Genomic DNA, 56713 nt, shown 5'->3' with positions numbered 1-56713 from the left:
CAGCCGGGTTCGGAGAGCCCTCTCGCCGGCGTGCTCGGGTCCGATGCCTATCAGTACTATCGTTACATGAAGCTCTACAACCTGGGCGCGGACCCGGACCGCGCGGCGCAGATGAATTCATCGCTGGCCGAGGCGGCGCAGCAGCTCACGCCGGCGCAGGTCGCCGATGCCGACTCCTGGGCGCAGACCGTTTTCCAGAGAAATTTCAATGGCAGCAATTCGACTGATTCGACGATTCCCGGTTGGGATCCGTGTTCGTTTCCGTACGAATAGCGAGGACGACATGAACTTGCATGCCGACAGGAAGCGTCGAGCCCATGAAGCGGCGTGATGCAGCCTTGGTTGCCGTGATGTTCGCAGTGGCGGGGGCAGCCTATTTCATGGGGCGCTCGAACGCGCCGTCCTCGCGTGCGAGCGTTGTTGCGGCCCATGACCCGAGCCAAGGTGGCTCCGGTTCCCGTGTTCCGTCGGGGAAGTCGCCGGGACCGTCGGGGAGCCGAACCGCAGTAGTCGCTCGCAAGGGCGATCCGCTACCTCCGATCGGCGCGCCCCTGAAGGACACCTTCGCCGATCTGCAGGCGCGCGCCAACGCCGGCGACGCCGCCGCCGCGGCGCGGTTGTTCCGCGACGTGAACCGCTGCAACCGGCTGCGCGGATCGGAATGGAAGAATGTCGGTGCCTCCGACGAGCTGACCGGCAGGAAGACCGAAGGCATGACGCCGGAGCAGTTGCGCACCTACCAGATCCTGCTCGACGCGATGGAGCTTCGCCAGCGAACCGTGAGCGAGAACCAGAAGTTCTGCGCCGACGCCAGTCCGCAGATGCTCGACAGCCTGGTGCCGAACATCGCGCAGGCGGCGCGGCTCGGCGACGAGGACGCGCGGGCCTGTTATCTCGGCCGTGGGCCGCTGTACGACTCGCGCGGACTGCTCGAGCATCCCGAGTCGCTGCAGTCCTACCGCGACGACGCGCGGTCGCTGATCGAATCCGGACTCACCGCGGGTGACTGGCGCGTGGTCGACCTGCTGCAGCAGGCTTACGAGCCGGGCGCGCAGGGGCTGCTGGCCGGTGTGGTCGGCACCGATCCGGCCCAGCACTACCGCTATCTCAAGCTGTACCGTCTGGGCGCCGAGGAGCATCGCGTCGCGCAGCTCGACCGCCAGCTCGCCGCGGCCGCGGCGAACCTGAGTCCGGCCGAGCTGGCCCAGGCGGACGAGTGGGCGCAGTCGAACCTGCCGAATTTCCGCGGGCCGTCCACGGCGGGCACGCCGCAGGGCTGGGACGCCTGCGCATTCGCCGGGAACTGAGGCGGGGCGATTGTCGTCCGGCGCGGCTCAGGGATCGGCCGCGCCCGAACGCCACGACGCCGATCCCGCCGACGGCTTGCGGCCGCGCACGCGCGGATCCTTGTGCTCGTGTTCGTCGACGGCCGCGGCGGCGAGGTCGGCCAGGCTCAGCACGCGCTCGATCGGGCCGGCCTGTCGCACCGACGCGAACGGCGTGGTCAGCACCGGCGAGATGAAGGCGATCAGGCGCTCGATCATCAGCGTGTCCTTGACCTCCTCGCCGATGCAGATCGCGGCGGCGAGTTCGTCGGTGTCCTCGCTGGCGAGCATGCCCGACAGCGCCTTCAGGCTGAACTGCAGGCGCATGCCGAGCTCGTGGCGCGGCACATGCGGCAGCGCGCGCGAGAAGGCCTCGAAGAAGCGCCCGGAAATCGACTCGTAGTGCTCGCGCAGGTACTCGCGCATGAACGGCGACGGGTCGCTGTACACGCGTCCGAGCAGGCGCAGGAAGTTCGGCCCGCCGAGCGTGCTGCGGGTGAGCCGCAGGCCCGGCACGAACAGCACGCCGAGCACGGTGGAGACGTCCATCGGCTGCTCGCCGTACTGCTTCTCGCAGATCGACAGCAGCTGCAGGCGCTCCTGGTTGAGACGGTCGAATCGCTGCGTCAGCAGCTCCTGCACGAGGGCTTCCTTGCTGCCGAAGTGATAGTTCACCGCGGCGAGATTCGCGCCGGCCTGCGTCGTGATCTGACGCAGCGACATGGACTCGTAGCCATGTTCGATGAACAGTTCCTCGGCCGCCTCCAGCAGGCGTGCCTTGGTACTGCCGGAACGGACGGAAGGGGGTTTGGACATCGACGAACGCGCCCTCAGGATTGCTGTGCGTAAGCATAAGCCTACCGCAGCGCGAGGGCAGCGGCTTCGCCGCCGTCCGGCGGGAATCCGCTGCGAGGCGCCGCCGCCGCCTCCGGAAGCGCCGGACCGGCCGGAAGCGCCGTCGCGGCGCCGCCTTGCGGGCGGCTGCGCGGGGCGCTTGTGCCGGATCGAGGGACGGAGAGCGGCCGCGGCCGGCGACCGCGGTCACTCATCTTGACATTGCTACAAGTGGAAACATCCCCAATGCCGGATGTTCCCCCTTCGCCCGTGGCGGGTCAGGACGGGTCGAAGCCGTTCGCAAAGACCACGTCGCCGCCGCCCACGCCGGCCACCGTGCCGTGCAGGTCCCAGACGTAGCGCATGACGAAGTGGGAGCCGGCGGAATCGTCGACGAAGATGTCGAAGCGGTCGCCCTCCATCAGCAAGGTGCCTTCGTACGGCAGCAGGTAGCCGATGAGCGGATCGTTGCGTGCGTCCAGGTCGAAGCGGATGTCCGCGTCGAGCCGGATGTCGGTCACCGCACCGCCGGCGATCGTGATCGTGCCCTGCGGGTTGCTGACGGTCGTGAGGTAGGACAGGCCCAGCGCGCTGGCCTCCTGGGTCCTCACGTGGGGATTGAGGTCGAGCGTGACGGCGGTGATCGGAAAGGTGCCGTTGCCGCTGCCGGTGTAGGTGATGCTGCCGACGTCGGTGAAGGCGCGGCCGTGCGCGAACACGACGGCGCTGTCGCCGGAATCCTGGTAGGTGACCGGGTTCAGCGGATCGGTTTCCGCGCCGATCGTGTAGAGCACGTTGAGCGGCGGAGTGCCGCTCTCGGTGCGATCGAGCTGGGCGAACCAGTCCATGATGAAGTCGTACCAGCGGCTGGAATCGTCGGCATTGAAGGACAGCGCAAACGTGCCGGCCGACGCCGGAGCGGCGACGGCGGCGCAAAGCAGTGCGCAAAGCAGGTACGTGGGTCGGATTCTCATGGTGAATCATCCTGTGGCAGTGGAAAGAGGGCGACCGGCGAACGGTCAGAACGTGTATTTCGCGGTCAGTGACCAGGTGCGTCCGCGGCCGGTTTCGACCGAGGTGCCGGCGGCCGGTGTGCTCAGCGCCGGGGTGTAGACGGTGTCGTCGGCATTGGCGACGTTGGCGCGCAGCTCCAGGCCGCTGTCGAAGACGTAGTTGGCGAACAGGTCGACCAGGTCGTAGCCCGGTTCCCAGGGGCGGTTGGCGCCGTAGGCGTTCTCCTCGCCGATGAAGCTGCGCGAGACCTTCGACCAGCGCGCGCCGATCGTGAGGCGGCGTTCGGCCAGGCGCGCGCCGAGCGTCGCACCGTAGACCTCGTCCGGCAGGTAACTCTGCGCACCCAGGCCGTTGACCTGCGACTTGAGATCGGAGTCGGTGTGCGAGTAGGTGAGGTTGGCGAACGCGAAGCCGGCGTCGTAGCCGCCTTCGACTTCGACGCCCTTGACGATCGAGGTGCCGGGGTTGTTGCCGAAGAACGCGCCGCCGGCCGGGGCGAACGTCGCGGTGACGTAGTCGTCGACCGCGTTGCGGTAGACCGTGACCTTGGCGCGCAGCCGGTCGTCGCTGCGCAAGACCCGGTCGGTGCCGACGTTGACGCCGAGCTCCCAGCCGCGCGATTTCTCCGGCTTCAGGAACGGGTTCGGGTAGAACGTCTGCGTCGGGCCGCCGTCGGCCGGATGGTCGCCGCCCATCAGCGTTTCCGAGACGGTCGGCGGGCGGAACGTGCGCGACCAGCGCAGGTACGGCTGCAGCCACGGGAGCGGCGTGACCGCGAACGTCAGCGACGGATTGAACGCGCCGCCCGAACGGTCGACCGCGTAGCGGCCCGCCGGCATGCCGAGCGGATTGCCCGCGGTGACCGAGCCGGAACCCTCGACGTGATAGCGGTCGTAGCGCAGGCCGAGAATCGTGTCGGTGATGCCGTAGCGGAGGGTGGTGTCGGAGAACGCGCTCGCGATCGAGTTCTCGCCGCTCGGATTGACGCCGAAGCCCGGTGCGACGGCGCTGTTGATCGAATCGACGTCGTCGTGGAAGTACGCGACGCCGTAGGTGCTCGACAGGTGTTCGCCCAGGCGCGTGGTGTTGGTCGCGTCGAAGCCGGTGCCGGTGTCCTCGATGCGGCGCCCGGCGCCGCTGCCGCCGTTGGGCAATGTCGGCGAGGTGCCGTACTTCATGCGCACGTCGCTGCGATAGGCGTTGACGCGCAGGTCGACCGCGTGGCCGCCCGGCGTGTAGGCGTAGTTGGCGGTGAACTGCCGCGAGCCGATGGTCTGGTCGTAGGAATTGGCGATGAAGTCGTTGTCGTAGAGCACGGCGCCGAGCGCGAGCCGGTGCGCGTCGCTCGGCCGGAACTCGGCCTTGAGCAGCCCGGAGCGCAGGTCCTGTCCGGTGTACGGCACGGTCTGGCCCTTGCCGTTCCCGTAGTCGTCGGGCGAGCGGCGGCTGGCGGCGGCGAGGAAGCTCCAGGCCCCGGTGCGCACCGCGCCGGCGGCGACCGGCGCGAAACCGCCGCCGTTGTCGCCCCAGGAAACGCCGACGAAGCCGCCGGCGTTGGCGCCGTCGCGCAGCACGTCGGCCGGTGCGAGCGTGCGGAAGTTGGCGGCGCCCGCCAGCGCGCCGGCGCCGGCGGCGCCGCTCGTTGCGCCGCGGCTGACGTCGACGCCGGCGAGCAGCGCCGGATCGACGTAGGTGAAGCCCTGCGCCTCGTGGCCGGTGAAGCGGAAATTCTGGCGCACGCCGTCGATCGTCATGGTGACGCGGCCCGATCCCTCCATGCCGCGGATGTCGACCGCGATGCCGGGGTTCTGCGGACTGTCGCGCGTGAACGTGCCGGGCGTGGCGCGCAGGGCGTCGTCGAGGTTCTGGCCGCCGAACAGGTCGATGGCATCGCGGCCGATGGTGCTCTTCGCAGCCGGCTCGGCGTACGGGTCCTGCGCATTGGCGTCGGTGACCAGCGGCGACAGGTACACGGTGTCGGCCGCGCCCGGCGGCGGCGCGGCGGTGGAAGCGGGCGATTCCTGCGCCGACGCGCCCGTCGTGCCGGTGACGATGGCCAGCCACAGCAGCGCACGCCGCATTCCAGGCGGCCGGCGATCGAGTCGGAAGGCGCGTCGATGCGCGCACGGCGGGGTGGAGGGCGTTATCATGGCGCTCGGATATAAATGCAAATAAGAATGATTCGTAATCATATCCTTGCCGGGGCCGATGCAGAAGGGGCGATCGCCATCGTCTCTGCGAGCCGGATCGCCGCCGCCGGGTCGGCCGCTTGGACCGCATCTCCTTGATGCGCCCGGATGGACGCGGCCAGCGGCACCGGACGGGTACGGCGCCCGGCTCGGCGCGGCCGGGCCTGCGCGACCTGTCGGCGGTGCGCGTGCTCGCGCTCGTCGCGACGTGCGCGCTGCATGCGGCGGCGTTCCTGGCCCTGATGTGTCCGCCTCCGCCCGCGCCGCGATTGCCGTCGCAGCGGATGACCGTGGTGCTGATCGATCTTTCCGGCGTCGAGGCCACGCCACCGGCCGCGCCGGCGCCCCTCGCAGCCGCGGCCCCAACCCTGCCGGAACCGCGCCGTCCCTCGCCGAAGAGGACGACGTCTCGCACCGCCGCGCCGACGCCGACGATGACGCCCATCGCGGCGCCGCTTCCCGTTGCGGTCGGCGAAGTCGCGCAGGCGGAACCACAGCGCGCGGTGGCAGACGCGACGGAACGCGAAGACCGGCCGAAGGAAGAACCGGCGTCGGCATCGCCGCGCGACGCGGTCGGGCAGGATGCCGCCGCCGCTGCGGTCGCGGCACATCGCACTTCGGACTGGCAGGCGATCGTGCTTGCGCATCTCGAACGGCATCGGCGCTATCCGTTCGCCGCGCAGCGCGCGCGGGAGCAGGGCACCGCGGACCTGCGCTTCCGCGTCGACCGCCGTGGCCGCGTGCTGGCTGCACGGATCGAGCGCAGCAGCGGATCCGCGGCGCTCGACGAAGAAGCCCTGGCGGTGGTCCGGCGTGCCGAGCCGTTGCCGCCGCCGCCGCCGGAAATCGCCGGGGAGACGCTGGAGCTGGTCGTTCCGGTGCGGTTTCGCCTGCGCTAGCGGCGAGGCCGGCGGACGCGTTCGTCCTCCGATCGCGCCGCGTCTGCGCGTCAGCGCGCGAGCGAGCGATCGATGCTCGTCGACTCCGCGGCGCCGCCGGCCTGTCGCGGCGCTTCAGTTGGCCGCTTAGGCGGCAGGCCGTACCATGCACGCCTTTCGCCCGGGAGGAAGCCCATGAAGTTGCTCGCCGTCACCCTCGCGATGGCCGTCGCGATTCCGGCCGTCGCTGCCGAGGGTCCGCATCCGTTCAATGTGCAGGACCTGGTCATGATGGACCGCGTCAGCGATCCGTCGCTGTCGCCGGACGGCCGCCAGATCGCCTTCCAGGTGCGCGAGACCGACTACGAGGCGAACAAGGGCCGTACCAGCGTGTGGACCGTGCCGGCGGGCGGCGGCACGTCGAAGCGGCTGACCGAGGCGAGCCTCGGCGCGTCCGGACCGCGCTGGTCCGCCGACGGCGCCGGCCTCTACTTCCTCGCCGGCAAGGACGGCGTCAGCCAGCTCTGGCAGGTCGACGCCAAGGGCGGTGCGGCGCGCCAGATCACCTGGGCGCCGCTGGACGTCAACAACTTCAAGTTCTCGCCGGACGGCAAGCGCGTGCTGCTGTCGATCGACGTGTTCCCCGACTGCGACACGCTGGCCTGCACCAAGCAGCGCCTGGACGAGCGCAAGGCCGACAAGGCCAGCGGCACGGTCTACGACAAGCTGTTCATCCGCCACTGGGACACCTGGGCCGACGGCCGCCGTTCGCAGCTGTTCGTCGCCGAGATCGGCGCCGACGGGCGCGTGCAGGGCGAGCCGCGACGGCTCAGCCGCGGCATCGACGGCGACGTGCCGTCCAAGCCGTTCGGCGACGACGGCGAGTACGCGTTCTCGCCGGACGGGACGATCGTGTACTTCAACGCACGCATCGCCGGCACGACCGAACCGTGGTCGACCAACTTCGACGTCTACGCGGTGCCGGCCGACGGCTCGGCCGAACCGCGCAACCTGACCGCCGACAACCTGGCCTGGGACGGCTATCCGCTGCCGTCGCGGGACGGCAAGACGCTGTACTGGCTGGCGATGAAGCGCCCGGGCTTCGAAGCCGACCGCTTCGGCATCTGGGCGATGGACCTGGCCACCGGCGCGAAGAAGGAGATCGCCCCGAACTGGGACCGCTCGGCCTCGGCGCTGAAGGAATCGGCCGACGGCAAGACGCTGTACACCACCACCGACGACAAGGGCGAGCACCCGCTGTTCGCGATCGACGTCGCCAGCGGCAAGGCCCTGCGCATCGTCGACGGCGGCAGCGTGGCCGGCTTCGACGTCGGCGCCCGGGGCATGGTCGTCGCGCGGCAGGACTTCAAGCACCCGACCGACCTGTACGCGGCGGACCTGCGCGGCAAGGGCCTGAAGCAGGTCACGCGCTTCAACGCCGAACGCCTGAAGAACGTCCGCTTCGGCGACGCGCAGTTCTTCACCTTCCAAGGCGCCGGCGGCGATTCGGTGCAGGGCTACGTGGTAAAGCCGGTCGGCTACAAGGCGGGCCGCAAGTACCCGGTCGCCTTCATCATCCATGGTGGCCCGCAGGGCGCGATGACCAGCGACTTCCACTACCGCTGGAACGCGCAGACCTACGCCGGGCAGGGTTTCGCGGTGGTGACGATCAATTTCCACGGCTCGACCGGCTACGGCCAGAAATTCACCGACGCGATCTCCGGCGACTGGGGCGGCGCGCCGCTGGAAGACCTCAAGCTCGGCTGGACCGCGGCGCTGGAGAATTTCCGCTTCCTCGACGGCGACCGCGCCTGCGCGCTGGGTGCGTCGTACGGCGGCTTCATGGCGTTCTGGATCGCCGGCGTGTGGAACGAGCCGTGGAAGTGCATCGTCGCGCACGACGGCGTGTTCGACGCGCGCATGATGGGCTACTCGACCGAGGAACTGTGGTTCGACGAGTGGGAGCACAACGGCAAGACGCCGTACGAGGATCCGGCCGGCTACGAGAAGTTCAACCCGGTCAACCACGTCAAGGACTGGCGCGTGCCGATCCTAGTGGTGCACGGCGAGCAGGACTTCCGCATTCCGATCGAGCAGGGCATCGCCGCCTTCACCGCCGCGCAGCGGCGCGGCATCCCGAGCCAGTTCCTGCATTTCCCGGACGAGAACCACTGGGTGCTCAAGCCGCACAACAGCGTGCTGTGGCACGACACCGTCAACGCCTGGCTGAAGCAGTGGACGGCGGTGGAAGAGAAAAAGAAGAAGTAGGAAACATCCGGCGGTTTCCTGCCGGCGCCGTTCGCGAACGGGCCGGCGGGAAATCCGCAGCCGTCACACCAGGGGGAGCGACACAGATGCGCAGCGTTTTCTTGCGAGGCGGGTTCTTGCCAGGCGAGCGGCGCGCGGCCGCACGGCTCGCGTGTGCGGCGGCGTCCGGTGCATTGCTGCTGCTGCCGGCGATCGCCGCGGCGGTGGACTATCCGCTGACCGGCACGATCTCGGTCAACGGCCAGGCCGGCGCGCTGCCGTCCGGCGGCACGTTCGCAGGTTCCGGCTACGATGCGGCGAGCGGCGCGATCGCCGCGGGCCGCTTCACCTTTCCGCAGGCCACGACGAGCTACTCCTCGCCGCTGGGGCCGGTCGTGGTCACCTACCAGCTCAGCCAGAGCGGCCAGTCGAGCGGCCAGGTCGCGCCCGACGGCGTCGCCGCGCTGACGCCGGCGATCCTGCGGCTGCAGGTGGTCTCCGCGTCGAGCCCGCTGGGCCCGATCGACGTCGGCACCTGCGTGCTCGAGCCGATCGAGGTCGCGCTCGCCGGTACCGGGTCGCCGGGCGGCCTGGACCTGTCCGGTGCGGGCTTCACGATCCCGCCGGTCGGCGCGGGCGACTGCGGCGGCTTCGGCAGCCAGATCAACCAGGCCATCGCCGGCGACGACAATGCGCTCGCCCTGCAGATGGCCGGCGACTTCACGCCGCCGGCGGGCGACGACACGATCTTCGGCGACGGCTTCGAGGCTCCGTAGCCGCGCCTGGCCGTCGCGCCTTCGCGGCGGCGAAAGGGATCGCGCGGCCTTCCCGTAAACGTGCGTGTCCGGCCGCTCCGGCCGGGCGCGAGTCGGCTAGCATGGCGCGCGGGACACCCGTCCGGAAGGGGAACACATGAGCGAAGCGAGCAGCCTGCTGCGCCGTCGAGGCGGCCACGAGGACGGCAAGGTCACGATGGTCGAGCTGTTCTTCGACCTCGTCTTCGTATTCGCGGTGACCCAGCTTTCGCACCGCCTGCTCGCGCACCTGGACCTGGTCGGCGCATTGCAGACCGCGCTGCTGCTGTTCGGCGTGTGGTGGGTGTGGGTCTACACCGCCTGGGTCACCAACTGGCTCGATCCGGAACGCACGCCGGTGCGCCTGTGCCTGTTCGTGCTGATGCTCGCCGGGCTGGTGCTGTCGGCGTCGATCCCGCAGGCCTTCGGCGAGCGCACCTTCACCTTCATCGCCGCCTACGTCGGCATGCAGGTCGGCCGCACGCTGTTCTTCCTGTGGGCGGTGCGGCGCGAGACGGCGTCGCGGCGGCGCAACTTCCAGCGCATCCTGGTCTGGCTGAGCGCGTCCGGCGTGCTGTGGATCGTCGGCGCGTTCCAGGACGGCGCCGCGCAGTTCCTGTGCTGGGTCGCCGCGCTGGCGATCGAGATCTGCGGCCCGGCGATGTACTTCCGCGTGCCCGGCCTCGGCCGCTCGACCACCGCCGACTGGGACGTGCACGGCGGGCATTTCGCCGAGCGCTGCGCGCTGTTCGTGATCATCGCGCTGGGCGAGTCGCTGCTGGTCACCGGCGCGACCTTCGCCGAGCAGAGCTGGAACGCGACCACTGCCGCCGCCTTCATCGTCGACTTCCTCGGCAGCGTGGCGATGTGGCTGGTCTACTTCAACACCGGCGCCGGCCGCGCCGCCCACCGCATCGAGCACTCCGACGACCCCGGCCGCATCGCGCGCATCGCCTACACCTACGTGCACGTGCTGATCATCGCCGGCATCATCGTCTGCGCGGTCGCCGACGAGATCGTGCTCGTGCATCCGGGCCACGCCGACGGCGCCGGCATCGCGGTGATCCTCGGCGGCCCGGCCCTGTACCTGGCAGGCAACCTGCTGTTCAAGTGGGTCACCAACGACCGTCGCGGGCCGCCGCTGTCGCACCTCGTTGGTCTCGCGCTGATGCTGGCGCTGGTGCCGTTGGCGACGTCCCTGCACGCTTCCGCCCTCGCGCTCGGTGCGGCCACGACCGTGGTGATGATGCTCGTCGCCGCCTGGGAGACGCTGGCGCTGCGCCGTTCCGCCCACGGCGCGCACTAGCGCCGCCAGGCGCTTCTAGGGTTGTCCCCAATGGTCCGGCCGGTGCCGGCCGGGTACGGTTGCGGCCCGAATCGCCGTTTCCGGAGGGAAGATCATGGTCGACATCAATGGAGTCCGCGCGCAGAGCCCGCGCACGCTTCCCGCCGAAGAACCGCAGGCCGCCCCGCAGCCCGAGACGCCCGCTTCGGCCCCGGCGGCCGACACCGCCGCTCCCGCTGCGGCTGCAGCGAAGCCGAAGACCGCCGAGGAAGCCGCCACGCCGCAGGAAGCCGTGCAGGCGATCCATGCGCTGCCGCTGCCGCGCCGCGACGACCTCGCCGGCATGCCGGGCCAGGTCGCCTCGTCGGTGTACACACCCCGCGTCGAGGCGTTCAACGCCACGCGCGCGGAACAGGCGCAGGCCGCGCTCGACCGCTTCGCGCCGCAGCGCAGCGACTTCGCCGGCCTGAACGGCGCGACGGCGAGCTACGAGTACGACAACGCGCTCACCGCCTACCAGAGCAATCCGTACACGCAGGAACTGCAGCGCATCGTCGACGAGGCGAAGGCGCAGCCGGCGCAGGTGCCGGCCTACCTGACCGCCGGCCAGTCCACGACGAACGTATCGTCCCTGCCGCTCGAGCAGGTCAGCAGCGCGCTCGGCGTGCTCGGCGTGAAGCTGCCGGCCAATCCGTCGCCCGAGCAGGTCCAGTCCGCCTACGAGCTGCTCGGCAAGCTGCCCGATGAGGCGCTCGGCTGGGCGATGAATCCGGGTTCGCAGGTGAACTTCTCCACGCCGGTGATCGGTGCGAGCACGCCGTCGCTGATTCCCGCGCGCGTCGGCGGCGACGTCCGCGTCGAGGGCGAGGTCAAGCTCTCTCAGGTGCAGACCGACGTCAACTTCCAGCAGACGCAGCAGTTCGAGATGTCGGCGCAGATGCAGATCACCGGCAGCGCCAGCTTCGGCAAGACGCCGCTGAACCGCATCTACGGCTGGGCCGACAAGCTCGGCGTGCTGTCGCCGGGCGCGAAGAGCCTGGTCGAGAGCTCGCCGCTGCTGCGCAACGTCGTCAAGGGCCTGCCGATTCCGGTGTCGGCCTCGGCCGAGACGTTCACCGGCACGCGCCTGACCTACCAGGCGACGGTGACGCCGCAGCAGGGCGCGCAGCTCGCCAAGGGCGACCTGGCCGTCGCGCCGAACCCGCTCGATCCGATGAACATGCCGGTCGGCACCTCGGTGATGATGCGCGGGCAGACGCTGGAGGGAACCTCCTTCGCGGCCAGCTACAAGCTGCTCAACGGCGAGACCACGCACACCGAACTGAAAGGCCAGGGCTTCGGCGTGCGCCGCGTCGACGCGAACACGTTCGAGGTCTATTCCGGCCCGGTCAAGACGGTCGAGAACGAGATGTTCCTCGGCATCGGTCGCCGCGGCCTGATCAGCGCCGGCATCGGCGTGGACAAGAGCGCGGACACGCAGGCGATGTCGGTCGCGCGCCTGGACCTGCGCACCGAGGAAGGGCGCGCCGCGTACCAGAACTTCATGAGCTCGGGCCAGATTCCGAACTGGTCGCCGCCGGGCGTGAGCCAGTCCGGCAAGTCGGAGATCTTCAACTCCGACCACGTCGCCTCGGTCGGCGCCAATCTCGGCAGCCTGTCGTGGATGCAGGAGATCAACAGCAGCCACCTGACGATCAACCGCACCACCTGGCAGGACGGCAGCATCGAGCAGACCAACAGCTACACGATCAACAACGACCACTCCAGCGAAGTCAGCTTCAAGCTCGGCGCCGACGGCAAGCCGATCGAGGGCGCGACGACGTACCGCGTCATGCTCGCCAACTACAACGAGAGCCTGACCTCGTACATGCGCAACGCGTTCGACGGGCAGGGCGCCAAGCCGAAGAGCTTCGACGGCAACCAGCACGTGCAGCTCACCTTCAACGATTCCCAGCTGATGCAGCTGCGCGACATCGCCAAGGACTACCTCGACAAGACCGGCCGCGGCGACCTGCCGGGCATGATCCGCGCCGGCAGTGCGGCGTCGAACGATTTCGAGGTCAAGCTGGCGATGGCGAACACGCCGGGCGAAGTTTTCGCGGTCGTCTCCAACGACTTCTCGCGCAACTTCATGGCCGAGAACTTCCTCAGCATGACCGGCCTGACCGGCCAGTCGATTCCGGGCCAGATGGTCGTGCGCGACGCCGGCAACTGAGGTTTTCCGGCGGGAAGATGCGCGACCGGCATGCAGGCGTGCCGGTCGCGCGCCTCATCCGCGCAGCTCGAAGGTCGGCAGCTGCAATCCCCAGGTGACGGAGGCCAGGCGCAGCCCGGCCACCGTCAGGAAACCCGCCGCGAACGCGAACGCGCGTGGTACGCCGAGCCTGTGCAGCATCAGGTACAGCGCGATGCCGACGATCGCCGCGCTGGCGTAGATGTCGCCGCGCAGGATCAGCGGCACCTGCGCGGTGAGCACGTCGCGCACGACGCCGCCGGCCACGCCGGTCATCGTGCCGGTCAGCACGACGATGACCGCCGGGTGCTCGGCTTCCTCGGCGAGTTCGGCGCCGGTCAGCGCGAACAGCGCCAGGCCGAGCGCGTCGGCGACCAGCAGCACGTCGTGGTACGGCAGCGAACCCCAGCGTGCGCAGGCCACCGTCAGCAGTGCGGTCGTGCCGATCACGTACAGATAGCGCGGATCGCGCACCCAGAAGATCGGATGCCGGTCGAGCAGCAGGTCGCGCAGGGTTCCGCCGCCGATCGCGGTGACCGCGGCGATCACCAGCACGCCGAGCAGGTCGAGGCCCGCCCGCCCGGCCGCGAGCGTGCCGCTGATCGCGAACACGGCCACGCCGACCAGATCGAGCAGGTAGAGAATCCTCATCGCGCCAGCATAGGGCGCGCCGTCGCGGCGGAGAAGCGGGTGTCGCGGCCTCGGCTGCGGGCGTCCGTTCGCGTGGGGGCGCTGCCGAACCTCGCGACGTCATGCCCGCGAACGCGGGCATCCGCGGTGCCTTTCGCGCCGGATTCCCGGCTCGCTGCCGACCGGCTCGCCGGCCGCTCGCCGCTTCGCGATCGACGAACGTCGCGCCTAGCAGCAGCGCCCGCCGCCGCCCTTGTAGCGCGCCAGCTGCCGTTCGTTGAAGAACTCGGCGTAGCTCGGAATCGAGCGCTCGGGATGGTGCGCGCGCAGGTGCGCGACGTAGACCTCGTAGTCCGGCACGCCGATGATCTGGCGCGCGATGCGCACGCAAAGGCGCCAGCACCGCTGTAGCAGCGCCGTACTCACGGCGCCGCTCCGGCCAGCGCGACGTACGGCGTCTCGTGCGCGGTCGGCACCGGATTGCGGCGAGCTGCGAATGCCGCGCGCAGGCCGAACACGACCATCGCCACCACCAGCAGCATGAAGATCACCGCCAGCGTGGCATCGACGTAATCGTTGGTCAGGATGCGGCGCATGTCGTCGATCGACTTCGCCGGTGCCAGCACCTGACCGGCGTCGAGCGCGGCGGAATACTTCTGCGCGTGGGCGAGGAAGCTGACCTTGACGTCGCTGGAGAACACCTTCTGCCAGCCCGCGGTCAGCGTGCAGATCACCAGCCACACGGTCGGCAGCAGCGGAATCCACAGGTACTTGTCGCGCTTCATCTTGATCAGGCAGACGCAGGCCAGGGTCAGCGCGATCGCCGCGAGCATCTGGTTGGCGATGCCGAACAGCGGCCACAGCGTGTTGATGCCGCCGAGCGGATCGACCACGCCCTGGTAGAGGAAGTAGCCCCAGCAGCCGACGCACAGCGCGGTGGCGATCAGGTTGGCGGCCCACGATTCGGTCTTCTTCAGCGCCGGCACGGCCAGGCCGGCCAGTTCCTGGATCATGAAGCGGCCGACGCGCGTGCCGGCGTCGACGGTGGTGAGGATGAACAGCGCCTCGAACAGGATCGCGTAGTGGTACCAGAACGCCATCATGCCTTCGCCGGCGATGACCTGGTGGATGATGTGCGCCATGCCGACGGCGAGCGTCGGCGCGCCGCCGGCGCGCGACAGGATCGAGTTCTCGCCGATGTCCTTGGCGGTCTGCGCCAGCACGTCCGGCGTGATGACGAAGCCCCAGGAGCTGATCGCCTGCGCGGCCGACTCGACCGTGGTGCCGATCAGCGCGCCGGGCGAGTTCATCGCGAAGTAGATGCCGGGGTCGAGCACGCAGGCAGCGATCAGCGCCATGATCGCGACGAAGGCTTCCATCAGCATCGAGCCGTAGCCGACCAGGCGCGCTTCCTTCTCGTTCGCCAGCAGCTTGGGCGTGGTGCCGGAGGAGATCAGCGAATGCCAGCCGGACACCGCGCCGCAGGCGATCGTGATGAACAGGAACGGGAACAGGTTGCCGGCGAACACCGGGCCGCTGCCGTCGATGAACTTCGTGATCGCCGGCATGCGCAGTTCCGGCGCGGCGATCAGGATGCCGAGCGCGAGCAGCACGACGGTGCCGATCTTCAGGAAGGTGGAAAGGTAGTCGCGCGGCGCCAGCAGCAGCCACACCGGCAGCACCGAGGCGACGAAGCCGTAGCCGATCAGCATCCAGGCCAGCTGGCGGCCGTTGAAGTGGAACATCGCCGCCCACTGCGGATCGTGCGCGACCACGCCGCCGAGCCAGATCGAGAGCAGCAGCAGGACCAGGCCGATGATCGACACCTCCATCACGCGGCCCGGGCGCAGGTAGCGCAGGTACACGCCCATGAACACCGCGATCGGCATCGTCATCGCCACGGTGAAGGTGCCCCACGGGCTTTCCGCCAGCGCCTTGACCACCACCAGGGCGAGCACGGCGAGGATGATGAACATGATCATCAGCACGCCGATCATCGCGATCACGCCGGCGGTCGGTCCCAGTTCGGCGCGCACCATCTCGCCGAGCGAGCGGCCGTCGCGACGCACCGACAGGAACAGGATCATGAAGTCCTGCACCGCGCCGGCGAGGATCACGCCGAACAGGATCCACAAAGTGCCGGGCAGGTAGCCCATCTGCGCGGCCAGCACCGGGCCGACCAGCGGGCCGGCGCCGGCGATCGCGGCGAAGTGGTGGCCGAACACGACCCACTTGTCGGTCGGCACGTAGTCCAGGCCGTCGTTGCGGCGCACCGCCGGCGTCGCGCGCGTGCCGTCGAGCCCGAGTGCCTTGTCGGCGATGTAGCGGCTGTAGAAGCGGTAGCCGATGAAGAAGATCGAGGTCGACGCGGCGACCAGCCAGACCGCGTTGATCGTCTCGCCGCGATGCAGCGCGATCGTGCCGAGGCAGAACGCGCCGACTACGGCGAGTGCCGCCCAGGCGAGCTTGGAGAGGGGGCTCGAGGAACCGGCGGCGGCTGTGTTCATGGAGAGGTTCCTGCGCGATGAACGATGCCCGAAAGCGTGTGCCTTCGCGCCGGAGCGGTCAATGCGCGAAGCGCCTAGCGGGCGTTCGACTTTGGTCGAATGATCGCCACCGGCCGGTCTTTTTTTCGCGCGGCGGCCGCGCCGCCTGCCATGGGCGGCGCTGCGCTAGACTGCGACGACGGGGAGCGGATGGTGGGTGCGGTGCATCCAGACGATGAAGCGGGCGCGGCGTTCGAGACCGGCGCGTTGTTCGGGCAGGTCTACGACCGCCTGAAGGCGATGGCCGGGCGAAGGCTGGCCGGCCGCGACCGCCATACGCTCGACACCACGGCGGTCGTCCACGAGCTCTACCTGCGCCTCAGCTCGGGGCGCGATCTGGCGTTCGCGCATCCGGAGCAGTTCTTCGCCTACGCCGCGCGCGCGATGCGCCATCTGCTCGCCGACCGCGCGCGCGACCGCCTGCGCCAGCGCGCCGGCGGCGACTGGGTGCGCACCACGCTGACCGGCAGCGACTGGCGCCTGGCGCTGGAAAGCGCCGAGCAGACGCTGGAACTGGACGAGGCGCTGCAGCGGCTCGAGGCGCTCGACGTGCGCGCGGCGCGCGTGGTCGAGCTGATCTGCTTCGCCGGACTCGACCAGGATCGCGCCGCCGAGGTGCTCGGCGTGGCCCGGCGCACGGTCGCTCGCGACTGGCGCTTCGCGCGCGCCTTCCTCAAGAGCGAGCTCGGCGATGGCACGTGAGGGCGCTTCGCGGCGTTGTGCGCAGGAATGACGAATCCCACGCCGGTGCCCCTGCGCGAACTGTTCGAGGCCGCCCTGGCGCTCACCCCGACCGAACGCGCGGCCTTTCTCGACGAGCGCTGCGCCGACGCCGGCGTGCGCGCGCAGGTCGAGGCGATGCTGCGCGCCGACGAGGGCGCCGACGAGCCGGTGTCGAGCGAGCGGCTCGCGCGAATGGCGCAGGCGCTGGGCGAGGACGAGAACGTGCCGGCGCTGCCCGCCGGCAGTCGCGTCGGCGCGTTCGAGATCGTGCGCGTGATCGGCGAGGGCGGTTCGTCCACGGTATTCGAGGCGCGGCGCGAATTCGAAGGCGCCACGCAGTGCGTGGCGCTGAAGCTGCTGCGGCAGAGCCTGCTCGGCGCGGAGGCGCGGCGGCGCTTCGGCCGCGAGCAGCGTGCGCTGATCGGGCTGCAGCATCCGCACATCGCGCGCCTGATCGAAGGCGGCGTCAGCGACGGCGGCGCCGCCTACATCGCGCTCGAACTCGTCGACGGCCAGCCGATCACCGACTACGCGCGCGAGCGTGCGCTGGACACGCGCGCGCGGCTGCGGCTGTTCGCGACCACATGCCGCGCCGTCGATGCGGCGCACCGCGCGCTGATCGTGCACCGCGACCTCAAGCCGTCGAACGTGTTCGTAACCGCCGACGGCGAGATCAAGCTGCTCGACTTCGGCATCGCCAAGCTGCTCGCCGACGAGGCGGACGCCGAGGCGACGCTGCTGCCGGCGTTCACGCCGGCCTACGCCGCGCCGGAGCAGGCCGCCGGCGGCGCGATCACGACGGCGACGGACGTGTACGCGCTCGGCGTCGTGCTCGGCGAGCTGCTGACCGGCGCGCGGCACAGCCCCGCGATCACGCCGCCGGCACAGAGGAAGCGGCCGGACGCGCTGCAAGCGCAGACCACCGGGCGGCGCCTGCGCGGCGATCTCCAGGCGGTGGTGAGCAAGGCGACCGAAGCCGATCCGGAGCGCCGCTACGCCTCGGCCGGCGCGCTGGCCGACGAGATCGAGCGCCTGCTCGACGGCCGGCCGGTGCAGGCGCAGCCGCAGACGCGCTGGTATCGCGCGCGCAAGTTCGTCACGCGCCACAAGGGCGGCGTCGCCGGCACGTTCGCGTTCCTGGTCGCGATTCTCGCCGCGCTCGGCGTGGCGCTGTGGCAGGCTGGCGTCGCGCGGCGCGAGGCCGCGCGCGTGCACGCCGAGAACCGCTTCATCGCCGGGTTGTTCGATCCGCTGCGCACCGGCGTGCAGGAAGGCGAAGTGCCCACGGTGCGGCAGCTGCTCGACGCGGGCGTCGCCCAGCTCGGTTCGCAGTTCGCCGGCGACGACGCCACGCTGGCCGACCTCGCGCTGCTGTTCTCGCGCGTGCACATCGAGATCGGCGCGCCGGAGGTCGCCTCGGAGCTGGCCGAACGCGCCTACGCGCACGCCCGCGCCGCCTGGGGCGAGCGCGATCCGCGCACCTGGGCCGCGCTGGCCCGGCGCGGTGAAGCGGCCTACTACCTGGATCGCTACGCGCAGGCCACGGCCGACCTGGAGCAGGCGACGGCCGGCATGCGCGCCGCCGGCACGCGCGGCGAGGACTACGCCTTCGCGCTGGAGGACCTCGGCCTCGTCTACGCAAAGACCGGCCGCAGCGCGGAGGCAGTGACGGCACAGCTGGGCGCCTACGAGGTGCTGAAGGATTCCGGCGACCGCATCGAACTGGCCACCGTAATGAACAATCTCGGCGGCGCGTACCTGGCGGCGGGCGATGCCGAAAAGGCACTGCAATGGCGGCAGCGCGCCTACGACTGGCACGTCGCGCACGGCCTCGGCGAGAACCGCGCGGCGCTGGTCGTGCTCGGCAATCTCGCGCGCGTCAAGTTCGGGCTCGGGCGCTGGCGCGAGGCGCTGGCCGATCTCGACCGGTTGCTGCCGCTGCGCGACAAGGTGGCCGGCGGCAACCGCAAGCGCTGGACCGTCTCCACGCAGGCCTGTTCCACCGCCTGCTGGCTGTGGCAGCTGGACAAGGCGCAGGCGTATTGCGAGCGTGCGCTGGCCGACGCGGAAGGAGAGAGCGCGCCGGCGCGGCCGCGCGCGATCGTGCTCGGCTATCGCGGCGCGCTGCGCGTGCGCCAGGGCCGCTATGCCGAGGCGCGCGCGGACCTGGCGGAATCGAACCGGCTGCTGGCGACGATCGAGGGCGACAACGCCGACGCGATCTACGGAAACGCGCTCGACCTGGCGGAAATGGTTCGCGTCGAGGGTACGCCGGACGAGCCCCTCGCCGCGCTGGCGCCGCTGCTGCCGACGCCGCAGAACCAGTCCAAGCGTGCTGCCGTGTCGGCGCTGCTGCTGGCGCGGTTCGCGCTCGCCTGTGCGGAACCCGGCGCGGCGGCCGAGGCCTGCCGCGACGATGCCGCGGCGCGCGCGGAAAACCTGCTGGCCACGCTGCGCGCCGGCCACCCTTACCGTCTGCCGACGGTCACGGCGCTCGCCCTGCGCAGCGTGCGGCGGGGTGATGCGCCGGCTGCGGTCGAACGCCTGCGCAGCGCGCTGGCGGACGGACGATCCGAACTCGGCACGGACCACCCCTGGGTCGGCGAAGCACAGGCCGCGCTGGCCGTCGCCGCGGCGGCGGCGGGCGATTCCGCGCTGGCCGACGAGGCGGGGCGGGAGAGCGAACGCATCGCCGCATTGCTGCCGCCGGACCATCCCTTGCGCCGGCATTTGCAGCGCGCGCGCTGACCGCGCATCGCTCGACGTCGACTGCGATTTCCGCCTGCAGCGCTCGGTGCTGTGGCGCAAACCGCATGGGCACCGCCGATCTGGGCGCGTACGAACGCCAGGCCGTGCAGCCGCTGGTGCTCAACTCGTACTTCGACGCCGACGTGCACCTGTGCACGCCGGTCTTCGCCGGCGTGGCGAGCCGGGATTCCAGCTCGATCGCCGTGATCCTGGTCGCGGTGGAAGGGGGCGCGTCCGCCGAACCACGCACGACCCATGCCTGGTTCGACGGCGTCACGCTGGAGATCCTCGGCGACGACACGATCTTCGCCGACGGCTTCGATCCGCCTCCGTGAGGCGAGGCGGGCGTCCGCGCGCCCCGGCGCGGACGCCCCGCTTGACAGCGCCCGATCCGGGCGCGAGCCTGCGCGGCCAGGGGGAACAGGCCGGGATGCACCGCTTCCGGTCCCGGCCGCCGCCGCGCCTCGGCCTGCCGCCGGGTCGCGGCGAGCGGGGCTTTCGCCGGCATGGCGCAGCGCCCGGGTTTCCTCCGTCCTTCGCCAGCGCACTCTCGAGCGATCGAGGTTTCAGGGGAAACCGTGATGTCCCGTCCGCACCGGCTGCGCCTGCTTTGCGTCCTCGCGGCAGCCGCGAGCGCTTCTTCCGCCTTCGCGCAAGATCCGCTCACCAACATCGACGGATTCCTCGATCCCGCCTTCAACGGCGACGGCCGCCTGCAGGTCACGCACGCGCCCGCCAGCATCTTCACCAACCCGGCGCTGCTGGTGCAGCCGGACGGCCGGTTGCTGATCGGCGGCGCCTGCAAGGCCGGCGAAGACAGCTATCCCTGCGCCGCGCGCCTGCTGCCGGACGGCACGCCGGATTTCGGCTACGGACCCAGCGCCACCGGCGCCTTCGTCTTCAACGAGTTCGCCGGATTCCCGCGCGGCTCGAGCTTCGCCTTCGCGCTGCAGCCGGACAGCCGCCTGCTCGTCTTCGGCGACAACGAGTACGCCACCGCGGCCGGCATGGGTGCGCGCGTCTCACGCGACGGCCAGCTCGAACGCTGGCCCGGCGGCGCGCCGGTGCGTTCGATCCCGCTGTCGGCGCACCCGGCCGAGCCCAGCTCGCGCATCCTCTGCGCGGCCGTGCTGCCGAACGGCAAGATCATCGTGGCCGGCGTGGCGAACCGCGCCTCCAATGCCGGCAACGAGGATTTCGCGATCGCGCGGCTGAATCCGGACCTGACCCTCGACACCACGTTCAATCCCGGCGGCGCGCGGCCGGGCGTGCAGCTGGCGGCGTTCGACCAGGGCGGCAGCAACCGCGACCAGGCCCTCGCCGTGGCCGTGCAGGCCGACGGCAGGATCGTCGCGGTCGGCATGGTCGAAGCACCGGCGGCGTACCACGGAGGCGCCGTGCGCCTGAACGCCGACGGCAGCCTCGACGGCAGCTTCGGCAGCAGCGGGCGCATCCTGTTCAGTCCGGACCTGCTCGCCGCGCTGAGCGCGGTGACGATCGACCGCCGGCAGCGCATCGTGGTGGCCGGCAGCGCCGGCGACTTCGACAATTCGGACATCTACGTCGCGCGCCTGCGCGCCTCCGACGGCGGCTTCGACACCTCGTTCGGCGGCACCGGCGCGGTGCGCTACGGCGGCCCGGACCTCGACCGCGCCAGCGCGGTGGCGGTCCAGTCCGACGGCAAGGTCGTGGCCGCCGGCACCTACGGCTACAACCTGTTCGGCGTGGTGCGCTGGCGTGAAGACGGTACCGTCGATCCGCGCTTCGGCGTCGGCGGCCTCAGCACAGGTTCGTTCGCCGCGAGCGGCCCGACCTGGACCGACACCGTCACCGCGCTGGCCCTGCAGGACGGACGCCCGCTGCTCGCCGGCATCAGCTCGATCACGACCGAGATCTCCTACATCGGCGTGGCGCGCCTGACCGCCGATGCCATCTTCGTCAGCGGCATGGAATAGGTTTCGAGGCTTCGAATGGGCAATGCGCGGGCGCGGCCGCTACAGCCACTTCGCGCGCTTGAGCACCCAGTACAAGGTGGCGCAGATGCCGGCGGTGACGCCGATCATCGCCGGATAGGCCCAGGGCTGGTCGAGTTCGGGCATGTGGTGGAAGTTCATGCCGTACCAGCTCGCCAGCAGGGTCGGCGCGGCGAGCAGCGCGGCCCAGCCGGCGAGGCGCTTGACCACTTCGCCCTGCGCCACGGTGACCAGCGACAGGTTCACGCTCAGCGCGGCCGTCAGCATCTCGCGCATCGTGTCGGTGGATTCGTTGATGCGCGCGGCGTGGTCGTAGACGTCGCGGAAATACGGCCGCACCTCGTCGCGGATCAGCCCCGGATACTGGCGCACCAGCTGGTTCAGGATGTCCTGGATCGGCGCGATCGCCAGGCGCAGGGTGACCAGTTCCTTCTTCAGCTCGTACAGGCGGCGGATCGTCTCGCGCTTGAAGGTGTCCTGGAAGACTTCCTCCTCCAGCTCCTGCAGCTCCTCGCGGAACTCGCGCACGATCGGGAAGAAGTTGTCGACGATGAAGTCGAGCACCGCGTAGACCGAATAGCTCGGCCCCAGCGCCATCAGGTCGGGGCTCTGCTCGCAGCCGCGCCGCGCCGTCGCGTAGGACAGCGAGGCGCCGTGGCGCACGGTCACGATGTAACGCCGGCCGAGGAAGATGTGCGTCTCGCCGAAGGCGATCTTGCCGTTCACCGTCTGCGCGGTATGCGTGACGATGAACAGCGAATCGCCGTAGACCTCGATCTTCGCGCGCTGGTGGGCGGCGTGCGCGTCTTCGACGGCGAGCTCGTGCAGGCCGAATTCCTGCTGCAGCTTCTCCAGCAGCTCCTCGGTCGGCTCGCGCAGGCCGACCCAGACCCACTGGTCCGGCGTCTCGAGGATGTCGCTGATCTCCTCGATCGTGATGTCGCGCAGCTTGCGGCCGTCGGCCGAGTAGGCGACGCAGTTGACGACCATCGGATCCTTGCAGGTCGGATCGGTCGGGAGATTCGTCGCGTAGAAGCCCATGGGCGGATGATGCCGCTTCGGACATGACAACGGCAATCCGCGTCGGCGGCCCGCCGGCTGCGGCGTTCAGCTGCCGTCGAAGCCGTCGGCGCAGAGGCGGTCGGGCAGCCGTCGGAGGCGCGGACGGGCGCCAGGTCGGCCGCCCGGCTGTGCGTCAGCGGACGAAATCCAGATCCGTGACCCGCACGTCGTACTCGGGGTACTCGGTGGCGGTCTGCGGCGCGTAGATCCAGCTGGCGGCCGTGTCGGCGGCGGTATCGATCTCGACGATGCGCACCGGATTGGTGGGGGAGTGGAACGACTGCAGGAACGACGCGATGCGGTTGCCGTGCACGCCGGTGTCGGTGCGCGACGCCGCCTGTCCGGTGTGCCCGCTGAACACGAAGCGCACGTTGGGGTACTGGCCGACGAGGTTGTCGTACAGATAGCGCGGGCTGTTGGCGCCGTAGCCACCGTTGCTGGTGGAAATGCTGCCGTCGCCGTCGAGATACATGTGGGTGACCACGATGACGTTGTGCGCCGGATGCGCGGCGACCGCCGATTTCGCCCAGTCCACCACCGCGGTGCGCGGCCACAGCTCCAGCGACAGCACCATCCAGCCCACGCCGCCGGCCTCGAACAGCGTGTAGTAGTTGTCGAGCTTGCCCGGCTCCATGCGCTCGGTGACGGCGAAGCGGTCGCCGAAGTACTGGTTGAACAACGGCAGCAGGCGCACGTTGACGATCGCGCTCTCGCCCGGGCAGGCGCTGCCGCCCGCGCACACCGCGCGCGTGTCGTGGTTGCCGGGCGTGTAGGCGAACGCAATGCCGGCGTTCTCCAGCGGCACCACGCCGGAGACGGCGACCTGGTACTGCGGCTCGTCGCGCTCGCCCCAGTTGGTGACGTCGCCGGTGTGCAGCACGAAGCGCAGGTCCAGGAGCTGGCGGTTGTCGGCCAGCCACTGGGCGCGCCCGACGTGGCGTGCTGCCGGCGCGCCGGGAAAGACTTCGTTCTGCGTGTCGGGCAGGACTGCGATGGAGAACGTCGTGTCCACCGGTGCAGCGGCAGGTTTGGCATGGAATGAAACGCCTTCCGCCGTCCATCCCTGCGCCAGCAGCGCACTTCGCTCCGCGTCGCTGAACGCGTGGCGATGCTTGTTGCCCTTGAGGAAGCGATGGACCGGTTGGGTGCAGCTGGCGGGCTCGGGCGAGACGTAGAAGTCCGTGCCCTTGTCCGCATAGCCGTAGTTGGCCACCGCGCCGGCGATCTCGGCCGGGTTGGTAATCCACACGAAGTCGTTGCTGCTGCCGTTGTAGAGCCGGTGCGCGGCGACGAGGCCGGAGGCCGGCGTGCGCGAGGCGAGGACGGGCGTGCCGCGGTCGTCGGTGAATCCATGGTTGGCCGCGGCGCTGTCGGCCTCGCTCTGCCACGGTGTGAGCAGATTCGCCTGCGAGCTGGGATTGACCCGGTGATAGATCGGGTCGTCGAGTGCCGCGCAGTCGGGCGCGGCCGCGGCAATCCGTGGTATCCATGCGATCGCCAGCAGCGTGGCGCTGAACATCTTCCTGATCGCGATCATCGCTCGCTCCTCCGTGCGGCACTCGCGTTTACGCTACGCCGGCGCGGGCCGCGCGAACCGTGATCGGTTCTGCAGCCTGCGCGATCGGCAGCGCGGAGGTCGAGCCAGGAAAGCGCCCGCCGTCGCAGTCCGCGCAGCGGGTCGCGTTTCGCGCGAAACGGCGGAGCGGCTGTCGCCGGTCGTCAGCCGGCGCGCGCGGTTCGTATGCGTCCCAGCCCCAGCGCGAGCGCGAAGTGCAGCGGCAGGAACAACAAGATCCAGTGCAGGTTCTCCTGCACGAACCACGGCAGGATCTTCGAGAACAGGGCGAAGGCGGCGCCGAGCATGATCAGCCAGGCGAGGATGCGCGCCCAGCGTGGCGCGGGACGGCGTGCGCGCGCCGCGCCGATCCAGGCCGGCACGAGCAGCAGGCACAGCGGATTGAGCAGCAGCAGGTTCTCGTTGCGCCAGGCGGAGACGTGATCGCTGCCGAACCACAGGAACAGCAGGGCCAGGCCGCCGATGCCGCACAACGCCTGGAAGAGGGCGGCGAAGATCGCCAGCGGCACGCGCGTGGCGGCGCTGCGCCGGCTGGCCAGCCACAGCAGCAGCGCGCCGAGCGCTAGACCGATCAGGAACAGCGGCCAGCGCAGGTCCGGCGGCAGGGCGGGTGGCTGCTCGATTTCGCCGGCCGCGACGACGTGCTCGTTCGTGACCAGCGGCCGCTCGGCGCCGGCCGCGTCGGCGATGCGCATCTCGCCGATCACGTGGCGCAGCGTTTCCGGCACGAAGCTTTCCTGCCAGTAGTCCAGCCGCTGGTCCGCGAACGGCCCCAGGCCGAGATCGATCAGCAGCATCAGCGCACGCTGCGGCGCCATCAGCCGCAGCGCGTCGAGCCGGTAGGTGTAGCCGCGCGAGCGCCCTTCGCTCTGCGCGCGCAGGGCGCCTCCGAGCGCGCGGTCGAGCGCGTCGCGCACGCGCGTGGAGCAGTTCGCGGTGAAGTAGTCGTAGCGGTACAGCGCGTTCTCGGGGTGCGCGTTCCATTCCAGGAACTGCGCCAGCGCGTTCGCCTGCTCGGCCGACAGGTCCAGCCGCTGCTCGACGATCTCGCGCCGCTCGGCGCGGTACATCGCGATGTCCTCGGCCAGCTCGTCCGCGGCGATGCGGTAGCGCATGCGTCCGCGCGCGAAGTTGGCGAGGAAGTCGCCTTCGGCGAAATCGAAGATGCCGTAGTTGTAGGCCACCGCCTCGCCGTCGCCGTCGCGCACGACGATCGCGTTGTGGCCGAAGCGCTCGAAGAAGATCGGGCCGGGGCCGATGGTCAGCAGGCTGACGCTGGGCGGGGAATCGGGAATGGGGAATGGGGAATCGGCAGAGGCAGGGTTAGAAGGAGCTTGCGCGCTTGCGTCAGCGACGAATGCGAAGACGAACAGAAGCATCAGGCAGGCGATGGTGGTCCGGCCGCGAAAGCCATGCTTTGCCGATTCCCCATTCCCCATTCCCGATTCCCGGCCCCTACGCCTCATGCACCCGCACCGAGAACTGCAGCACGCGGCGCGCGTCGGCCTTCGTGATCTGGAAATGGAAGCCGGCGAACACGGCTTCCTCGCCGACTTCGGGCAGGTGGCCGATCTCGGACGTGACCATGCCGCCGACGGTGTCGAATTCCTCGTCGCTGAAGTCGCTGCCGAAGCGCTCGTTGAACTCGGCGATCGGCGTCAGCGCGTTGACCAGGAATTCGCCGTTGGCGCCGGACTGGATCAGGGTCTGCTCGTCGTCGTCGTCGTCGTGCTCGTCGTCGATGTCGCCGACGATCTGTTCGAGCACGTCCTCGATCGTGACGAGGCCGGCGACGCCGCCGTATTCGTCGACGACGATCGCCATGTGGCTGCGCGAGAGGCGGAACTCCTTGAGCAGGATGTTCAGCCGCTTGGATTCGGGAATCATCGTGACCGGCCGCAGCAGCGGGCGGATGTCCTGCGCACTGCCCTGCTGCATGCAGCGCAGCAGGTCCTTGGCCAGCAGGATGCCGAGGATCTCGTCCTTGTCGCCGGCGTGCACCGGAAAGCGCGAGTGGCCCGATTCGATGACGATTTCCAGCACCTGCGGGAGCGGTGCGTCGATCGGCAGCGAGACCATCTGCGCGCGCGGCACCATGACGTCGGCCACCGTGAGTTCGGCGACCTCGATCGCGCCCTCGACCATGGACAGGGTGTCGTTGGAGAGCAGACCGTTGGTCTGCGCGTGCCGCAGCTCCTCGATCAGTTCCTCGCGGCTCTGCGGTTCCCCCGAGAGCGCCTGCGTGATGCGCTCGAACCAAGATCGCGGCTGGGGGGTACTGGGAGGGTCCTCGCTCATCTCTACCGGCAACATGCCCTCGCGGGCGGGCCGGCAGTGTAGCAAAAGCGGTTTACCGCATCGCTGCAGCGGTCCGCGGCGCCGGATCGGCCCGGAATGCGGCGTTCGAAAGCGCCGTCCGCGGACGCGCAGGGCGGTTCGGAAGGCTCAGTGGCCGGCGTACGGATCGGCGATGCCGAGCGAGGCCAGCACCGCGCGTTCCAGCGCCTCCATGCGCTCGGCGTCCGCGTCGGTCTCGTGGTCGTAGCCGAGCAGGTGCAGCACGCCGTGGATGGTCAGGTGCGCGTAGTGGTCGCGCGGTGCCTTGTGCTGCTCGCGCGCCTCGCGCGCGACCACCGGCGCGCAGACGACGAGATCGCCGAGCAGGCCGGAATGCTCTCCCGGCGCGGCCTCGTACGGAAAGCTCAGCACGTTGGTGGCGTAGTCGCGGCCGCGGAACTCGCGGTTGTAGCGGCGTCCGGCGGCGCGGCCGACGATCAGGATGTTCAGTTCGGTCCAGTGGTGCGGATGGCGAAGGTCGGGAATGGCGGCGATCCAGCGCTCGAAGCTGCGCAGCAGCGGCACGCCCTTGCGCCCGGCTTCGTTGCGGACCCAGACGGACAGCTTCAACGGCGGCGCGGACGCGCGTCGCGGTTTCGCAGCGGCCGCGGTCTTCTTGGTACGCGTGCGCATCGGCGTCGCGCTCAGCGCTCGAAATCGTCGGCGAACGCGGCCGCTTCGCAGCCGGTCGCGTGGAAGCCGATGGCGTCCGCATTGGACTGCGGCACGGCGATCTCGCCGCCGATCCGGTTGTAGTCGATGTCGGCCGGCCCCGACAGGCCGTCGGCGATCACCTCGGCCGCCGCGGTCGGCGGGTCGGACGCGAACGGCGGGTCGAAGCGGGCGAGGCAGCCGCCGTTGTCGCAGGACCATGCCGCCACGAAGATCCGGCCGGCGCAATCCAGCGCGATGCCGTCGATGCTGCCGAGCTGGGTCTGGATCAGCGTCGCCGGAGTCGGACTTCCGTCGAGCGGGATTTCCAGGATCTTCGCGTTGCCGGTCCAGGTGGCGACCAGCAGGCGATTGCCGGCACGGTCGTAGACCAGACCGTTCGGTGTCTGCGCGGTCGGCGTCAGCTCGCTCTGCACCGGCGCCGCGAGATCGGCGACGTCGACGCGGTGGATCTTCTTCGCGCCGAAGTCGCTGAGATAGAGCGTATGCGCGCCGTCCGAGGTGATGCCGTTGAGGAACGAAGCGCCGTCGATGGCGAGGTCGAGCACCGGCTCGGCGCTGTCGACGTCGTAGCCTTTCAGGTGCCCGGAATCGAGTGCGTACAGCACGCCGCCGAGCAGCTCGATGCCGTACGGCGAGGCCGGCGCGTCGGTGAACGTGCTCAGCGTGCCGTCGGGCGCGCGCTGAAGGATGCCGCCGCCGGTATTGCCGATGAAATAGCGGCCGCTGCGCGGGTGGAACTCGATGCTCTCGGGGCCGTCCAGGCTCTGCGCCGCGGCGCCCGCGGCCGCGCACGCGAACAGCACGGCGACGGTGGCACTCCGGATCATCATCGCGCCTGCTCCTGCTCGCGCGCCTCGTAGGCGTGCACGATGCGCTGCACCAGCGGATGGCGCACGACGTCCTTGGCGGTGAAGAACGTGAAGCTGACGCCTTCGACCTCGCGCAGCACGTCGATCGCGTCGCGCAGGCCGGATTTCACGTGCTTGGGCAGGTCGGTCTGGCTGATGTCGCCGGTGACGACCGCGACCGAGCCGAAGCCGATGCGCGTGAGGAACATCTTCATCTGCTCGACCGTGGTGTTCTGCGCCTCGTCGAGGATCACGAACGAATCGTTCAAGGTGCGCCCGCGCATGTACGCCAGCGGCGCGATCTCGATCACGTTGCGCTCGATCAGCTTCATCACGCGCTCGATGCCGAGCATCTCGTACAGCGCGTCGTACAGCGGGCGCAGGTAGGGATCGACCTTCTGCGTCAGGTCGCCGGGCAGGAAGCCGAGCTTCTCGCCGGCCTCGACCGCCGGCCGCACCAGGATCAGCCGCTGCACGCGGTTGTCGTTCAGCGCGTCGACCGCCATCGCGACGGCGAGGTAGGTCTTGCCGGTGCCGGCCGGGCCGACGCCGAAGTTGATGTCGTGCGTGGCGATCGCGTGCAGGTAGCGCGTCTGGTTCGCGCCGCGCCCGCGCACGGTGCCGCGCTTGGTCTTGACCGCGACCTCCTGCGCGCCCTCGGTCGCGCGCGCCTCGGCGGCGAGGATGCCCGATTCGGACAGGTGCAGGTTGACCTGCGGGCCGGTCAGGGTTTCGTGTTCGGTGGCTGCGTACAGCTCGCGCAGCGCACGTTCGCCGAGCCGGATCGCCGGTTCGCTGCCGCTGAGGCGGAACACGTTGCCGCGGCTGGCGATTTCGATGCCCAGGCGCAGCTCGATCTGGCGCAGGTGTTCGTCGAACGGCCCGGCCAGGTTGGCCAGGCGCTCGCCGTCGTCGGGTTCGAGCGTGAAGTCGTGGTGCGGGGTCTTCGTCATAGGCGCGCGAGGGTAGCGCGCGCTATCGGGCCGCGCAAAGGCAGGGGCGGCCCTCCGCGGCGGCGGAATGTCCGCTTTGCGCGGCGCTGCACGTATCCGGGTCAGACGGGCCGACGGCCCGGCGCGGGAGTGCGACGTGAAGCGGAAAATCGAAGGCGCAGGTGACCGCAGGTCGCGACGCGCGTGCGGGCGGCTGGCACCGCTGGCCGTGGCGCTGGGACTGGTGCTTGCGGGCGAGGCGGCGGCCACCGAAGACGGCGTGCAGCGCGCCGTCGCGCGGGCGCTCGACGATCCGCGCCTGCTCGCCGCGCACCGTCTGGATCGCCTCGACCAGGAGGCACTGGCCGCCGAATACGGGCTCGAATCCTTTCTGCCGCCGCCCGCCGCGGCGGCGCTCGCGGTCGGCAACTGCAACGACACCGGCCCCGGCAGCCTGCGCGAGACGATCGCCCAGGCGGCGGACGGCGAGGTGATCGACCTGCGCGGGCTCGCCTGCAGCACGATCACGTTGACCTCCGGCCAGATCGCCGTGCCGCGCAACGTGTCGATCCTCGGCCCGGGACCGTCGGCGCTGACCCTCCGCGCCGGCCAGGCCAAGTACGACAACCGCATCTTCAACCACACCGGCGGCGGCTCGTTCATCGTGCAGGGCGTGCGCCTGGCCGACGGCATTTCCGCCGGCTCGGCGAACGCGCCGAGCGCGAGCGGCGGCTGCATCGCCTCCAACGGCACGCTCACGCTCGGCAACGCGCTGTTCGTCGGCGTGCCCTCGCTCGGCGTGGTGCTCGACCACTGCCGCGCGATCGCCTTCGACGACGGGCAGGGCCGCGGCCTCGCGGCGGGCGGCGGCGCCTATGCGCCGCGTCTGGCGCTGATCAACAGCACCATCACCGGCTGCGAGGCCAGCGCGCACGGCACCGGCCTGCGCATCGACGGCGGCGGCGGTGCGTTCGGACGCTACAGCCTGGTGATGCTGGCCAGCACGCTGCGCGGCAACCGCGAGAGCGGGACGAAGTACGGCGGCGGCGGCGCCGCGGCGACGGCCGCCACCACCCCGCACCAGATCGTCGCGTCGACGATCGAAGGCAACAGCGCCGGGCAGGGCGGCGGCCTTGCGTTCGGGTACGCGGCGAAGATCCGCAGCAGCACGATTTCCGGCAATCGCGCGGCCGGCGGTGCCGGCGTCATCGCCTTCGGCATCTCGCAGCCGAACGTGCTGGTCAGCAACAGCACGATCACGGCGAACGTCGCCAGCAGCGATTCCGGCGGCGCCGGCTTCTACATCAACAACGGCGCCTCGCTCGATCTGCAGAGCACCATTGTGGCCGGCAATTTCCGTGCGACCAGCGTGCCGGACGACCTCGGCGGCGGAGGCACGCTCACCGGCGCCAACGCCTTCATCGGCGTGGCGCCGGTCGCGCTGCCGCTGCCGCCGGGCAGCGTGACCGGCGACCCGCGGCTCGCGCCGCTCGCCGCCAACGGCGGCCGCACGCGCACGCATGCGCTGCGGCCCGACAGCCGGGCGATCGGCTTCGGCAACAACGCGGCCGGCGAGCCGTTCGACCAGCGCGGCGCCGGCTTCGCCCGCGTGGTCGGCGCGCATCCGGACATCGGCGCCTACGAGTTCGACCCGGACCGCATCTTCGTCGACGGCTTCGATTGAGGCGGCGCGTGCCCAATCGCGATGCGCCGTCTTCGTCCAGGGCGCGTGGGAGTGGCGCTCGCCCATGGCTTGAGCCACAGTGGGCGAACGGCGGATTCGGGGAGATGTCGTGTCGTCGTCCGGAGCTTTTCGTCGGCTGCAAGCATGGCTCGCCTGGGCGGGCTTGATTCCTCTGCTGGTGATCGGACGGGAAGTCCCGGCGCAGAGCGACGCGGACGATCCGGCCGTTCTGGAGGGGCACAACTGGTACCTCGCCGAAGCGCACACCTCGAAGGGCGAATCGCTGCCCGTCTTCACTCCGCCGAACGCCGAACCGATCGTGCTGAGGTTCCACGGCCGCAGTCTCGCCGTGACGGGCTGCAATACGCTCGGCGAAGGCTACGTCCTGGCCAATGGCCGGATCGTCCAGTCGAGATCGGAGCAGGATCTGGTGACGCGAACGGCGCGCGGCTGCGAAGCGCGGCGCGGCATGGCGGACGACGCCATCCTGGTCCTGTTCAACGGAGATCCGAGGTATCGGCTCGTTCCTCCCGTGCGCAGGAGCGAGGGGCCGCGGCTGGTGCTCGAATCGCCGGCTGACATGACGGTCGTCTTCAGAGGCGAACCGACCGCCGAGAAGCGATTCGGAAGCAAAGGCGAAACGATCTACTTCGACATCGCACCGCAGGCGATCCGCTGCGCCCTGCCGGGGCGCCCGGTACACGATTGCCTTCAGGTGCGGCAGCTGTTCGAGCAGCGCGACGGGAGCTACCTGCCCGACCGTAACGAGGTTCCTGCCGGGCAGGCCGGCCCGTGGCAGTTGCTGTACGACGGAATCGAGGGAGTGAATCCGCAGGAAGGGCGCGAGAGCGGCTGGTACGTCGGACTCCGGCGGTTCCGGCGCGAGGGGTCGGAAACCGGCGCTCCCTACGCCTACGTGCTGTTCGGCCGCTGACGGACGGCGCCGGCGGCAATTCCGGCTCGTCTTTTCCGCTAGAGCTTTCGCGAGTCTCCCTTTCCCGCGCGCACTACAGCATGCGATGCATCACGAGCACGTCGGTCGATCTTCGCGTCGCGTGACGGAATGCGCCCGGCACGCGGCCGACGATCGCGAAGCCGTGGCGCTGCCACAGCTTCGCCGCGCCTTCGTTGCTGCTGGCCACGAAGTTGAACTGCATGGCGGCGAAGCCGGCGCGGCGCGCCTCGGCCGCCTGCAGTCTTCTCAGTTCATGGCGGTGAAGCAGAACGCGTTCGGATACGTGCGATCGACCAGCGCGTCGCCGGTGTAGCCGAATTGCGCGGTGAAGCTGGTCGGCGTCCGGCTCAGTACGATCGGCGTGGTCACGTACCGCTGGCCGTCGCCGGGATACACCTCCGGTTGCAGCGCGGTGAGCTGCACCGTCGGCGTCGAGCCGAACGCGCCGGCGAAGGTCACGGTGTAGGTGACGTTGGTGGCGCCCACGACGACGGCGGCGCAATTGCCGGCGCACGTCGACGACCATCCGCCCGAGCCCGGCGAGGCGATCGAACCGCCGGCGTCGACGCAGCCGTGCGCCATGCGCGTCACGCCGGCGGCGGCACCGGTGGCGCCCGTCGGCCCCGTCGCGCCCGTGACTCCCGTCGCTCCCGTGGGACCGGTCGCCCCCGTCGCTCCGGTGGTTCCCGTAGGTCCAGTGGATCCTGTGGTGCCTGCGGCTCCCGCCGGTCCGGCGGGGCCTTGCAGGCCGACGTCTCCCATCGGTCCTGCCGGTCCTGCCGGTCCGATCGGACCAGGTGGCCCTATCGGGCCGGCAGCCCCGATGGCACCGGTCGCTCCCGCGGTACCGGCTGGCCCGGTGGCGCCAGCAGGACCTTGCGGGCCTGCTGCTCCGGTGGCGCCGGCCGGACCTGCCGGGCCGGTGGCTCCCGGGCTTCCGGTCGTCCCCGTTGCGCCTGCGGCGCCGGGAGGACCGATGCTGCCCGCCGGGCCCTGGGTACCGGTGGCTCCTGCCGGACCGGTCGTGCCGGCAGGGCCGGCGAGGCCGTCGGCGCCGGTCGCGCCCGCTGGACCCGTTGGCCCGGTCGGGCCGGCAGGACCGGTCGGTCCGACCGCGCCGCCGAGGTTCTGGCAGCGCGTCAGCTGACCGTCCGCGCCGTAGCAGACGCCGTCGGTTCCGGGCGGTGTCGCGGCCAGGCCCGGCACGTAGACGCGGCCGTCGCCTTCGACGCGGAAGCGTTCGGCCGCGCTCGCCGGGTCCTTGACGGACAGGGCACCGCCGGCGGCCGGCGTGATTTCGACATCGCCCGCCAGCGCGCTGCCGCCGTAGAGCAGCAGAATGGCGATCGCGATCGGTAACGGCTTGCAGCGCAGGATTTCGCTCGTCATGACGGCCTCGAAAGACAGCGTGAGAGAAGCGGGCGGGGCTGCCCGGGCGCGCGCCGCGGCGCGCCGAACGCGTCGGCGCGCGAAGCACCTGCCGGCGGCGCGGGCGGCACGAAGCGACACGGCGGCGAGCCGGCATGGAACATGGCGTGGTGGATCCCCTGTCGCATCGCCCGGCACGGCCGCGGCGACTGCTCGTCGCGTAGCCTAGAGGAGAGGCCGGGCCGCGACAATCGGCAGTGCGACTTTTTTGCCGAATATCTTTGTCGACAAGACTATTAATTCACAAATCAGCGCAGCCGTGCGGCGCGGAGCGGATCGCCGCCGCTCAGGCGGCCGATGCGGCGGGGCGCTGGTCGTCGAGTTTCACGCGTCCGCGCAGCGAGTTGGTCAGCGCTTCGGTGATGACGACGTCGACGAACTCGCCGACCAGGCGCGGCGGAGCGGGGAAGTTCACCGAGCGCATGTTCTCGGTCTTGCCGGTCAGCTCGTTGGGGTTCTTGCGGCTCGGGCCTTCGACGAGCACGCGCTGCACGCTGCCGACCATCGCCTCGCTGATCTTCTTCGCGTTCGCGTTGATGGTCGCCTGCAGGCGTTCCAGACGCGCGTGCTTGACCGCGTCGGGCGTGTCGTCGGCGAGGTTGGCCGCCGGCGTGCCGGGGCGCTTGGAATAGATGAAGGAGAAGCTCTGGTCGAAGCCGACGTCGTCGATCAGCTTCATCGTCTTGTCGAAGTCGGCGTCGGTCTCGCCGGGGAAGCCGACGATGAAGTCCGACGAGATGCAGATGTCCGGCCGCACCGCGCGCAGCTTGCGGATCTTCTGCTTGAACTCCAGTGCGGTGTAGCCGCGCTTCATCGCGGCGAGGATGCGGTCCGAGCCCGATTGCACCGGCAAGTGCAGGAAGTCCGCCAGCTGCGGCACGTTGGCGTAGGCCTCGACCAGCGAGTCGGAGAACTCCAGCGGATGCGAGGTGGTGAAGCGGATGCGGCCGATGCCGTCGATCTGCGCGATGGCGTGGATCAGCAGGCCGAGGTCGGCGACCGAGCCGTCGTGCATCGCGCCGCGGTAGGCGTTGACGTTCTGGCCGAGCAGGTTGACCTCGCGCACGCCCTGTTCGGCGAGCATCGCGATCTCGGCGACGACGTCGTCGAACGGCCGGCTGATCTCCTCGCCGCGCGTGTACGGCACGACGCAGAACGAGCAGTACTTCGAGCAGCCCTCCATGATCGAGACGAAGGCGCTCGGGCCTTCGGCACGCGGCTCGGGCAGCTTGTCGAACTTCTCGATCTCGGGGAAGGAGATGTCCACCTGCGGCCGGCCGCTGGCGCGGCGCGCCTCGATCATCTGCGGCAGGCGATGCAGGGTCTGCGGGCCGAACACGAGGTCGACGAACGGCGCGCGCTTGACGATCGCCTCGCCCTCCTGGCTGGCGACGCAGCCGCCGACGCCGATCACCACCGCGCTGTTGGCCTGCTTCAGCTCGCGCCAGCGGCCGAGCTGGCTGAACACCTTCTCCTGCGCCTTCTCGCGGATCGAGCAGGTGTTGATCAGGATGACGTCGGCCTCGGCCTCGTTCTGGGTCAGCTCGAGCCCGTGCGCGGCGCCGAGCACGTCGGCCATCTTGGCCGAGTCGTACTCGTTCATCTGGCAACCGTGGGTCTTGATGTAGAGCTTGCCGGCCATGTGCACAAATCCTAGGAAGTTCACCAGTTTACGTGGTAAAACCGCGCCTCGCCAAGCATCCGGCAGGGGGCTGCCGGGCTGGGGCATGGCGGAAACTTCGCGTCCGAAAAGGGTTCCATAGCGCTCATGCTGCGGTTCTTGTCGTCCCTTGCCTGCCTCGTGTTCGCTGCCGCGGCGCTGCTGCAGGCGCGTCCTGCCGGCGCCGGCGTGCTCTATCGCTGCGAGGCGAAGGACGGCGTCGTCGCCTATACGAACAAGCCCGACGGCTTCCCCAAGTGCAAGGTGTTGTCGCGTTACGCCGACGCTGCGTCGAAGGCTCCGGCGCCCAGGCCGGCGGTGGCGGCGGCGCCGAAGCCGCGCACGGTGACCACGCAGGGCTGGGTTTACGAGGAAAGTCCCGCGCCGGCGGCGAAGGCGGATTTCGCCGGCGTCGCAGCCGCCGCGACGGTCGAGCCGCCCGAGGCGGCGCGCGAGTCGTTCGTCGCGGTCCGCTCGGGCATGGTCAGCACGGCCAGGATCTTCGTGCCGGAAGATTTCTCCAGCGTGCTCGCCGACGTGGCCAGCACGGCGCCCGCGCTGGGGCCGCCGCTGTTCATCGCCGCGCCGTATCGGCCGCGCCCGCGCCCGGCGCCGGCGGCCCCGGCGCGCGAGGCGGCCACGCTCGCTTCGGTGCAGCCGGCGACGAAGACGAAGATCGTGCGCGGCTCGGTCTACCGCGTGGACCGCAAGGACGGGATCATCGAATACACCAACGTGCGGCCGAAGGGCGGCGCGTTCGCGGTGCTGTTCACCTACATCGCGACCTGCGTCGCCTGCGACCTGCATTCGAAGATCGACTTCGCGCGCACGGCCCTGAACCTGGACGCGTACAAGGACGAGATCGCGATGGCGGCGGCCGACTTCGGCGTCGACGTGGCGCTGCTGCGTGCGGTGATCCACGCCGAGTCCGCGTTCAATCCGATGGCGCTGTCGACCAAGGGCGCGCAGGGACTGATGCAGCTGATGCCGGGCACGGCCGGCGATCTGGGCGTGACCGACGCGTTCGACGTCGGCCAGAACATCCGCGGCGGCGCGCGCTACCTGGCGCAGCTGCTGCAGACCTTCGACGGCGACGCCCAGCTCGCCACCGCCGCCTACAACGCCGGTCCCGGCGCCGTGCAGAAATATCGCGGCGTGCCGCCGTACGACGAGACCCAGGTCTATGTGCAGCGCGTGGCGACCCTGCGCGATCGGTATCAGAAGGCGCTCTGACGCGGCACCTGCGCGGCGGCGAACAGCCGCGCGCCGACGAAGTCGATGAACACGCGCAGCTTCGGCGGCATCCGCCGCTGGTTCGGCCACAGCAGCCAGAACTGGCCGAACTGTTCCTCGCAGCCCTCCAGCACGCGCTGCAGGCGGCCGTCGGCGAGCGCGTCGCCGACCAGGAAATTGACGCTGTAGACGATGCCCATGCCGTGCATCGCGGCGGCCACCGCCGCTTCGCCGTTGTTGCAGATCAGGCTCGCCGGAAGGTGCGGCGGCCGCTCTCCCGGTTCCAGCTTCAGCGCCCATTCCTGCAGCTTGCCGCTGTGCGCGAAGCGGAAGCGCACGCAGCAATGGCGTTCCAGGTCGCGCGGCCGCTGCGGCACGCCGGCACGGGCGAGATAGTCTGGCGAGGCGCACAGCATGAAGCAGAACGGACCGAGCCGGCGCGCCTGCAGGCGCGAGTCCGGCATGTCGCCGCTGCGGATCACCGCGTCGAACCGGTCGGCCACCACGTCGACGAGCTGGTCGTTGAAATCCAGGTCGAGCTCGATCTCCGGGTAGCGCGAACGGAATTCCGGCAGCACCGGCATCAGGAAGTGGTAGCCGTTGGTCGGCAGGCTGATGCGCAGGCGGCCGCGCGGCGCCTGCATGGATTGGGTCAGCATCGCTTCGGCATCGGCGAGGTCGTCGAGCAGGGGGCGGCAGCGTTCGTAGTACAGGCGGCCGGGTTCGGTCAGGCGGACGTTGCGCGTATTGCGTTCGAACAGGCGCAGGCCCAGTTCCTGTTCGAGCCGGGCCACGCTCTTGCCGACGGCCGAGGCGGACAGGCCGAGCTGGCGGCCGCTGGCGACGAAGCTGCCGCTCTCGGCCGTTCTGACGAAGGCAATCAGGCTGTTGAACTTGTCCATGCGCGTCTCTCGCGACGAATTGCGGACAATTCTTCCATGAAGAATGGATAGGAACGTTGTTTTTCGCAGATTCCGGCACGGATACCGTGCAGTCCGGTTTCCCTTCGGGCCTGTCCATGCCTCATTCCCTTCCGCCCGCCGCGCCGCTGCGCGGCCGCTTCGACCGCTTCCTGATCCTCGGCGCCGTCTGCCTGGCGGGATTCGTGCTGCCGCTCAACTTCACCGGACCGCCGATCGCCACGCCGGCGATCGCGGCCGAACTGGGCGGCAGTCCGGCCGCACTGACCTGGATGACGAACGCCTTCATGCTCGCCTTCGGCAGCTGTCTGATGGCGGCAGGCGCGCTTGCCGACGGGGTGGGGCGCAAGCGCGTGTTCGGGATCGGCATCGCCGCCTTCGGCGTGGCCTCGTCGCTGCTCGCGTTCGTGCCCGACCTGTTCTGGCTGAATGTCCTGCGCGTGGTGCAGGGAGTCGCCGCCGCGGCAGCCCTGTCCGGCGGCAATGCGGCACTCGCCCAGGAGTTCCACGGCGCCGCGCGCCTGCGCGCGTTCAGCCTGCTCGGCACGACGTTCGGCATCGGCCTCGCCTTCGGGCCGAGCCTGGCCGGCTGGTTGACGCAGACCCATGGCTGGCGCTCGATTTTCCTGTCGAGCGTGGTGGTGGCGACGGCGGCCACCGTGTTCGGCCTGCCGCGCATGCGCGAGTCGCGCGATCCCGCCGCGGCCGGCATCGACGTGCCGGGCAGTCTCGCCTTCACCGCGATGCTGGCCGCGTTCACCGCCGGCGTACTGGAAGCGCCGGCGCGCGGCTGGGGCCATCCGCTCGTGCTCGCCGCCCTGATCGGCTCCGGCCTGCTGCTGGCGCTGTTCGTGCGCATCGAGCAGCGTTCGCGCCGGCCGATGCTCGATCTGGCGCTGTTCCGCTATCCGCGCTTCATCGGCGCGCAGCTGCTGCCTATCGGCACCGGGTTCTGCTATCTCGTGCTGATCGTGCTGCTGCCGGCGCGGCTGATCGGTGTCGAGGGCTACGGCGCGCTGCAGGCCGGTCTGCTGATGATCGCGCTGTCGCTGCCGATGCTGGTGGTGCCCTTCGTCGGCGCGGTGGCCAGCCATCGCGTGCCGCCCGGCGTGCTGTGTTCGGGCGGACTGCTGCTCGCCGCCGCCGGATTGGTCTGGCTCGGCCGCGCCGATCCCGGTGCGGGCTGGATCGCGCCGCTGCTGCTGATCGGCATCGGCGCGGCGGTGCCGTGGGGACTGATGGACGGGCTGGCGATCAGCGTGGTGCCGAAGGAGCGTGCCGGCATGGCCGCCGGCATCTTCGGCGCCAGCCGCGTCTCGGGGGAGGGCGTGACGATCGCGCTCGCCAGCGCGGCGCTCGCCACCTTTCTCGGTGCGGGACTGCAGGCCGCCCTGCCGGGCCACGCCGGCCGCGTGGCCGAAATCGCGCAGCACCTGGGCATCGGCGACCTCGCGCAGGCGCGCGCGCTGCTCGCGCCGACGCTCGATCCGGCGACGCTGATCGGCGTGTACGAACGCGCGTTCGGCCACCTGGTCGATGCGCTCGCCGCTGCGACAACGGTGACGGCGGTGCTGGTGCTGTCGCTGTTCGGCGGCGCCTCGGCACACGACATCGCCAACACGCACGAGGCTCCCGCTGCGCGCGCCGACGGCCGGCCGGAGCGCGTCGCCGACTGCGGCGCGCACGGATAGCGCGGTTCGTTCGAACGGAGCCTCAGGCTCCGGTCGTGCTCGGCGCCGGCCGCTGCGCCAGGGTCACGTCGATGGCGAACGGGACGTTGTTGCGCAGGCCTTCGAGGCGGACCTTGGTGCCGGGCGCAAGCATGGCTTCGCGGTTGCGCAGGTCGATCTGGTCGGCGATCGCGCTGCCGTCCAGCTTGAGCAGCAGGTCGTACGGCTGCAGGCCGGCCTGCGCCGCCGGGCTCTCCGGGATCACGCGCGTGACCAGCACGCCCTGTGGCCGCGAGGTGGCGCCGTTGGGCGGCGGGATGTCGACGTAGTCGGTGCCGATCCAGCCGCGGATGACGCGGCCGTGCTTGACGATCTGGTCCAGCACGGTCTTGGCGGTCGTCACCGGGATCGCGAAGCCGATGCCCTCGGCGCCCGGCGAATAGGTGCCGCGTCCGTCGGCGGTCGGCGTGCGCGGGTAGACGGCGGTGTTGATGCCGACCAGTTCGCCGGCGGCGTTGACCAGCGCGCCGCCGGAGTTGCCGGCGTTGATGGCGGCGTCGGTCTGGATGAAGTCCTCGTAGGCGGACATCTTCAGCTGCCGGCCGGTCGCGCTGACGATGCCCATCGTCACGGTCTTGCCGAGGCCGACCGGGTTGCCGATCGCCAGCACGACGTCGCCGACGTCGGTGGTCTTGTCGTCGGGCACGGCGATCTCGGGCAGGCTGCCGGCGTCGATCTTCAGCACGGCGAGGTCGGTCTCCACGTCGCTGCCGATGATCTGCGCCTTCGACACGCGGCCGTCGTCGAGCAGCACCTGGATGTCGTCGGCGCCGTTGATGACGTGGTTGTTCGTCAGCACGTAACCGTCGGAGCTGAAGATCACGCCGGAGCCGAGGCTGCGGTCCAGGCGTTTCTCCCACGGGCCGGCGATGCCGCGCAGGCCGAGCAGGCGCTGGGTCAGCGGATCGACCGGAACGATGCGGCGCTGCAGGGTGGTGCGGTTGGCGTAGATGTTGACCACCGCCGGCGAGGCGCGCGCGACCGCGTCGGCGTAGGAGACCGGACCGTGGCGAGATGTCGCATCCATCGCGACGATCGGGCCTTCGCCCGGCTGCGTGCCGCGCAGGCGGCCGACCAGCCCGGGGGCGAGGAAATTGACGACGAACGCGGCCGCGAGCCCCACCACCACGCAGCGCGCGACGAAGGCGAGGAGGGCGTTGTGGCTGCGGATGCGCATAGGTCGGAATTGGGATGTCGCGATCGCTGCCTGCGGGCCGCCGGACGGTCGCGCGGCGATCGCCCGCGCCGACCGCGACGGCACGCGGCTTCGATTGTGCGGTGTAGGGGCGTTCGTTAAACTAACACGATTTTCAGGCCCACCCCAGCGGCGCGACGGCGTACAGCGGCGCGCGCGGCGGCATGCCTGAAGAGGTTTTGAGTCTTCGACGAAATGCGCGGCCATGGAAGGTCGCTTCATCTCTTTACTCGTCGTGGTCAGGGACGATCGCGCAAATCCCGGAGTGCTGATGGCAAACGATGCTGTGGTGGACCAGGGGCGCCGCCGATTCCTGACCGCGACGACTTCGGTCGTCGGGGGCGCGGGCGTCGTGCTCGCGGCGATTCCCTTCGTCAAGTCGTGGGAGCCGAGCGTGGCGGCGAAGACCGCCGGCGCACCGGTACTGGCCGATATCAGCAAGATCGAACCGGGGCAGAAGGTCACCTTCGCATGGCGCGGCCTGCCGGTGTTCGTCGTCAACCGCACGAAGGCGCAGCTCGACGCGCTTCCGGGCGTCGAGTCGCACCTGCGCGACCCGAAGTCCGAGAACACCGCGCAGCAGCCCGAGTACGCGAAGAATGAATTCCGCTCGATCAAGCCCGAATGGCTGGTCGTGACCGGCCTGTGCACGCACCTGGGCTGCGTGCCGGACTTCTTCCCCGAGCTGAAGCCCGAGCCGTTCGACCCGCACTGGCAGGGCGGCTTCTACTGCCCCTGCCACAAGTCGCGCTACGACATCGCCGGCCGCGTCTACGAGGGCGTGCCGGCGCCGGCCAACCTGCCGGTGCCGCCGTACCACTTCGTCGACGACGCGCACATCATGATCGGCGTCGACCCGGGCAAGGAGGCCGCGTAATGGGCACCACGATGACGCGGATCCAATCCAAGAACGGCGTGGTGAACTGGATCGAGGACCGCCTGCCGGTCTTCTCGTTCCTCAACGCGCACACCGCCGGCTACTACGCGCCGAAGAACTTCAACCTCTGGTACTACTTCGGCTCGCTGGCGCTGCTGGTGCTGGTCAACCAGATCGTGACCGGCATCTTCCTGACCATGAACTACAAGCCGAGCGCGGCCGAAGTCGCGCCCGGCGTGTCGGCGGCGTTCGCCTCGGTCGAGTACATCATGCGCGACGTCAGCTGGGGCTGGCTGATCCGCTACATGCATTCGACCGGCGCCTCGCTGTTCTTCGTGGTGGTCTACCTGCACATGTTCCGCGGCCTGATGTACGGCTCGTACAAGAAGCCGCGCGAGCTGGTCTGGATCCTCGGCATGCTGATCTTCCTCGCGCTGATGGCCGAGGCGTTCCTGGGCTACGTGCTGCCGTGGGGCAACATGTCGTTCTGGGGCGCGAAGGTGATCATCTCGCTGTTCGGCACGATCCCGTGGATCGGTCCGTCGCTGGTCGAGTGGATCATGGGCGACTACCTGCCCGCCGACGCGACGCTGAACCGCTTCTTCGCCCTGCACGTGATCGCGCTGCCGCTGGTGCTGCTGCTGCTGGTCGTGCTGCACCTGGCCGCGCTGCACGAGGTCGGTTCGAACAATCCCGACGGCGTGGAGATCAAGGAAAAGAAGAAGCCCGACGGCACGCCGCTCGACGGCATCGCCTTCCATCCGTACTACACGGTGAAGGACATCTTCGGCACCGGCTTCTTCCTGCTGATCGCCGCGTTCATCGTGTTCTACGCGCCGACCTTCGGCGGCTGGTTCCTCGAGCACGACAACTTCGTCCCGGCCAACAACCTCGCCACGCCCGCGCACATCAAGCCGGTGTGGTACTTCACGCCGTTCTACGCGATTCTGCGCATGGTGCCGTCGTTCTTCGGCACCGCGATCTGGGGCGTGATCGCGATGTTCGCCGCGATCGCGCTGCTGTTCCTGATGCCGTGGCTGGACCGCGGCAAGGTGAAGTCGGTGCGCTACCGCGGCACCGGCTACAAGATCGGGCTCGGCCTGTTCGCGCTGTCGTTCGTGCTGCTCGGCGCGGTCGGGGCCGGCGTCTCGGCCGAGATGATCCCGAAGCTGTTCGGCGCCGAGGCCGACGCCACCTTCATCGAGAACCTGTTCGGCCGTTTCTGGACGGTCGTCTACTTCGCGTTCTTCGCGTTCCTGTGGGCCTACACGCACTTCGGCTTCGAGAAGACCAAGCCGGTGCCGGACCGGGTGACGACGCATGACTAAGGCCAGGACGACCCCAGCCATGAAAAACTCCGTGTTCGCGAAGTTCGCCGCCGGCCTGCTCGCCTGCCTGATGACGTTCGGCACGGCGCAGGCCTCCGAAGGCGCCGGACTGCAGTCGGCCAGCGTCAGCCTCGACGACGTCGCCTCGCTGCAGCGTGGCGCGAAGCTGTTCTTCAACTACTGCTCGGGCTGCCACTCGCTGCAGTACCTGCGCTACTCGCGTATCGCCGAGGACCTGCAGCTCGATCCGAAGGACGTGGAGAAGAATCTCGTCTTCACCGGCGTCAAGGTCGGCGAGCACGCGGTCAGCCACATGCCGCCGGCCGACGGCACCAAGTGGTTCGGCAAGGCGCCGCCGGACCTGACCCTGGAAGCCCGCTCCAAGGGGCCGGACTGGATCTATACCTACCTGAAGTCGTTCTACCTCGATCCGACCCGTCCGCTCGGCTGGAACAACACGCTGTTCGCCAACGCCTCGATGCCCAACCCGCTGTGGGAGCTGCAGGGCCTGCAGGTGGCGGTGCCCAAGCCGGCCGCCGACGGCCACGAGGCCGGCGTCGAGAAGCTCGACCTGCACACGCCGGGGCGGCAGACCCCGGAGCAGTTCGACCGCACCGTGCGCGACATCACCGCCTTCCTGCAGTACGCGGCCGAGCCGGCGGCGCTGCAGCGCGAAGCGGTCGGCGTCTGGGTGCTGCTGTACCTGGCCCTGTTCACGCTGATCGCCTACGTGCTCAAGCACGAGTTCTGGAAGGACGTGCACTGACCGTCCGGACGGGCCCAGGCGGCCCGTCCCGACCCTCCCCGACGGCGGGCTCCGGCCCGCCGCAGGCCGGGCATCGCGCCCGGCCCCCGCCGGGTCGCTGCCGGCCGCTTTCCCCCCGGCCCGCCGCCTAGGCGCCTGCGCGGCCACGTAGTACAGTTTCGCGGACGGGGGTATGCTCCAAACGGGACGGAGGGGGATGACGGAATGGCCTTGAACCAGCGCTCGCGTACCATTTTGACCCTGTACTCGGCACGCGAGAGCGTGCACTGCCACCGCGTCCGCATGACCCTGGCGGCCAAGGGCGTCACCTACGACCACATCCTGGTCGACCTCGACAACCCGCCCGAAGACCTGATCGATCTCAACCCGTACAACTCCGTGCCGACCCTGGTCGACCGCGACCTGGTCCTGTACGACACCAGCGTCATCTGCGAATACCTCGACGAACGCTATCCCCACCCGCCGCTGATGCCGGTCGACCCGATGTCACGCGCCCGCCTGCGCCTGGCCATCGTGCGGGTGGAGAACGACTGGCTGACCCTGGTCGAGCAGATCGAGGCCGGCGGAAAGAGCGCCGATGCGGCGCGCAAGGCGCTGCGCGACGATCTGGTCAAGAACGCCTCGGCGTTCAAGGCGTCGAAGTTCTTCCTCAGCCCCGAAATCAGCCTCGCCGACTGCGCGCTGGCGCCGCTGATCTGGCGCCTCGACTCGCTCGGCGTGCAGCTGCCGCGCGAAGCGCAGGCGATCGTCGACTACGGCGAGCGCATTTTCCGCAGCCAGGGCTTTGCCCGCAGCATGACCGCCGAGGAAAAGGCGTTGCGTTCCTGAGGCGCGTTCGGGACACTTCGAAGCGTGGCCGCTGCGACGGTCCGCCTTCTTCTCCCCTGTCCGTGAAGCGAACGCCATGTCCTCGACCAGCATGACGTCCAACCGCCCGTACCTGCTGCGGGCCTTGTACGAATGGATCAGCGACAACGGCCTGACGCCGTACCTGCTCGTCGACGCGGCGGCCGAGAACGTGCGCGTGCCGCCCGGCGCCGCCAAGGACGGCCGCATCGTGCTGAACATCGCCGCGCGCGCGGTCACCCAGTTCGAGATCAGCAACGAGCGGGTGGCGTTCCTCGCGCGGTTCGGCGGCGTCAGCCAGTCGGTCCACGTGCCGATGGGCGCGGTGCTGGCGATCTACGCGCAGGAGAACGGGCAGGGCATGATGTTCTCCGCCGACGGCGCGCCGACCGAGCCGCCGCCGCCCGCGCCGCCGCCGGAAGAGGCGCCGAAGCGGCCGCATCTGCGGGTGATCAAGTAGGCAGGAATCCGGGGTGGGCAGTCGTTCGGAGCGACGACTTCCCGATCGAACGCCGCGCTGCAACTCCTTCCGTCGTCATTCCCGCGCAAGCGGGAAGCCATTTCAAGCTTTGCAAGCTTCAGAGCACGATGGATTCCCGCTTTCGCGGGAATGACGACCACGTAGGGTTTCGCGATTCCCGATTCCCGGACTCACTCCACCAGCCGCAGAGGATTCGGTCGCGCGATCGCCGTCGCGGCCGCCTTCTCGCCGACCGGCAGGCTCCAGGCCTCGAGGCGATGGCCGTCGAGGTCGAGATGGCCGCGGTGGCGGTCGCTGCCGTCGACGCTGATCTCGAACTGGTAGCGGCGGATCAGGGACGGCAGGCCGTTGCGGCGGCCGATCCGCAGGCGCTTGAGCGAAACGCTCTGGTCGAGCAGCTGCACGCCGGCTTCGCGGCAGAGTTCGCGGCCGTGGCGGATCGCCAGCTCGCGCGCGCGCAGGGTGTCCATCCACGCCCAGATGGCGAGTGCGATGGCGAGCAGCAGGATCCAGGTTCCGAGCATCGGTCGAGTGTGGGGACGCCAGGCGCGGCTGACAAGTCCGACCGCGGTGTCAGGGGCCGGCGATCTCGATGCGCATCGACAGGTCGATCGCGCGCACGTGCTTGGTCAGGGCGCCGATCGACACGAAGTCGACGCCGGTCTCGGCGATCGCTCGCACGCGATCGAGCGCGACCGAGCCGGAAACCTCCAGCGGCACGCGTCCGCCGACCTCGGTGACCGCCTGCGCCAACTCGTGCAGCTCGAACTCGTCGAGCATGATGCGGTCGGCGCCGGCGGCGAGTGCCTCGCGCAGCTCGGCGAAGTTCTCGACCTCGGTCTCCACCAGCAGGCCCGGATGCAGCGCGCGCGCGCGCTGCACCGCCGCCGCGATCGATCCCGCCGCGGCGATGTGGTTCTCCTTGATCAGCACCGCGTCGAACAGGCCGATGCGGTGGTTGCGTCCGCCGCCGATGCGCACCGCGTACTTCTGCGCGGCGCGCAGGCCGGGCAGGGTCTTGCGCGTGTCGAGCACGGTGGTGCGCGTGCCGCGCGCGGCGTCGACGTAGGTGGCGGTGGCGGTGGCGGTGCCGGACAGCGTCTGCAGAAAGTTCAGCGCGGTGCGTTCGCCGGTGACCAGCGTGCGCGCGGCGCCTTCGATCTGGCACAGCACGGCACCCGCGGCGACGCGTTCGCCGTCCGCCGCGCGCCATTCGATGCGCACCGACGGATCGAGCTGGCGGAAGCATTCGTCGAACCAGGCGGTGCCGCACAGCACGGCTGCCTCGCGCGTAATCACGCGTGCCCGCGCGAACGCGGCGGAGGGCAGCAGGTCGGCGGTGACGTCGCCGCTGCCGACGTCCTCGGCCAGGGCGCGGCGCACGTCGTTCTCGATCGTGTCGCGCGCGGGAAGAATCGGCGAATCGGTGCTCAAGGCGCTGCACTCACTCGGCGTTCGGGGCGCCGAGCATAGCAGCGTCGGCGCACCGCGAAACCCTGCCGGAAGGCCGGATCAGCCCGGCCCCGCGGCGGCGGCCGGAGCCGTCTCGTGCGCGCTGCGCAGCCGCGCCACGATCGCGTCCAGCGCGCGGTCGAACAGCGGCACTTCCTCGAGCACGACGGCGCTGCCGCGTCGCAGTTCCGTCGCCAGCGCGGCGACGGTCTTGTCGCAGACCTTCAGGCCGCGCCGGTTGACGAACAGGTACTTCGAGCTGATCGGGCTGATCCAGGACAGCTTGGCGCGTTCGCGCTGCTCGTCCGGGCCGACGAACTCGATCCAGCTGCCGACCTTGAGCTCGCGCACGGCGCGGACGCATTCGTCGTCGTCGGCCAGCGTCTCGGCCGGCGTTTCGGGTTCGACGCTGCCGGAACTGAGCACGATCTCCTCAACCGGGCTCTGCGACGCCGGTGCCGGCGTCGCGCCTTCGGCGCCCGCCGGAGCCGCCGTGGCGTCCGGCGTCGCGGCGAGATTGCCGGCGATGACTTCCTTCGCGCTGAGCGTCTCGACCTTCTGGCCGTCGAGTACGCGGCGGTAGAACTGCGACAGTTCCTGCATCAGCTGGCGCACGTCGCTGTCGTGGTAGGCGACCGTGGCGAGGCCGTGGCGAAGCGCCTTTTCCAGCTGCGGCAGCAGGGCGCGCAGGCGCGTGTGCTCGCTTTCGGTGGTCTTGGGCTGCGCGCTCCAGACGAACTCGTCGGCGAAGCGCAGGGCGTTCTTCCACTCGTCCGATTCCTCGCCCTGGCGCAGCAGGATCAGCACCAGGTAGTTCGCCCACGGCCGCGACAGCACGCTGTGCACGACCGGCGGCAGGTCGCGGTCCTCGATGCGCTTGAGGATCTCGCGCGCCGAGATGCGGCGCGCCTCCTGCAGCTTCTCGCGGCCGCGCGTAGCCTCGGCGGCGCGCTGCTCGGCGAGATCGGCGCGCTTGTGGTGCTGGTCGACGAAATCGTCGAACGAGGCGAGTTCGCGCTCGAACACGCCGACGTCATCGTCGAAGTCGCCGAGCACCGTTTCGACCGACGCCTTGATGCGGTCGTAGAGGCGGTGGTCGCGGTCGGATTCCTCCGACCAGCTCTTGCCGGCCTCGGCCAGGCTGTCGAGCAGCCGCCGCGCCGGATGCGCCTTCTGCGCGAACAGGTGCTTGTCGAGGATCGCCACCTTCAGATACGGAATCTGCAGGCGGCCGAGCAGGGCCTGCACCTGCGCCGGCAGGTTGCGGTCGCGCAGGATGTATTCGAACAGCATGCCGACGAGGTCGATCGTGTCCTCGTCGGCGCTGGAGACGCGGCGTTCCTTGGCGTCGTCGGAAAGCTTGTGCACCTGGTCGAGCAGTTCGCGCTTGAGCTGCTGCACCGCCTGCGCGGCGTCGGTGGCGCTGTCGGCCTGCGCGCGCGCGGCCATCGACTGGTTCTGCAGGATCGTCAGCGCGCTGAGCAGGTCGGTCGGGCTCAGGCCGGGCAGGCCGACGCCCGCGCCGCTCGGCGCGTAGTCCGTGCCGCCGCGGCGGCTCGCCAGCAGGGAACGCAGCGTGCTGTAGATCTCGGCCTGCAGCTCGCTCGCCGCCGCCGGGGCATAGTAGGTCGCGGCGGCGGCGTCCATCTCGGCCGCCGCCGTCGGCATCGGCGTACCGGGCGGCAGCGGCGCGCGCGTGCCGGCCGGCAGCGTGTGCCGGATCTGCGGCAGCACGCCGGCGCGGATCAGCTCGATGTTGACCTCCTCGTAGATCGGCTCGAGGCCGGCCATCACGTAGCGGTCGAACAGCTTGTAGACGATCAGCTTGACCTGGACGTTGACCTCGAACTCGCGCACGGCGAGGCGGAAGGCGTGGCCGAGGGCGGCCGGAGCGATCGGATTGTTCGCGTCCTCGACCTTGCCGCCGCCGATGATCACGGACAGGCGCTGGTTGAGCTGGAACAGCGCGCGGGTGAGACGGTTCTCCGCCTTGGCGACCATGCTGGTCACCGCCAGCGATTCCTCCAGCTCCTGGTCGTCGACCAGGGACAGGCCGGCGTTGGCCGGCTGCGGGACGATCTCCGGTCGCGCCGGGCGCAGCTTGCCTTCGGCGAACTCGCCGAAGGCCTTGGTGGCCTGCTCCTGGAACAGGCGCTCGACCAGCTGGCGCTTCTTGCGCACTTCGCGCATGCCGTCGAAGTATTCGGTCTGCACGGCGTTGCTGCCGGCGCGCTCGGCGAGGTCGAACAGGGCGTCGTCCACGTTCTCGAACAAGGTGCCGACCAGGCCGTTGATGCGCTTGAGCGAAATTCCGCGCACCAGCTTGAGCAGGTCGCCGAGGCGGTCGTTGCCGGTGGCCGCGCCGAACTGGCGCTGCTGCAGGTCGACGACGTTGGGCGGGTCGTTGGCGGGATTCATGGTGCGACTCCGTACGTCGAGGGCGACGGGCGACCGGCCGTCGGCTGGAAAAGTTCTTTTCTGTACTTTTCCGGGCCGACGACTCCGGCACGCGCCCCGAGGCGCTGCCGCCGCTTCGACGGATTGTGCGGTCGATTCGCGTGCGATCCCTCCGTGGACCGCGCACCCGGGCCGCTTCCCGACGACCCGTGCATACGCTCGCCGGATGCTCCGCGAGCGCCGGGGATCATACTGTGACGAACATCACACATGGACGGCGGGCAGGTCATGCTCGGGGGAAGTCCGCCAGCTGCGTCGTCGCGATCGATTCGTCGGCGAGCATGACCGGGATCTCGTCTTCCACGCGGTAGATCGTGCGGCCGTCGCGCGTGATCAGCCCGGCGGCGAACGCCTGCGTCACGCGGGCGCCGGCATGGGTCTGCACGTCGCCGGCGGTGATCGTCTGATTGAGGGCCGTCAGCTCCGCCTCGGACAGCGCGCGCAGCGGCGCCTTCGTCAGCGGACAGCAGAGGATGTCGAGCAAGCGCTTGTCCATGGGCAACCCGGATGCGCCGCCGGTGGTCGGCGCGAATGTGCGTACAATATCGATTTGCACGTGCCACGGCCATGACAGAGCGTCCACGAATCGGTGTCGTGATGGGGTCCCGCTCGGACTGGGACACGATGCGCCACGCCGCGGAAACGCTGGAGCGGCTGGGCGTGCCTCATGAGGTGCGGGTGGTGTCGGCCCACCGCACGCCGGACCTGCTGTTCGACTACGCCGCGACCGCGGTCGAGCGCGGCCTGGCCGCGATCGTCGCCGGCGCCGGCGGCGCTGCGCACCTGCCCGGCATGCTCGCCGCGAAGACCCGTGTGCCGGTGCTCGGCGTACCGGTGCAGTCGCAGGCGCTGAACGGCCTGGATTCGCTGCTCTCGATCGTGCAGATGCCGGCCGGCATCCCGGTCGCCACCTTCGCCATCGGCCGCGCCGGCGCGGTCAATGCCGCGCTGTGCGCCACGGCGATCCTGGCCGGCGCCGATGCCGCGCTGGCCGCAAGGCTCGATACGTTCCGCCGCGAGCAGACCGACACCGTGCTGGCCAATCCCGACCCGCGCGAGCCGGCATGAGCACGCACGCGTCGCTTTTGCCGCTGCCGCGGGCGGCAGCGGCCGCGCTGCAGGCACGGGTGAGGGCGGGAATGCTCCGCTTCATGGAAGAGGGCGTGTCGGTGTCTTGCGGGTTTGCTTGTACAGGTGCGGCAAAGGAACTCGAGTCAATTCGCGTATGCAGACCATAGGTATCCTCGGTGGCGGGCAGCTGGCCCGCATGCTGGCTCTGGCCGGTGCGCCGCTCGGCCTGCGCTTCCTCGTCGTCGACAGCGCCGAAGACGCCTGCGCCGGCCAGGTGGCGCCGCTGCTGCGCACGGACTGGCGCGATTTCGACCGGCTCGGCGAATTCGCCGCCCGCGTCGACGTGGCGACCTTCGATTTCGAGAACGTGCCGGCCGAGACCGCGCATTGGCTGACCGAGCACGTCCCGGTGTTCCCGAATCCGCGTGCGCTGGCGATCTCGCAGGATCGCCTGGCCGAGAAGACGCTGTTCCGCGAGATCGGCCTGGACACGCCGGCGTTCGCTCCGGTGAACAGCCGCGACGAGCTGGCGCGCGCGCTCGAGCACGTCGGCGCCCCGGCGATCCTGAAGACGCGCCGGCTCGGCTACGACGGCAAGGGGCAGTTCCGCCTGAAGTCGGCAGCCGACGTCGACGCCGCCTGGGAGGCGCTGGGTGGCGCGCCGTCGATCCTCGAGGCGTTCGTGCCGTTCGAGCGCGAGCTGTCGGTGATCGCCGTGCGTTCGCGCGAGGGCGAATTCCGCACCTATCCGCTGACCCAGAACTGGCACGCCGACGGCATCCTTGCGGCCAGCCTCGCACCGGCGCCGCACGCCGAGGCGCTGGCGCCGGTGGCATACGCGCATGCGCGGCGCATCGCCGAGGAGCTCGACTACGTCGGCGTGTTCGCGCTCGAGCTGTTCGTCCGCGACGGCGAGCTGCTCGGCAACGAAATGGCCCCGCGCGTGCACAACTCCGGCCACTGGACGATTGAAGGCGCGCCGGCGAGCCAGTTCGAGAACCATCTGCGCGCGGTGCTCGGACTGCCGCTCGGCGACAGCGGCGCGCTGGACATCCACGTCATGCTGAACTGGATCGGCGAACTGCCCGATCCGCTGCCGATCCTGGCCGAGCCGCGTGCGCACTGGCACGACTACGGCAAGAGCGCGCGCGCCGGACGCAAGGTCGGGCACGCGACGGTCTGCGCGCGCAGCGCGGTGGAAATGCGCGAGCGCCTGACGCGGATCGGCAAGGCGCTCGGGCGCGAGGCGCAGGTGGCGCCGGTACTCGCGGCGCTGACTTCGGATTGACCGCGCGGTCGTTACAACAACGACGTCATGCCCGCGAATGCGGGCATCCATGGAACGGCAATTGGGATTCCCGCTTGCGCGGGAATGACGAACTTCCAAGCCTCTTCGCGAACTGCTGTCTCGCACAGGCGCGCAGAGAACGCAGAGTAGAAGATGGATCTTTTACCTCTGCGATCTCTGCGTCTCTGCGAGATTTCTTCTTTGCAACCGAACCGTCAGGCCATCTGGCTCGAAGCGAAGTCCCAGTTGACCAGATTCCAGAACGCCTCGACGTACTTCGGCCGCGCGTTGCGGTAGTCGATGTAGTAGGCGTGTTCCCACACGTCGCAGGTCAGCAGCGGACGGTCGGTGCCGGTGATCGGCGTGCCGGCGTTGGAGGTGCTGGCCAGCGCCAGGCCGCCGTCCGGACGCTGCACCAGCCAGCCCCAGCCGGAGCCGAAGGTGCCCACGCTGGTCTTGGTGAACTCGTCCTTGAACTGGGCGAAACCGCCGAAGGCCTTGTTGATCGCGTCGGCCAGGCGGCCGCTCGGCTCGCCGCCACCGTCGGGCTTGAGGCAGTTCCAGTAGAACGTGTGGTTCCAGATCTGTGCGGCATTGTTGAACATGCCGCCGGAGGACTTCTTGATGATCTCTTCCAGAGAAAGGTTCTCGAACTCGGTGCCCTTGATCTGGTTGTTGAGGTTGGTGACGTAGGTCTGGTGATGCTTGCCGTAGTGGTAGTCGATGGTTTCCGCGGAGATGTGCGGAGCCAGCGCATCGCGCGCCCAGGGAAGCGGGGGAAGTTCGATCGCCATGCGGGTTCTCCTTGCCGGTGGGTGAGGAAAGCGGGTCTTGCAGTCTAAGAGTCCGTTCACGATCTTCCAATAGCTCGAACCGGAGCCGTTCATCGGCGACACAAGAAGCTCGCGGCCGGACTGCGGTTGCATCCCGCTGCAGCGGCCGCATGTCGCCAGCTGGTAACATGCGCCCCATCGGCGCCGCCCGCGCCCGCACTTTTTCCGAGAGCCATCATGGACGTCATCGAACGCATCAAGTCCACCGTCGAATCGCAGCCGATCGTGCTGTTCATGAAGGGCACGCCGCAGTTCCCCATGTGCGGGTTCTCCAGCCGCACGGCGCAGGCGCTGAAGGCGGTTGGCGCGAGCTTCCATTCCGTCAACGTGCTGGAAGACCCGGAGATCCGCGCCAACCTGCCGCGCTATTCGAACTGGCCGACGTTCCCGCAGCTGTTCATCCATGGCGAACTGATCGGCGGCTGCGACATCACGCTCGAACTCTACGAGTCCGGCGAGCTGGAACGCTTGGTCCAGGACACGCAGAAGGCCTGATCGTGCTGCCTCTGGTGCCTTTCGCGGACGGCTCCGCGCCGCCCGCGGCGGATTCGCTGCGCGAACGCGTCGTGCTCGTCACCGGCGCCACCGGCGGTCTTGGCCGCACCACCGCTCTCGCGGCGGCGGCGGCCGGCGCGACGGTGGTCCTGCTCGGGCGCAAGGTCCGCCCGCTCGAACGCATCTACGACGAGATCGACGCACTCGGCGCGCCGAAACCGGCGATCTATCCGATGGACCTGGCCGGAGCGACGCCCAAGGATTTCGCCGACCTGGCCGCGGCGATCGAGCGCGGCTGCGGCCGGCTCGACGGGCTGGTGCATGCGGCGGCGCACTTCGACACCCTGCAGCCGTTCGAACAGCAGAGCCCCGAGGAATGGACGCGCGCCCAGCAGGTCAACCTGCACGCGCCGGCCCTGCTGACCCAGGCCTGCCTGCCGCTGCTGCGCCAGGCGCCGGACGCGGCCATCGTGTTCGTGTTCGACGACCTCGATCGCGTCGGCAAGGCGTTCTGGGGCGGGTACGGCGTGGCCAAGCACGCGCTGGCGGGGCTGGCCTCGATCCTGCACCAGGAAACCGAAAGCTCCGGCGTCCGTACGCACGCCCTGCTGCCCGGGCCGATGCGCACCGCGCTGCGCCGCGCGGCGTACTACGGCGAGAACACGCTGATCCACCCGGAGCCGGCCGTGGCGGCCGCCGCGGTGGTCCGGCTGCTCGGTCCCGGTGCGGCCGGACTGCGCGGCAAGGCGCTCGATCTGCGTCCGCCGGCCTGAGCCGGTAACATCATTCGAGCGAAGGCTCCACGCGCCGCCTCTAGAATGGCCCGGCGCGCCGCGCAGCGCGATCGCCGCATCGACACGGGGGACGAATGGGAAGTTCAATGAGCACGCTGTCCGCCGGCGTCCTGCTGTTCCTGATCATGGACCCGATGGGCAACATCCCGCTGTTCCTCAGCGTGCTGAAGTCCGTGCCGGCGGACCGGCGCATGTTCGTGATCGTGCGCGAGATGCTGATCGCGCTGGTCACGCTGTTCGCCTTCCTGTTCGGCGGGCAGTACCTCCTGCAGCTGATGCACCTGAAGCAGGAGTCGGTGTCGATCGCCGGCGGCATCATCCTGTTCATCATTGGACTGCGCATGATCTTCCCGCCGCAGCACGGCATCTTCGGCGGCGACGAGGCGGCCGAGCCGTTCATCGTTCCGCTGGCGATTCCGGCGGTGGCCGGGCCGTCGACGATCGCCGCCGTGATGCTGCTGGCCAACAGCGACCCCGGCCGCACGGTGGACTGGAGCCTGGCCCTGATCGTCGCCTGGCTGCTGACGGCCCTGATCCTGCTGTCCTCGACCTTCCTGTTCCGCATCCTCGGCGCGCGCGTGCTGACCGCGATGGAGCGTCTGATGGGCATGCTGCTGGTCGCGCTGTCCGTGCAGATGTTCCTCGATGGCCTGGTGGCGTATGTCAAACTTGCCGGCGTGCACTGACAAGCGCGCCGCTGGTCCGGTAGTGACGGCTGGCGGCCGGTCGGCCACCCGCGTCACATCGCGCAAGCGCGCAAAGTTGTTGTAATACGGGGGCGCTAGCGTGCTCCGGACGATCCGAGAGGTGGGGCCTTGATCAGCGTTGAACGCACGTTCTACGAGAAATTTCCGCGCCTGTCGGAAGGCCGCGCGCGCACGTTCTCGCAGCCGGTGGTCGGCTTGCTGCGCAAGATCGCTTGCGAGGAGCGCATCAACTCGCTTCTCAAGGGCGGGGAATCGCTGTCCGGATTCGATTTCCTCGAGTTCGTGCTGAACGACCTGAAGATCGGCTACGGCGTGGCCAACACCGATCGCGAGAACATCCCGGTCGAGGGCCGCGTCGTCATCGTCGCGAACCACCCGCTCGGCGCGATGGACGCGCTGACCCTGATCCAGCTGGTCGGCTCGGTGCGCCGCGACGTCAAGGTGCTCGCCAACGACGTGCTGATGAAGCTCGAGCCGCTCAAGCCGCTGTTCCTGCCGCTGCCGGTGTTCGGCAACGGCAGCGCGATGGCCGGCATGCGCGAGGCGTACCGCGCGCTGGAGCGCGAGGAGGCGGTGATCGTCTTCCCCTCCGGCGAGGTCTCGCGCATGAGTTCGAAAGGCGTGCGCGATCTGGAATGGTCGCCGGGCTTCGCGCGCCTGGCGCTCAAGACCGGTGCGCCGGTGCTGCCGGTGCACATCCAGGCGCGCAATTCGCCGGTGTTCTACGGCGTGTCGATGCTGGCCAAGCCGCTGGCGATGCTCCTGCTCGCGCGGGAAATGTTCGGCGCGGCGAATTCGCGCATCGACTTCCAGGTCGGCGAGATCGTGCCGACCTCGGCGCTGACGCGCTCGAACCTGGACGCCGCGCAGATCGCCACGCACATGCGCCGCCACGTCTACCGGCTGGCGCATCGGCGCCCGACCGTGTTTCCGACCTCCGCCGCCGTGGCGCATCCGGAGTCGCCGCTGGAGGTGCGCCGCGCGCTGCAGGCGGCCGAAGTGCTCGGCCGCACCAACGACGGCAAGCAGATCCTGCTGCTCGACGCGCGTCCCGACGATCCGGCCCTGCGCGAGATCGGCCGGCTGCGCGAACTGGCGTTCCGCCGCGTCGGCGAGGGCACCGGCGCGCGCCGCGACCTCGACCGCTACGACGCCTGGTACCGCCACGTCGTGCTCTGGGACGAGCAGGCGCTGGCGATCGTCGGCGCCTACCGGCTCGGCGAGGCCGGCACGATCCTGCGCGAGCGCGGCCTCGACGGCCTGTACTCGGCCAGCCTGTTCGACTACGCCCCCGAGGCGCAGGCCTTCCTGCCGGAGGCGGTCGAGCTGGGACGCAGCTTCGTGCAGCCCGCCTACTGGGGCTCGCGCAGCCTGGATTACCTGTGGCAGGGCATCGGCGCCTATCTGCGCAAGCGGCCCGAGGTCCGTTACCTGTTCGGCCCGGTCAGCCTGAGCGCCTCGCTGCCGCCGGAGGCGCGCGAATGGATCGTGCATTACCACGGCCACTATTTCCGCGACCACGAGCAGCTGGCGCAGGCTCGCAATCCTTTTGTCATCTCCAGGTCCATTGCCGATGCCGCGCACGCGGACTGGGCCGGGCGCTCGCCGGGCGAAGGCCTGAGCATCCTGAAGCAGCGTCTGGCCGACATGAAGGCGCAGCTGCCGACCCTGTACCGCCAGTACGCGGACCTGTGCGAGCCCGCCGGGGTGCGGTTCTTGGACTTCGGCGTCGATCCGGCCTTCGGCGGCTGCGTCGACGGGCTGGTGCGCCTGGATCTGGCGCATCTGCGGCCGATCAAGCGCGCCCGCTACATCGACGGGGCGCGCGGACCTGACGCGGCGCAGCAAAATCTGGCCTGACGTTACAAAACCGTCATCATTCGCTGTTAAACTGCAGTTAAGCCTTACCCGATGGGGGTTTCCGTCGGGTCGTTTCGGGGTAGCAAGAATCCATCGCTCGCCATAGGGGCTTCTGCGGGAAGCCTCGGGTGGCGGCTTTTGTGTCCGCAATCTTCAGATGCAGTGAGGGACTAGCAGCAATGAACAAGCCACTTCGGATGCGGCTCCTGCCGTTCGCCATCGCCTCGCTTTGCGCGGTTTCCAGCGCGTTTGCGCAGAACACATCGTCGTCCATCGCCGGCCGCGTGGTCGACGCCGCCGGCAAGCCGATCGTCGGCGCCAGCGTCGAAATCATCCACGTGCCGTCGGGCAGCTCCCGTACGGTGCTGACCGATGCCGACGGCCGCTACTCCGCGCAGGGTCTGCGCGTCGGCGGTCCGTTCGAGGTCAAGGCCTCCGGCGACCACGGCGAGAAGGCCGATCAGGGCGACGTCTACCTGAAGCTGGCCGAGGAAACCACGCTGAACCTGACCGCCGGGGGCAGCGGTGGTGGCGACGCGACCGAGCTGGCGGGCCTGACCGTCACCGCGGCGGCGCCGGGCGCGGTCTTCCAGGCCGACAACAAGGGCCTGAGCACGAACGTCTCGCAGCGCGAACTGAAGCTGATCCCGAATCCGGGTCGCTCGATCCAGGACATCGCGCGCCTGAATCCGAACATCAACCTGACCAACAAGGGCCGCGGCGAAATCTCCGCGCTCGGTCAGAACAGCCGCTACAACAACATCACGATCGATGGCGTCGCGACGAACGACTCGTTCGGCCTCGAGCCGAACGGCCTGCCGTCGCTGAACCAGCCGCTGTCGTTCGACGCGATCGAGGAATACAACATCTCGACCGCGAACTTCGACGTGACCAACAAGCGTGCGGTCGGCGCCAACATCAACATCGTGACGAAGTCGGGCACCAACGACTTCCACGGCAGCGCCTATTACGCGTACACCAACGCGAAGGACCTGACCAGCGACGAGCCGGCCGAATTCACCGGCTACGACGCGAAGAAGACCTACGGCGCCACGCTCGGCGGTCCGATCATCAAGGACACGCTGTTCTTCTTCCTGAGCTACGAAGAATCCAAGACCCTGGCGCCGGCGCCGGACTTCGGTCCGATCGGCTCGGGCCGCGGCAACATCGTCAACATCTCGCAGGACGACCTCGACCGCATCGTCGACATCGCCAACGGCTACGGCATGAAGCCGGGTGACCTGAACGCGTCGAATGCGGACCAGGAAAACAAGCTCTGGCTCGGCAAGCTGGACTGGAACATCGCCGACGGCCACCGCGCCAGCTTCCGCTACTCCAAGACCAAGAGCGAACAGCCGCTCTTCAACTCGCCCAGCCGCACGCGCCTGAACCTGTCCAGCAACTGGTACACGCAGAACCGCAATCTCGAGAACTACGTCCTGAACCTGTACGACGACTGGACCGATACGTTCTCGACCGAGGCGTCGTTCTCGTGGTCGAAGTACGACTCGACGCCGACCACGCTGGCGCAGCAGCCGCAGGTGCGCATCGCGCTCGGTCCGAACAATTCGAGCACGGCGGTCTACCTCGGTGAGGACGAGTTCCGTCACTACAACGTGCTCGGCGTGAAGACGCTGTCCGGCTTCCTCGCCGGCAACTGGTTCCTCGGCGACCACACGATCAAGATCGGTGCCGACTTCCAGCGCGACAAGTTCTTCAACCTGTTCGGCCGCACCGAATTCGGCGCCTACGAGTTCAACAGCATCGACGATTTCGCCGCGGGCAACTATTCGCGCTTCTCGCT

50 protein-coding genes (2 of these 50 only partly in view) are annotated in these 56713 nt (G+C 69.7%); 27 read left to right on the top strand and 23 right to left on the bottom strand.

Annotation, left to right across the window (positions count from 1 at the left end):
• Window positions 1-273: the 3' end of a hypothetical protein gene (locus tag ACFO6Q_RS19490; RefSeq protein ID WP_380022848.1), read on the top strand. It extends 714 nt beyond the left edge of the window; the window shows 273 of its 987 coding nt (coding positions 715-987); its start codon lies beyond the left edge, outside the window; its stop codon occupies window positions 271-273.
• Window positions 274-629: 356 nt separating this feature from the next.
• A complete protein-coding gene (locus ACFO6Q_RS19485; protein ID WP_380022847.1) occupies window positions 630-1307 on the top strand; it encodes a hypothetical protein in 678 nt (225 codons plus the stop codon).
• Between the two features lie 27 nt (window positions 1308-1334).
• Here ACFO6Q_RS19485 and ACFO6Q_RS19480 read toward each other — a convergent pair whose 3' ends face one another.
• The 3 genes from ACFO6Q_RS19480 to ACFO6Q_RS19470 all read right to left on the bottom strand — a co-directional run bounded on the left by ACFO6Q_RS19480 (window position 1335) and on the right by ACFO6Q_RS19470 (window position 5254).
• Window positions 1335-2141: a TetR/AcrR family transcriptional regulator gene (locus ACFO6Q_RS19480; protein ID WP_380022846.1), complete on the bottom strand. Its 807-nt coding sequence runs from the start codon at window positions 2139-2141 to the stop codon at window positions 1335-1337.
• A gap of 296 nt (window positions 2142-2437) precedes the next feature.
• Window positions 2438-3133, bottom strand: coding sequence for a hypothetical protein (locus ACFO6Q_RS19475; protein WP_380022845.1), 696 nt, complete (start codon window positions 3131-3133; stop codon window positions 2438-2440).
• A 45-nt stretch (window positions 3134-3178) separates the two neighbouring features.
• Entirely contained in the window at window positions 3179-5254 is a 2076-nt protein-coding gene (locus ACFO6Q_RS19470; RefSeq protein ID WP_380022844.1) for a TonB-dependent receptor domain-containing protein, read from the bottom strand.
• A 188-nt stretch (window positions 5255-5442) separates the two neighbouring features.
• On the opposite strand from ACFO6Q_RS19470, the gene ACFO6Q_RS19465 reads away from it, so the two are divergent.
• The 5 genes from ACFO6Q_RS19465 to ACFO6Q_RS19445 all read left to right on the top strand — a co-directional run bounded on the left by ACFO6Q_RS19465 (window position 5443) and on the right by ACFO6Q_RS19445 (window position 12781).
• Window positions 5443-6261 carry an energy transducer TonB gene (locus tag ACFO6Q_RS19465; RefSeq protein ID WP_380022843.1) on the top strand — a complete coding sequence of 273 codons (819 nt, stop codon included), beginning with the start codon at window positions 5443-5445 and terminating at the stop codon, window positions 6259-6261.
• A gap of 174 nt (window positions 6262-6435) precedes the next feature.
• Window positions 6436-8508 (top strand): S9 family peptidase, encoded by a 2073-nt coding sequence (locus ACFO6Q_RS19460; RefSeq protein ID WP_380022842.1) that lies wholly within the window; start codon window positions 6436-6438, stop codon window positions 8506-8508.
• A gap of 173 nt (window positions 8509-8681) precedes the next feature.
• Window positions 8682-9263 (top strand): hypothetical protein, encoded by a 582-nt coding sequence (locus ACFO6Q_RS19455; protein ID WP_380022841.1) that lies wholly within the window; start codon window positions 8682-8684, stop codon window positions 9261-9263.
• Between the two features lie 136 nt (window positions 9264-9399).
• Complete coding sequence (locus tag ACFO6Q_RS19450; RefSeq protein WP_380022840.1) at window positions 9400-10587, top strand: low temperature requirement protein A; 1188 nt, start codon at window positions 9400-9402, stop codon at window positions 10585-10587.
• Window positions 10588-10681: 94 nt separating this feature from the next.
• Window positions 10682-12781 (top strand): hypothetical protein, encoded by a 2100-nt coding sequence (locus ACFO6Q_RS19445; protein WP_380022838.1) that lies wholly within the window; start codon window positions 10682-10684, stop codon window positions 12779-12781.
• Between the two features lie 54 nt (window positions 12782-12835).
• Here the strand turns inward: ACFO6Q_RS19445 and ACFO6Q_RS19440 are convergent, their stop codons facing one another.
• The 3 genes from ACFO6Q_RS19440 to ACFO6Q_RS19430 all read right to left on the bottom strand — a co-directional run bounded on the left by ACFO6Q_RS19440 (window position 12836) and on the right by ACFO6Q_RS19430 (window position 15936).
• Window positions 12836-13450 (bottom strand): trimeric intracellular cation channel family protein, encoded by a 615-nt coding sequence (locus ACFO6Q_RS19440; RefSeq protein ID WP_380022836.1) that lies wholly within the window; start codon window positions 13448-13450, stop codon window positions 12836-12838.
• A gap of 207 nt (window positions 13451-13657) precedes the next feature.
• Window positions 13658-13855 (bottom strand): YbdD/YjiX family protein, encoded by a 198-nt coding sequence (locus tag ACFO6Q_RS19435; protein WP_380022834.1) that lies wholly within the window; start codon window positions 13853-13855, stop codon window positions 13658-13660.
• Window positions 13852-15936 carry a carbon starvation CstA family protein gene (locus ACFO6Q_RS19430; RefSeq protein ID WP_380022833.1) on the bottom strand — a complete coding sequence of 695 codons (2085 nt, stop codon included), beginning with the start codon at window positions 15934-15936 and terminating at the stop codon, window positions 13852-13854. Before ACFO6Q_RS19430 ends, ACFO6Q_RS19435 begins: the two co-directional genes overlap by 4 nt.
• A 201-nt stretch (window positions 15937-16137) precedes the next feature.
• Between ACFO6Q_RS19430 and ACFO6Q_RS19425 the strand changes: the two genes are divergently transcribed.
• From ACFO6Q_RS19425 to ACFO6Q_RS19410, 4 genes are all read left to right on the top strand, one after another.
• A complete protein-coding gene (locus tag ACFO6Q_RS19425; protein ID WP_380022831.1) occupies window positions 16138-16677 on the top strand; it encodes an ECF-type sigma factor in 540 nt (179 codons plus the stop codon).
• Between the two features lie 27 nt (window positions 16678-16704).
• Window positions 16705-19446 carry a serine/threonine-protein kinase gene (locus ACFO6Q_RS19420; RefSeq protein ID WP_380022830.1) on the top strand — a complete coding sequence of 914 codons (2742 nt, stop codon included), beginning with the start codon at window positions 16705-16707 and terminating at the stop codon, window positions 19444-19446.
• A gap of 65 nt (window positions 19447-19511) precedes the next feature.
• A complete protein-coding gene (locus ACFO6Q_RS19415) occupies window positions 19512-19781 on the top strand; it encodes a hypothetical protein (protein ID WP_380022829.1) in 270 nt (89 codons plus the stop codon).
• Window positions 19782-20027: 246 nt separating this feature from the next.
• Window positions 20028-21401 carry an NHL repeat-containing protein gene (locus ACFO6Q_RS19410; protein ID WP_380022827.1) on the top strand — a complete coding sequence of 458 codons (1374 nt, stop codon included), beginning with the start codon at window positions 20028-20030 and terminating at the stop codon, window positions 21399-21401.
• Window positions 21402-21440: 39 nt separating this feature from the next.
• Here the strand turns inward: ACFO6Q_RS19410 and corA are convergent, their stop codons facing one another.
• The 7 genes from corA to ACFO6Q_RS19375 form a co-directional block, all read right to left on the bottom strand.
• Entirely contained in the window at window positions 21441-22460 is a 1020-nt protein-coding gene (gene corA, locus ACFO6Q_RS19405; RefSeq protein ID WP_380022826.1) for a magnesium/cobalt transporter CorA, read from the bottom strand.
• Window positions 22461-22614: 154 nt separating this feature from the next.
• Entirely contained in the window at window positions 22615-24018 is a 1404-nt protein-coding gene (locus ACFO6Q_RS19400) for a metallophosphoesterase (protein ID WP_380022825.1), read from the bottom strand.
• A 182-nt stretch (window positions 24019-24200) separates the two neighbouring features.
• Window positions 24201-25436, bottom strand: coding sequence for a lipoprotein N-acyltransferase Lnb domain-containing protein (locus tag ACFO6Q_RS19395; RefSeq protein ID WP_380022823.1), 1236 nt, complete (start codon window positions 25434-25436; stop codon window positions 24201-24203).
• Window positions 25437-25512: 76 nt separating this feature from the next.
• On the bottom strand, window positions 25513-26355 hold the full coding sequence (locus tag ACFO6Q_RS19390) for an HlyC/CorC family transporter (RefSeq protein WP_380022891.1): 843 nt from the start codon (window positions 26353-26355) through the stop codon (window positions 25513-25515).
• Window positions 26356-26502: 147 nt separating this feature from the next.
• The gene (gene ybeY / locus ACFO6Q_RS19385) at window positions 26503-27027 is read right to left on the bottom strand and encodes an rRNA maturation RNase YbeY (protein ID WP_380022821.1); all 525 of its coding nucleotides are present in this window, start codon (window positions 27025-27027) and stop codon (window positions 26503-26505) included.
• A gap of 11 nt (window positions 27028-27038) precedes the next feature.
• The gene (locus ACFO6Q_RS19380; RefSeq protein WP_380022819.1) at window positions 27039-27899 is read right to left on the bottom strand and encodes an SMP-30/gluconolactonase/LRE family protein; all 861 of its coding nucleotides are present in this window, start codon (window positions 27897-27899) and stop codon (window positions 27039-27041) included.
• On the bottom strand, window positions 27896-28870 hold the full coding sequence (locus ACFO6Q_RS19375) for a PhoH family protein (RefSeq protein WP_380022817.1): 975 nt from the start codon (window positions 28868-28870) through the stop codon (window positions 27896-27898). Before ACFO6Q_RS19375 ends, ACFO6Q_RS19380 begins: the two co-directional genes overlap by 4 nt.
• Window positions 28871-29006: 136 nt before the next feature.
• Here ACFO6Q_RS19375 and ACFO6Q_RS19370 point away from each other — a divergent pair, with 136 nt between their 5' ends.
• Complete coding sequence (locus ACFO6Q_RS19370; protein ID WP_380022816.1) at window positions 29007-30533, top strand: choice-of-anchor Q domain-containing protein; 1527 nt, start codon at window positions 29007-29009, stop codon at window positions 30531-30533.
• 109 nt (window positions 30534-30642) lie between these two features.
• Complete coding sequence (locus tag ACFO6Q_RS19365; protein WP_380022814.1) at window positions 30643-31467, top strand: hypothetical protein; 825 nt, start codon at window positions 30643-30645, stop codon at window positions 31465-31467.
• Between the two features lie 73 nt (window positions 31468-31540).
• On the opposite strand, the gene ACFO6Q_RS19360 is transcribed toward ACFO6Q_RS19365, so the two are convergent.
• From ACFO6Q_RS19360 to miaB, 3 genes are all read right to left on the bottom strand, one after another.
• Window positions 31541-31690 (bottom strand): GNAT family N-acetyltransferase, encoded by a 150-nt coding sequence (locus tag ACFO6Q_RS19360; RefSeq protein ID WP_380022812.1) that lies wholly within the window; start codon window positions 31688-31690, stop codon window positions 31541-31543.
• Between the two features lie 44 nt (window positions 31691-31734).
• A complete protein-coding gene (locus ACFO6Q_RS19355; RefSeq protein WP_380022811.1) occupies window positions 31735-32877 on the bottom strand; it encodes a hypothetical protein in 1143 nt (380 codons plus the stop codon).
• A 325-nt stretch (window positions 32878-33202) separates the two neighbouring features.
• Window positions 33203-34558 (bottom strand): tRNA (N6-isopentenyl adenosine(37)-C2)-methylthiotransferase MiaB, encoded by a 1356-nt coding sequence (miaB, locus tag ACFO6Q_RS19350; RefSeq protein WP_380022810.1) that lies wholly within the window; start codon window positions 34556-34558, stop codon window positions 33203-33205.
• Between the two features lie 126 nt (window positions 34559-34684).
• Here miaB and ACFO6Q_RS19345 point away from each other — a divergent pair, with 126 nt between their 5' ends.
• Window positions 34685-35809 (top strand): lytic transglycosylase domain-containing protein, encoded by a 1125-nt coding sequence (locus ACFO6Q_RS19345; protein WP_380022808.1) that lies wholly within the window; start codon window positions 34685-34687, stop codon window positions 35807-35809.
• Here the strand turns inward: ACFO6Q_RS19345 and ACFO6Q_RS19340 are convergent.
• Entirely contained in the window at window positions 35794-36711 is a 918-nt protein-coding gene (locus ACFO6Q_RS19340; RefSeq protein ID WP_380022806.1) for a LysR family transcriptional regulator, read from the bottom strand. The two genes, ACFO6Q_RS19345 and ACFO6Q_RS19340, sit on opposite strands and share 16 nt — an antisense overlap.
• A 116-nt stretch (window positions 36712-36827) precedes the next feature.
• Between ACFO6Q_RS19340 and ACFO6Q_RS19335 the strand changes: the two genes are divergently transcribed.
• Entirely contained in the window at window positions 36828-38420 is a 1593-nt protein-coding gene (locus ACFO6Q_RS19335) for an MFS transporter (protein WP_380022804.1), read from the top strand.
• Window positions 38421-38442: 22 nt separating this feature from the next.
• Here ACFO6Q_RS19335 and ACFO6Q_RS19330 read toward each other — a convergent pair whose 3' ends face one another.
• A complete protein-coding gene (locus ACFO6Q_RS19330; RefSeq protein ID WP_380022803.1) occupies window positions 38443-39636 on the bottom strand; it encodes a S1C family serine protease in 1194 nt (397 codons plus the stop codon).
• Window positions 39637-39925: 289 nt separating this feature from the next.
• Here ACFO6Q_RS19330 and petA point away from each other — a divergent pair, with 289 nt between their 5' ends.
• The 5 genes from petA to ACFO6Q_RS19305 all read left to right on the top strand — a co-directional run bounded on the left by petA (window position 39926) and on the right by ACFO6Q_RS19305 (window position 43931).
• Window positions 39926-40531 carry a ubiquinol-cytochrome c reductase iron-sulfur subunit gene (petA, locus tag ACFO6Q_RS19325; protein WP_380022801.1) on the top strand — a complete coding sequence of 202 codons (606 nt, stop codon included), beginning with the start codon at window positions 39926-39928 and terminating at the stop codon, window positions 40529-40531.
• Window positions 40531-41859: a cytochrome b gene (locus tag ACFO6Q_RS19320; RefSeq protein ID WP_380022799.1), complete on the top strand. Its 1329-nt coding sequence runs from the start codon at window positions 40531-40533 to the stop codon at window positions 41857-41859. Before petA ends, ACFO6Q_RS19320 begins: the two co-directional genes overlap by 1 nt.
• Window positions 41852-42625, top strand: coding sequence for a cytochrome c1 (locus tag ACFO6Q_RS19315; RefSeq protein ID WP_380022797.1), 774 nt, complete (start codon window positions 41852-41854; stop codon window positions 42623-42625). Before ACFO6Q_RS19320 ends, ACFO6Q_RS19315 begins: the two co-directional genes overlap by 8 nt.
• A 204-nt stretch (window positions 42626-42829) precedes the next feature.
• Window positions 42830-43453, top strand: a complete 624-nt coding sequence (locus ACFO6Q_RS19310) for a glutathione S-transferase N-terminal domain-containing protein (RefSeq protein WP_380022796.1) — start codon at window positions 42830-42832, stop codon at window positions 43451-43453.
• 76 nt (window positions 43454-43529) lie between these two features.
• Complete coding sequence (locus ACFO6Q_RS19305; protein WP_380022795.1) at window positions 43530-43931, top strand: ClpXP protease specificity-enhancing factor; 402 nt, start codon at window positions 43530-43532, stop codon at window positions 43929-43931.
• 191 nt (window positions 43932-44122) lie between these two features.
• Here ACFO6Q_RS19305 and ACFO6Q_RS19300 read toward each other — a convergent pair whose 3' ends face one another.
• The 4 genes from ACFO6Q_RS19300 to ACFO6Q_RS19285 form a co-directional block, all read right to left on the bottom strand.
• On the bottom strand, window positions 44123-44476 hold the full coding sequence (locus tag ACFO6Q_RS19300; protein WP_380022793.1) for a DUF3301 domain-containing protein: 354 nt from the start codon (window positions 44474-44476) through the stop codon (window positions 44123-44125).
• Window positions 44477-44525: 49 nt separating this feature from the next.
• Window positions 44526-45386, bottom strand: a complete 861-nt coding sequence (gene nadC, locus ACFO6Q_RS19295; RefSeq protein WP_380022791.1) for a carboxylating nicotinate-nucleotide diphosphorylase — start codon at window positions 45384-45386, stop codon at window positions 44526-44528.
• Between the two features lie 78 nt (window positions 45387-45464).
• Entirely contained in the window at window positions 45465-47822 is a 2358-nt protein-coding gene (locus ACFO6Q_RS19290) for a DUF1631 domain-containing protein (RefSeq protein ID WP_380022790.1), read from the bottom strand.
• Between the two features lie 265 nt (window positions 47823-48087).
• Complete coding sequence (locus tag ACFO6Q_RS19285; protein ID WP_380022788.1) at window positions 48088-48357, bottom strand: Trm112 family protein; 270 nt, start codon at window positions 48355-48357, stop codon at window positions 48088-48090.
• A 71-nt stretch (window positions 48358-48428) separates the two neighbouring features.
• Here ACFO6Q_RS19285 and purE point away from each other — a divergent pair, with 71 nt between their 5' ends.
• Both purE and ACFO6Q_RS19275 read left to right on the top strand, forming a co-directional pair.
• Entirely contained in the window at window positions 48429-48929 is a 501-nt protein-coding gene (purE, locus tag ACFO6Q_RS19280; RefSeq protein ID WP_380022787.1) for a 5-(carboxyamino)imidazole ribonucleotide mutase, read from the top strand.
• Window positions 48930-49086: 157 nt separating this feature from the next.
• Window positions 49087-50220, top strand: a complete 1134-nt coding sequence (locus tag ACFO6Q_RS19275; RefSeq protein WP_380022785.1) for a 5-(carboxyamino)imidazole ribonucleotide synthase — start codon at window positions 49087-49089, stop codon at window positions 50218-50220.
• A 215-nt stretch (window positions 50221-50435) separates the two neighbouring features.
• On the opposite strand, the gene ACFO6Q_RS19270 is transcribed toward ACFO6Q_RS19275, so the two are convergent.
• A complete protein-coding gene (locus tag ACFO6Q_RS19270; RefSeq protein ID WP_380022784.1) occupies window positions 50436-51014 on the bottom strand; it encodes a superoxide dismutase in 579 nt (192 codons plus the stop codon).
• Between the two features lie 216 nt (window positions 51015-51230).
• On the opposite strand from ACFO6Q_RS19270, the gene grxD reads away from it, so the two are divergent.
• The 5 genes from grxD to ACFO6Q_RS19245 all read left to right on the top strand — a co-directional run.
• Window positions 51231-51548 (top strand): Grx4 family monothiol glutaredoxin, encoded by a 318-nt coding sequence (gene grxD / locus ACFO6Q_RS19265; protein ID WP_380022783.1) that lies wholly within the window; start codon window positions 51231-51233, stop codon window positions 51546-51548.
• A gap of 2 nt (window positions 51549-51550) precedes the next feature.
• Window positions 51551-52321: an SDR family NAD(P)-dependent oxidoreductase gene (locus ACFO6Q_RS19260; RefSeq protein WP_380022781.1), complete on the top strand. Its 771-nt coding sequence runs from the start codon at window positions 51551-51553 to the stop codon at window positions 52319-52321.
• 107 nt (window positions 52322-52428) lie between these two features.
• On the top strand, window positions 52429-53028 hold the full coding sequence (locus ACFO6Q_RS19255; RefSeq protein WP_380022780.1) for a MarC family protein: 600 nt from the start codon (window positions 52429-52431) through the stop codon (window positions 53026-53028).
• Between the two features lie 129 nt (window positions 53029-53157).
• Window positions 53158-54909: a bifunctional ornithine lipid synthase OlsF gene (gene olsF, locus ACFO6Q_RS19250; protein ID WP_380022779.1), complete on the top strand. Its 1752-nt coding sequence runs from the start codon at window positions 53158-53160 to the stop codon at window positions 54907-54909.
• Between the two features lie 179 nt (window positions 54910-55088).
• Window positions 55089-56713 carry the 5' portion of a TonB-dependent receptor gene (locus ACFO6Q_RS19245; protein ID WP_380022777.1) on the top strand. The gene runs 1606 nt beyond the window's last position, so the window shows 1625 of its 3231 coding nt (coding positions 1-1625); the start codon lies at window positions 55089-55091; its stop codon lies beyond the right edge, outside the window.

The sequence above is a fragment of the Dokdonella ginsengisoli genome (genome assembly GCF_042652785.1).
Classification (GTDB): domain Bacteria; phylum Pseudomonadota; class Gammaproteobacteria; order Xanthomonadales; family Rhodanobacteraceae; genus Dokdonella_A; species Dokdonella_A ginsengisoli.
This window is presented reverse-complemented; position numbering and strand designations above follow the sequence as displayed.

Coding starts and splice junctions, on each gene's coding strand:
- ACFO6Q_RS19395 (WP_380022823.1), bottom strand. CDS start 25,436: ATGCTTCTGTTCGTCTTCGCATTCGTCGCTGACGCAAGCGCGCAAGCT.
- ACFO6Q_RS19290 (WP_380022790.1), bottom strand. CDS start 47,822: ATGAATCCCGCCAACGACCCGCCCAACGTCGTCGACCTGCAGCAGCGC.
- ACFO6Q_RS19440 (WP_380022836.1), bottom strand. CDS start 13,450: ATGAGGATTCTCTACCTGCTCGATCTGGTCGGCGTGGCCGTGTTCGCG.
- ybeY (WP_380022821.1), bottom strand. CDS start 27,027: ATGCGCACGCGTACCAAGAAGACCGCGGCCGCTGCGAAACCGCGACGC.
- purE (WP_380022787.1), top strand. CDS start 48,429: ATGACAGAGCGTCCACGAATCGGTGTCGTGATGGGGTCCCGCTCGGAC.
- ACFO6Q_RS19360 (WP_380022812.1), bottom strand. CDS start 31,690: ATGCAGTTCAACTTCGTGGCCAGCAGCAACGAAGGCGCGGCGAAGCTG.
- ACFO6Q_RS19420 (WP_380022830.1), top strand. CDS start 16,705: ATGACGAATCCCACGCCGGTGCCCCTGCGCGAACTGTTCGAGGCCGCC.
- ACFO6Q_RS19375 (WP_380022817.1), bottom strand. CDS start 28,870: ATGACGAAGACCCCGCACCACGACTTCACGCTCGAACCCGACGACGGC.
- ACFO6Q_RS19255 (WP_380022780.1), top strand. CDS start 52,429: ATGAGCACGCTGTCCGCCGGCGTCCTGCTGTTCCTGATCATGGACCCG.
- ACFO6Q_RS19270 (WP_380022784.1), bottom strand. CDS start 51,014: ATGGCGATCGAACTTCCCCCGCTTCCCTGGGCGCGCGATGCGCTGGCT.
- ACFO6Q_RS19320 (WP_380022799.1), top strand. CDS start 40,531: ATGGGCACCACGATGACGCGGATCCAATCCAAGAACGGCGTGGTGAAC.
- ACFO6Q_RS19390 (WP_380022891.1), bottom strand. CDS start 26,355: ATGAGCGAGGACCCTCCCAGTACCCCCCAGCCGCGATCTTGGTTCGAG.
- ACFO6Q_RS19300 (WP_380022793.1), bottom strand. CDS start 44,476: ATGCTCGGAACCTGGATCCTGCTGCTCGCCATCGCACTCGCCATCTGG.
- ACFO6Q_RS19330 (WP_380022803.1), bottom strand. CDS start 39,636: ATGCGCATCCGCAGCCACAACGCCCTCCTCGCCTTCGTCGCGCGCTGC.
- ACFO6Q_RS19315 (WP_380022797.1), top strand. CDS start 41,852: ATGACTAAGGCCAGGACGACCCCAGCCATGAAAAACTCCGTGTTCGCG.
- ACFO6Q_RS19410 (WP_380022827.1), top strand. CDS start 20,028: ATGTCCCGTCCGCACCGGCTGCGCCTGCTTTGCGTCCTCGCGGCAGCC.
- ACFO6Q_RS19460 (WP_380022842.1), top strand. CDS start 6,436: ATGAAGTTGCTCGCCGTCACCCTCGCGATGGCCGTCGCGATTCCGGCC.
- ACFO6Q_RS19430 (WP_380022833.1), bottom strand. CDS start 15,936: ATGAACACAGCCGCCGCCGGTTCCTCGAGCCCCCTCTCCAAGCTCGCC.
- ACFO6Q_RS19310 (WP_380022796.1), top strand. CDS start 42,830: ATGGCCTTGAACCAGCGCTCGCGTACCATTTTGACCCTGTACTCGGCA.
- grxD (WP_380022783.1), top strand. CDS start 51,231: ATGGACGTCATCGAACGCATCAAGTCCACCGTCGAATCGCAGCCGATC.
- ACFO6Q_RS19340 (WP_380022806.1), bottom strand. CDS start 36,711: ATGGACAAGTTCAACAGCCTGATTGCCTTCGTCAGAACGGCCGAGAGC.
- ACFO6Q_RS19355 (WP_380022811.1), bottom strand. CDS start 32,877: ATGACGAGCGAAATCCTGCGCTGCAAGCCGTTACCGATCGCGATCGCC.
- ACFO6Q_RS19335 (WP_380022804.1), top strand. CDS start 36,828: ATGCCTCATTCCCTTCCGCCCGCCGCGCCGCTGCGCGGCCGCTTCGAC.
- ACFO6Q_RS19450 (WP_380022840.1), top strand. CDS start 9,400: ATGAGCGAAGCGAGCAGCCTGCTGCGCCGTCGAGGCGGCCACGAGGAC.
- ACFO6Q_RS19305 (WP_380022795.1), top strand. CDS start 43,530: ATGTCCTCGACCAGCATGACGTCCAACCGCCCGTACCTGCTGCGGGCC.
- corA (WP_380022826.1), bottom strand. CDS start 22,460: ATGGGCTTCTACGCGACGAATCTCCCGACCGATCCGACCTGCAAGGAT.
- ACFO6Q_RS19275 (WP_380022785.1), top strand. CDS start 49,087: ATGCAGACCATAGGTATCCTCGGTGGCGGGCAGCTGGCCCGCATGCTG.
- ACFO6Q_RS19285 (WP_380022788.1), bottom strand. CDS start 48,357: ATGGACAAGCGCTTGCTCGACATCCTCTGCTGTCCGCTGACGAAGGCG.
- ACFO6Q_RS19400 (WP_380022825.1), bottom strand. CDS start 24,018: ATGATCGCGATCAGGAAGATGTTCAGCGCCACGCTGCTGGCGATCGCA.
- ACFO6Q_RS19345 (WP_380022808.1), top strand. CDS start 34,685: ATGCTGCGGTTCTTGTCGTCCCTTGCCTGCCTCGTGTTCGCTGCCGCG.
- ACFO6Q_RS19470 (WP_380022844.1), bottom strand. CDS start 5,254: ATGCGGCGTGCGCTGCTGTGGCTGGCCATCGTCACCGGCACGACGGGC.
- ACFO6Q_RS19380 (WP_380022819.1), bottom strand. CDS start 27,899: ATGATGATCCGGAGTGCCACCGTCGCCGTGCTGTTCGCGTGCGCGGCC.
- ACFO6Q_RS19480 (WP_380022846.1), bottom strand. CDS start 2,141: ATGTCCAAACCCCCTTCCGTCCGTTCCGGCAGTACCAAGGCACGCCTG.
- ACFO6Q_RS19475 (WP_380022845.1), bottom strand. CDS start 3,133: ATGAGAATCCGACCCACGTACCTGCTTTGCGCACTGCTTTGCGCCGCC.
- miaB (WP_380022810.1), bottom strand. CDS start 34,558: ATGGCCGGCAAGCTCTACATCAAGACCCACGGTTGCCAGATGAACGAG.
- ACFO6Q_RS19415 (WP_380022829.1), top strand. CDS start 19,512: ATGGGCACCGCCGATCTGGGCGCGTACGAACGCCAGGCCGTGCAGCCG.
- ACFO6Q_RS19445 (WP_380022838.1), top strand. CDS start 10,682: ATGGTCGACATCAATGGAGTCCGCGCGCAGAGCCCGCGCACGCTTCCC.
- petA (WP_380022801.1), top strand. CDS start 39,926: ATGGCAAACGATGCTGTGGTGGACCAGGGGCGCCGCCGATTCCTGACC.